Raw genomic sequence first — 57,671 nt, 5'->3', positions numbered from 1 at the left:
TTAAGCGCTCTGTTTAATTTTTTCGTGAACAATTTATCATCTTAAATGTGAGGCATTTTCTCTAAAATGGAGAAATTGTTGCTTTAATTTTAAATTCGAAGGAGTATATCGTGTCAAAAACAATTACTAGAGAAACCGTTAAACAGCTACAACAGCATAAAAACTACCCAAGCGTTACGCTCACTATGCCAACGCATCGTACTTCTCCTGATAATGATAAGGATCCAATCCGTCTAAAAAATCTTGTTAGTGAAGCAGAAAAGCGCTTAGAAGAAACCTTTGGAAAGCGCGAAAGCCAAGAAATATTAGAAAAATTACATCAACAAGCTGATGCGATTGATCACGAACATAATCGTGATGGCTTGGTTATTTGTGTAAATAATGATTTTGCTGAAACTTACAAGTTGCCCTATCGCCTACCTGAGCGCGTAGCAATTGATGATAACTTTTTTACACGTGATTTAGTGTATGCAATGAATCGCGATTATGTTTATTGGCTATTATTGCTAGATGCAGAAAATACCCGCCTTTATATCGGACGTCGTGAAAATTTGCATGAAGTTGAGGAATTTGGTTTTCCTTATGCAATGGATGGTGCTTCTCCTAGTGCTAATCTTGGTAAAGATGATTCTCAAGTTTATCGCGATGAAATTACAAGAATGTTGCGTCAAGCAAGTAATGGCTTAGTCGATGCCTTTAAAGAAGTTGAAGCTCCTTTAGTTGTTGTCGGTATTGAGCGAAATTTAGGCTATTTTAATGAAAGTATTGCTGATGCGCATGATGTTATGCTAACTATTGATGGTGGATATTCTGATAAAAGCACCCTTGAGTTAGGTAAGTTAATTTGGGAAGACGTTAAAGAAGCATTTAAGAAAAAACGTAAAGAAATTTTTGAGGCTATTGGTGTTGCAAAAGGAAATCAGCAGTTAGTCAATAGTCTTGATGAATGCTGGCAAGCTGCTATTGATGGACGTGTAGATACTTTGGTTGTAGAAAAAGATTTACATATCCCTGCTGAAGTGAGTGAAGATGGTCGTAGCTTAAAGGTCTTGGAGGATAGTAAAGCACAAGGTGAGCGCGCATTTGCCGATATCATTGATGAAATGATTGAGCATGTTATGGCAGCTGATGGAAAAGTTGTTTTTGTTGATGAAGCTTCTTTAGAAGAGTTTAATAATCAAAAAGGCTTAGTTGCAATTACACGCTACTAATTAACTTTAGATTAAAATTCGAATGCCCGTTTTTATACGGGCATTTTTTATGCGTAATTGAAATATACTCCAGCACACTATCTAGTATTTTTAAAATATCAAATTAATAATAGTGGGTTAAAGTATTTGAGATATTAAGTTATTTATAATTTTGTGTTTGTAAATCTAATTCTTGCAAATATCTTAATTTATTGGCTAATTTGATTTCAAAGCCTCGTTCATTGGGCTGGTAAAAACTAACTTTAGGCTGATTATGTTTATCGAGCATCTCTTTAGGTAAATAAGTTTGACCAGCAGCATAAGCATTAGGTTCATGATGCGCATAACGATAACCTTTCCCATAACCTTGGATTTGATGTAGCGCTGTTGGTGCGTTGCGCAAATGATTAGGGACGCTATAAGATGGATGATTGCGCACATAAGCAAAAGCTTCGTTCATTGCATGATAGGAGGCATTGCTTTTTGGCGCTAAGGCTAAATAAGTTAGCGCTTGTGCTAAAGCTAAATGCCCTTCTGGGCTGCCTAAGCGCTCATAAGTCATATAGGCATTAAGCGCTAGATTTAAGGCATTTGGATCAGCATTGCCAATATCCTCACTGGCAACACACAACATTCTCCGCGCAATAATCAAAGCATCCATACCAGCATCAATCATGCGTGCAAACCAATACATAGCCCCATCAACATTTGAACCTCTTAGTGATTTATGAAAAGCAGAGAGCATTTCATAAAACCAGTCACCATTTTTATCCATTGCCTTAGGTTGGTCGGCCAATACTTGTGCTAATGCTTTAGCTTCTTCTATTCCTTGTTTGTGTAATAAAAGCCATTCATCTAGCCAAGAAAGTGCTTTACGAGCATCACCACTTGCATGACTAGAAATAAGCTGCAAACTAGCCTCACTCATTTTAAGCGAAAATTTACTCAAAGCTTTTTGCAAGGTCTGTTTAATTTCATCACTACTTAATGCATAAAGCCGAAAAATACGCAATCGTGATAATAAAGCATTGGTTAAATGAAAAGCAGGATTTTCTGTAGTCGCGCCAATTAAAATAATATCACCCGCTTCCACATAGGCAGAAAAGCATCTTGCTGTGCTTTATTAAAGCGATGAATTTCATCAATAAATAATACTGTTTGCAATCCTATTTCTAAATTATTTTTTGCCTGTGCAACAGCTTCGCGCACGTCTTTAACACCTGAAAAAACAGCTGATAGACGAATAAATTCTACTTTAAAGGATTTTGCTAATAATAATGCTAATGTAGTCTTGCCACAACCTGGAGGTCCCCAAAGTAACATAGAAAAAGGCTGTTGTTGTTTAATCGCAATGGCTAGGGGCTTATCAGAAGCAAGTAAATGGTTTTGTCCAATATACTCTTTTAGTTCATCAGGGCGCATTTGCTCTGCAAGCGGTGCATGCTCCTTTAAAGCAAATAGAGAATTTTGTTTTGCACCGCTCATAGTAAATGATCCAATATTTTAAAGTATTAATTACCAATAATATCTACACCTTTTGGCGCTATAAAATTAAATTTATCAGGATTTATGCCGTGATTACGTTTTAAATTTTTAAATTGCATAACCGTTTGTTGACCAATCCCACCGTCAATAATAACTTGTGAAAGCTGTTCTTTATCAAAAACCACCCAAATTTGATTATATTCTGCTTGTGTATCTCTGGGTGTTAGAGAAAATACTGTATTACTTTTTTATCAATATAATCTGGAAGTTGGTCTTTGGATAATAATTGAATATTAAATTCATCTTGAATAGATTGCTGACCTTCTAATAGACGCACTGCAATATCACCAGCAATATCAGACTTGTTGCGTACAGTTATTTGTTCTAAATCTTTATCGTAGTGATAAACCTTTTTACCATCACTCACAATTTCTTGTGCATAAGGCGCCTGATAATCCCAGAAAAATTTACCTGGCTTTTGTATCCACATATGCCCTTGGCTAATTTCTTCACCACGTTGATTATAAGCAATTTGTGTAAAGTCAGCTTCTAGCTCTTTGCTTTCACGCATATAATCAATAAGCATTTGTGCAGGTTCAGTTAGTTTAAGCGACTGAATGGATTCAGATGAATTTGTATGATTAAATAATTGAGCATAACTAGAAGTTCCTGCAGTAGTAAATAGTAATGCACTAATGAGCATAATTTTTTGTTTCATAAGTTCATCCTTATTAAATTAGAACAATGATTATGGCACCACATATTAGTTTTTGAATGAGCAATTATTTAGTCAAATTTTTAATAGAAATCATGTTCATCATTATTATTGCTATTATTCAATAGTACTTTGCGTGTGCCACGTTCTGGCGCAGATAAAATCCCAGCCGCTTGCATTGCCTCTACAATACGCGCTGAACGGTTATAACCTATATTTAATTGCCTTTGCAACCATGAAATAGAGGCCTTATTATGTTCACACACTAAAGCAACTGCTTTATCATAAAGTAAATCATTTTCAGCATTATCAAGCTTTTCTAAAGCACCAAATGCGCCCATGGATTCTGGAGAAACGGGATTAGTAATGGCTTCCTCATATTGCGGTTCGCCTTGTCTTCTAACAAAAGAGGTTAAATTATCAACCTCATTATCACTAATAAATGCGCCATGAATACGAGTGATAGCTGTACCACCTGAGGCTGAATAAAGCATATCACCATTACCTAATAAAGACTCTGCGCCTTGTCGCTCAATGATGGTACGTGAGTCAATTTTAGAAGAGACTTGAAACGCAATGCGCGCGGGAGCATTGGCCTTAATCACACCTGTAATAACATCAACAGAAGGTCTTTGTGTCGCTAAAATTAAATGAATACCTGAAGCACGTGCTTTTTGTGCAATACGGGTAATCAAGTCTTCCACCTTTTTACCTACCGCCATCATCATATCGGCCAGTTCATCAATTACAATGACAATATAAGGCAGTGGTTTTACCTCAGGCGGTTGATTCGCCAACCCGATATGGTCTTCTGCTTGCCAAAGTGGATCAAAAACATACTCCCCTTTTGCTTTTTTATCGCGTAAAACAGCATTAAAGGCATCAATATTTCTAACTTTCAATGCAGACATTAATTGATAACGTCGCTCCATTTCAGCAACTGCCCAACGCAAAGCATTTTCAGCGTCATTCATATCTGTTACTACAGGCGTAAGCAAATGTGGAATATCTTCATACATAGACATTTCCAACATTTTAGGATCAATTAATATAAATTTAAGCTCATCAGGTGTACTTTTATACAGCATACTTGCAAGCATGACATTAATACCAACAGATTTTCCAGAGCCTGTTGTACCTGCAACTAGCAAATGTGGCATTTTGCCTAAATTATCCACAATAGGTTTTCCAGCAATATCAACCCCCATCACTAATGTTAGAGGAGAATGTTGAGCTTGATAAATTGAGGATTCTAAAATATTACGCAGATAAACAATTTCACGTTTGCGATTAGGAATTTCCAAACCAATATAAGGTTTTCCAGGAATTACCTCTACCACACGCACACTCTGTACTGCTAAAGAGCGCGCTAAATCTTTATCTAGGTTAGAAATTTGACTTACTTTAATCCCAGGAGCCAACTCCAATTCTAAACGTGTAACTACTGGCCCTACTTCAATATTAACTACACTAACATCTAGTTTATAGTTACGTAGTGCATGTTCAGTTTGCGCAGCCATCTCATCTAGCTCTTCATCTGTATAATCAGCTTGCAAAATTGGGGTAGGCTGTAGCAAATCTAATGGAGGTAACTGATATTCACCAGTATTTTCTGTTTGTGAAATATGGTTTCTTTGCTGTGACTGATTAAAAACAGATGAATTAACTTTTAAATTATTAACAGATGAGTGTTGCGCTGAGTCCTTATAAGGAGGGATATTATCAGAGTTTTCTTTAGTATTAAGTTCAACAGCTTTGTCTGAAAAGGAAGAATAATGTACGGTTTGTTCTGGTTTTTCATTTTCTAATTGTGCATTAGAGAAGGCTTCGTTTTCTTGTTCAAATTGTCTATCAAAGAAACTAAAATCAATAATTGGCTCATTATTCTGATATGTATTTAAAGACTCCTTTTGAGATAAAGCGCTATCTTTAGAATAATCATCCTTAAGCTCATGCTCAGGCGCGCTAGTAGCAATAGTCGCTAAGGTGTCAAAAAAATCAGTCTCTTGTCCTGAAACTGGGGTTGTTGAAAAAATTGATTTTTCTGAAGCAGCATATTTTTGTTTTGATTGATTATTTGATGCTGACTTATCTTGCTTGTAAGTCTGCCAATCTAAACGAGATTTAGCATAAGAACTAGGTGATGTCGGGTTTTCTACATCTTCTACAGAAGCTTCTAAAGAATCCATAGACTCTTGTTTTAATCCTTCTCCTTTAAATAATCGACTGATTGCTGCAAAGCAACTAATTATAAAACTCCCAACTTTTTGGGTAATTTCAAACCAATTAATCCCTGCTAAAATTGTCAAACCTAAAAAAAATGGAATGGTATAGGCCCACATAAGTGCACTTATATCCCAAAATTTCAATAGCTCTATAGAAAACTTTTGACCAATCAACCCTCCCCCTGTAACTGCCAAAGAGTTAATAGAGCTTTGCCAATGTAAAGAAAAAATACCACTTAAGGCAAGAGTAGCAATCGCTAATGCAAAAAGCTTCCAAACGATTAATTCTATCCCCATATATTCGGCTCTTAAATTTTGCCACCCTAAAACAGCTAACCCTATTGCAAATCCATAGGCGCTATAGCCCAATATAGACAAAATAGCATCAGAGACATAAGCAGCGGTTGCGCCAAACCAATTCTTTATTTCTTCATTACTGCCAGAAGTGCTCCAACCTGCATCTCCATTATGGTAGCTTAGCAGCAATGCTAATAGCGCTACTGCTGCTAAAGTAAAAACTACAAACCATAAGTCAGAAAAAGCACGACGAGCATAGTAAAACCAAGATTGGTTGTCTGAATAAGAAAAATCATTTGTCATAAATAAAAGACTTATATAAGGAAAGCGGTTATTGTAAGGAAACAGACGGAAGTTTTCACCTATTTTATTCGCCTATTTAGCGATAATAAAAAATCAGCACTAAAACGCTGATTATAAATTTTATTATTCAGATGGTGGGTCGTGAAGGATTCGAACCTTCGACCAATTGGTTAAAAGCCAACTGCTCTACCACTGAGCTAACGACCCTAAAGATGTAAATTGTTTGACAAAATGGTGGGTCGTGAAGGATTCGAACCTTCGACCAATTGGTTAAAAGCCAACTGCTCTACCACTGAGCTAACGACCCTATTCATCAAAGAAGCGCTATTATAATGTTTTTTTTCTTTGTTGCAAGAAAAAAGTTAGTTTTTAATCTAAACATAGACTCAAATTTATCATCTTAAATTAGCCATATCGTAAAAATTCAATAATTTCAGTATTTAACACAATATTGGTTTTTACTATCGCACAACAGGGCAAAATTTGACCTTTAGAGAGCGCAGCTAGTGGTGGGCTTGGATAGCATACTTTCCCTTCTATTAGCGCAATTCGGCAACTGCCACAATATCCATTGCGACATTGGTAGTCAATTTTATGCCCTGTGCGTAACAAAGCATCAAGCAAATTTTCATTCTCTTTTAATTCGAAAACCTGCTCATTTGTACGGATAACAAAAGGCATAATTAAATTAAAGTTCAAAATCGTCTAGTTCATCAAGATTAACTTCAGAGTCAATTTGTCCTATTAAATAAGAGCTAATAGCTACTTCTTGAGGAGCAACTTGAACATTATCAGATGACAGCCAAGCATTAATCCATGGAATAGGATTTTGCTTACTTTGTGGGAAAGCTGGTGTCAAACCAATTGCCTGCATACGAGAATTGGTAATGTATTCAATATATTGGCATAAAATATCTTTATTAAGACCAATCATAGAACCATCTTTAAATAAATATTCTGCCCATTCTTTTTCTTGTTTTGCGGCTAGGAGAAAAATATCAAAAGCTTCTTGCTCACATTCTTTAGCAATTTCACCCATTTCGGGGTCATCTTTACCTTCACGCAATAAGTTGATCATATGTTGCGTACCAGTTAAGTGCAACGCTTCATCACGTGCAATTAATTTGATAATTTTAGCATTTCCTTCCATTAATTCACGTTCAGCAAAAGCAAAAGAACAGGCAAAGCTTACATAAAAACGAATGGCTTCTAAAACATTCACACAGACCAAGCAAAGATAAATTTTCTTTTTCAATTCACGCCTGCTAACTACACATGTTTTGCCATTTAGAGTATGTTTGCCATAGCCTGCAATAAGATAATGCTGTGTATATTCAATTAAATCATCATAGTATCGCGCTATATCTTGTGCGCGCTGTTGGATATACTCATTTTCAACAATATCATCAAATACCAAGCTAGGATCATTAACAATATTACGAATAATATGGGTATAAGAGCGTGAGTGAATAGTTTCCGAAAATGCCCATGTTTCAATCCACGTTTCTAGCTCTGGTAATGATACCAATGGCAGAAATCCAACATTAGGACTGCGTCCTTGAATAGAATCCAACAAGGTTTGATATTTCAAATTAGAGATAAAAATATGTTGCTCATGCTTAGGCAGATTTTGATAGTCGATGCGGTCTTGTGAGACATCTACTTCTTCAGGTCGCCAAAAGAAAGATAATTGTTTTTCAATAAGTTTTTCAAAAACCTCATATTTTTGCTGGTCATATCGCGCAACGTTGACAGGTTGACCTAAAAACATGGGTTCTTCTAACTGATTATTACGATTTGTAGAAAATGTACTATAACGATATTGGCAATCCATATTCTTTCCCCTATTTAATTGATTTCACTTTTAGATTTTGCAAGCACCGCCGACACAATCATCAACCAAATCTTCTTGATTATCCATCGCGCCATCACGAGTATTGTGATAATAAAGTGTTTTAACGCCTAATTTATAGGCGAGCAACAAATCTTTAATTAATTGATTCATAGGCACTTTACCAGAACTAAATCTGCTAGGGTCATAGCTAGTATTTGCAGAAATAGCTTGGTCTACAAATTTTTGCATTACTCCAACAAGCTGCAAATAACCTTCATTGCTTGGGAGGCTCCATAATAGTTCATAATTGTCTTTAAGCGACTCAAACTCTGGAACAACCTGCTTTAAAATACCGTCTTTTGAAGCTTTTACACTCACATAACCTCTAGGAGGTTCAATGCCATTGGTTGCATTAGCAATCTGACTAGAAGTTTCAGATGGCATCAGCGCGGTTAAAGTTGAATTGCGCAATCCATATTGTTTGATATTGCTACGCAAAGTTTCCCAATCTAACCTCAAAGGCGTTGTACAGATGTTATCCAGTTCTTTTTTGTAAGTATCGATGGGCAATAATCCTTGGGCATAAGTGGTTTCCTTAAACAACGGGCAAGCGCCTTTTTCTTGTGCTAACTTATTGGAAGCTTTTAATAAGTAATACTGCAGTGCTTCAAAAGTTTCATGTGTCAGTTCTAAGGCTGAACCATCACTATAACGCACACCATTTTTTGCTAAAAAATAAGCATAGTTAATCGCCCCAACGCCTAACGTTCGGCGGTTCATTGTCGCTTTATACGCTGCTTCGACTGGATATTGCTGATAATCAAGTAACGCATCTAATGCGCGCACAATTAACTCTGCAGTTTCTTCAAATTCTTCTAACTGCTCAAATGCACCAAGATTAACTGCTGATAAAGTACATAAAGCAATTTCGCCCTCTGGATCATTTAGGTCATTGAGCGGTTTTGTTGGCAAAGCAATTTCCATGCACAAATTAGATTGTCGCACAGGGGCAACTGCTGGATCAAATGGACTATGAGTATTGCAATGATCGACATTTTGGATATAAATTCTGCCAGTTCCAGCGCGCTCTTGAAGCATTAGGGAAAACAAATCTACAGCAGGAATTTGACGTTTACGAATAGTCTCATCTTGTTCATATTGTAAATAGAGGCGCTCAAATTCTTCTTGATCTGCAAAAAAAGCCTCATATAATCCCGGAACATCATATGGAGAAAACAAAGTAATATTTTGTTTTTTTAAGAGCCTTTGATACATCAAACGATTGATTTGCACCCCATAATCTAAATGTCTGACGCGATTTTCTTCTACACCACGATTATTTTTTAAGACCAGTAAAGATTCAACTTCCAAATGCCAAATGGGATAAAACAAAGTCGCGGCTCCACCACGCACCCCGCCCTGTGAGCAACATTTGACCGCCGACTGAAACAATTTATAAAAAGGAATACAGCCTGTATGACGCGCCTCACCGCCACGAATAGCGCTACCTTCTGCACGTATCCGCCCTGCATTCACACCAATTCCTGCTCGTTGTGAGACATAACGCACAATGGCACCAGTTGTGGCATTAATTGAATCCAGGCTATCATCGCATTCAATTAATACACAGGAACTAAACTGCCGTGATGGCGTGCGAACTCCCGACATAATTGGTGTAGGTAGCGAAATTTTAAAAGTAGATGCTGCATCATAAAAGCGCGCCACGAAATCTAATCGTGTAGATTTAGAGTATTGTGCAAACAAACACATTCCCACCAGCATATATAAAAATTGTGGACTTTCATAGACTTCTTTAGTAACACGATTTTGTACCAAATATTTATTTTCTAGCTGTTTAACAGCAGCATAGGCAAAATTCAAATCTCTGTCATGATGAATGCGCTTATCTAATATTTCAAATTCTTCTTTAGTGTAATCTGCTAATAAATGCGCATCATATTTCCCTGCTTGCACTAGCTTTTCTACATGATGATAAAGTGCTGGTGGCGTAAAACTGCCGTAAGCAATTTTACGCAAATGGAAAATTGCCAAACGCGCAGCTAAATATTGATAATCTGGCGAGGTCTCAGAAATCAAATCTGCAGCAGATTTGATAATTGTTTCATGAATCGCATCCGTACGAATCCCATCATAAAACTGAATATGCGAACGCAACTCCACTTGTGATACTGAGACATTATCCAACCCCTCGGCAGCCCAATTAATAACACGATGGATTTTATCTAAATCAATTTTTTCTTTACGTCCGTCTCTTTTAACTACTTGTATTTCTTCAGAATTAACCATCGCATCCTCTTTCTTGTTTAGCATAACAGAAGAAGGCACAATATATAGCATCCTCTTTGTCCCCTCAACAGTAAATCCGTTGCTCTATTGATTTGCATGCACATTATTTGTATCGTGCCGTTTCTTTAGCATTAAAGAAAATATTTTTGTCTAATTTTTATAAAAAAACCACCCGAATAAGGTGGTTTAAATTTAATATAAAACAGCTTATATTAGTTTGGCATAATGATTTTAGGGCTTTCATCATTACTTTCAACATTTTCAATATCAACAGAAAAATTTAGTGTTTGCCCTGCTAATGGGTGATTGCCATCAATGATTACCGTTTCTTCGCCAATAGCTGCTACAAATACCATAACCATACCTTCTGGGGTTTCAGCTTGCAATGGCATACCCACCTCAAGATTAGGCACTTCAGCTAATTGTGATTTTGGAATTTCCTGCACCGCTTCTTCATGACGCACACCATAACCTTCTTCAGGCGTAAGCGTTACTTCAATATGTTCACCTTTTTGCTTGCCCATCAGTGCCTGCTCTAAAGCGGGTAAAATTTGTTGCTCACCTGCTACAAACACCAAAGGTTCACGCCCTTGAGATGAGTCAAGTATTTCACCATCATTGTTTTTGAGGGTGTAATGAATACTAACTGTTGCATTATTTTGAATTTGCATAACATTCTCTCTATTTAATCAAAAAATTTATTTTAGAAACTACGATTTAGCAGCTCAGGATTGGCATTTTAACATAGCGCCTTATTCATATAGCGCGATTATCAAGTTAAAACCACCGCCTCAATCGTATCTACTTGCTTTATCAACATTAATAATCTGTCCAATCCCAAAGCAACACCCGCTGATTCTGGCATACCCATTGCTAAAGTTTGTAAAAAAGGCTCATCAAGTGGCATTAGCGACAATCCAAGTTTTTTGCGTTGCGCATTATCTTGTTCGAAGCGTTGTCTTTGTTGCATAGCATCTGTTAATTCCCAAAAGCCATTACAAAGCTCCATCCCTTGTGCATACAATTCAAAACGCGCTGCCACATCGTGCTTACGTCCCTGCTCATCTATGCGCGTCATAATCTTAGCCAACGCTGCCTGTGAAGGTGGATAATCGACCACAAACTCCAAACACTCTTGCCCCAAATGCATTTCAATAAAATGCGTAAACAATAAATCTAAATAACCATCACGCTCTAACGTCCATCCGCCTGCCTCAGGAATACGCGCAATTGTAAAAAGTCGCAACTCTGCATCACTAATGCCCCTAATGTCAAGTGAGAGAAAGCGCTGAAATAACTCCGCATAAGGCGATTGTCTAACTGCCCACTTCTGGCTTTTAGGCCATAGTATTTGCACTAAATCGGCTACTTCTTGCATTAATTGCTGATGATTCCAACCCACACGATACCATTCCAGCAATGTAAATTCTCTTTTATGACGCCGTCCAGACTCCTCATTACGAAACACGTGTCCTAATTGATAAATATCCCCACTACCGCGACATAACAGCATTTTCATCGCATACTCAGGTGAGGTAATTAAATAAGCACCATCAGCACATGGTACACTTGCAATCGCTACATCAGTAACACCGTACTCACTAATAAGCGCCGTATCAACTTCCAGCACCGCGCGTTTAGAAAAAAATGCGCGTACCTTTTGTAAAATATCGCTTCTAAATTGAATTTTATCGCGCATCCTCCCTCCTTAATATAATAACCTACAAAAAATTCTAATTTCTGCAACCTACTACGGTTTTACATACCATTGCAGCATGCAATTTAACTAAAAAAGAAAAAGCGCATCATTAAGATACGCTTTCTGCTTGCAATCAAAGCTAAAGAGAATTAATTTTTTTCTTGGTCGACTAAACGATTAGCTTTAATCCATGGCATCATTTCACGCAATTTTTCACCCACCACTTCAATTGGATGTTCTGCATTCAAGCGCCGACGTGAGCGCATAGATGGGGCGCCTACACGATATTCAGAAATAAACTGCTTAGCATATTCGCCACTTTGGATATTATGCAAACACTCTTTCATTGCCCAACGACTTTCTTCATTAATAACCTGAGGGCCGGTAACATATTCACCAAACTCAGCATTATTCGAAATAGAATAATTCATGTTGGCAATTCCACCCTCATAAATCAAATCTACGATTAATTTAAGCTCATGCAAGCATTCAAAATAAGCCATCTCAGGCGCATAACCTGCTTCAACCAACGTTTCAAATCCCGCTTTAATTAATTCAACCGTCCCACCACACAAAACCGCCTGCTCACCGAATAAATCTGTTTCGGTTTCTTCGCGGAAAGTTGTTTCAATAATACCCGCCTTGCCCCCACCATTAGCAACCGCATAAGCCATCGCAATATCTCGCGCATGCCCGCTATTATCTTTTTCAACTGCAATCAAATGAGGCACCCCGCCACCTGCCTGATAAGTTGAGCGTACCGTATGCCCTGGAGCTTTAGGGGCAATCATGATGACATCTAAATCTTCGCGTGGCTCAACCTGCCCATAATGCACATTAAATCCGTGCGCAAATGCAAGCGCTGCCCCTTGCTTAATATCACTTTCAACTTGCTGATAGACCTCAGCAATAGATTCATCGGGTAATAAAATCATGACCACATCTGCTTCTTTGACAGCTTCATTTACCTCTTTAACTGTCAAACCAGCATTTTCAGCTTTTTTCCAGCTTGAGCCGTTCTTGCGCAACCCTACTACCACCTCTATTCCTGATTCATGCAAATTATTTGCATGGGCATGTCCTTGTGAACCATATCCTAAGATTGCAATTTTTTTTCCCTTGCAATACTGAAACATCAGCATCTTGGTCATAAAATACTTTCATCTTTACTCCTATAAATTGTTATTTAATTAAATTAATACCGCAAAAGCCGCACCAGCATCCTTGCACGCTCTAGACAGAGTAAACAATAAAGCCAGTTAGAGGGAATACAGCGCATTAATAAATAGTGATCTAATCAGGCATCTCTAAACATTTACCTGAACCCGTTACCGCCACACCTGTAACCCCTGTCCTTGCCAACTCGCGAATATCTTTATCATTAATCATTGCCAGAAATGCATCGAGTTTGCGCGGAGAGCCTGTAATTTCTATAACCAAAGTTGTTGGCGACATATCCACCACTCGACTGCGAAACGTTTCTGCCAATTGCAAAAACATTGGGCGGGTTTTCTGGTCAGCAACGATTTTGACCATCATCATTTCACGATTAATCAGCTCATCTTCTTGGATAATCACCAGTTTAATAACGTCAATTAATTTGTTTAATTGCTTATTGATTTGCTCCATTAAGTGCGCATCGCAATAAGTTACCAACGTCAGCCGAGAAATGGTTTTATCCTGCGTAGGCGCTACATTCAAACTATCGATATTAAAGCCTCGTGCAGAAAATAATCCAACTACCCGCGACAAAGCTCCTGCCTCATTTGCCACCAACATTGAAACAATATGCCGAGTTATCATACTAACACCATCCCTTCATTAAATACTGATTGCATTTTATCGCGCCCAGCTAACAGCATATCTGCCTGCCCACCGCCAGAAGGAATCATCGGATAGACATTCTCTGTAGGGTCAGTTTTAATATCAACAAATAGCGTATCATTTTTGTTCGCAACAACTTGTGCTAGTTTTTCTCTTAGCTCTCCGACAGCATCGATACGAACCCCGCCATGCCCATAAGCCTCAGCAAGCTTAATAAAATCTGGTAAGGATTCCATATAAGACATAGAGTAGCGCTTTTCATAGAAAAATTCTTGCCACTGACGCACCATACCCAAATAACCATTATTTAAGCAAATAATTTTTACAGGCACTCCAAATTGTCTAGCCGTTGTGAGTTCTTGTAGCATCATTTGAATAGAGCCTTCGCCTGTGATGCAATAAACATCTTCATTAGGGCGCCCAAGTTTTGCACCAATGGCTGCTGGGTAACCAAACCCCATCGTGCCTAACCCGCCTGAATTTATCCACCTTCTAGCTCATGAAAGCCAAAATACTGCGCCGCCCACATTTGATGCTGTCCCACATCAGAGGTAATAATCCCCTTGCCTTCCGTAAGTTCATAAAGCGTTTGGATGACCTGCTGTGGCTTAATGAATTCACTATTTTTATCATAACCCAACGAATCCATCGCCCGCCATTGGTTGATTTTTTCCCACCACGGCGCCAATTCTGCCTTATCTGCTTGATAGTCTCCCAGTACTCGCAACATTTGTTGCAACACATTTTTCACCGACCCAACTATCGGAATATCCACTTGCACATTCTTTGCGATTGAAGAAGGATCAATATCGATATGGATAATCTTGGCATGCGGACAAAATCGCTCCAAATTCCCTGTAACTCTATCATCAAAACGTGCGCCTACTGCAAACAAAACATCACACTCATGCATGCCCATGTTGGCTTCATAAGTTCCATGCATTCCTAGCATACCCACAAATTGCGTATCGTTTGCAGGATAGGCGCCTAATCCCATTAATGTATTGGTAACAGGTAAATTTAATTGCCTTGCAAGCTGTGTTAACTCTTTTGCTGCATTATCAATGACCACACCACCGCCAGAATATAACATTGGGCGCTTAGCATTTTTAAGTAGTTTTTACCGCTTTTTTAATCTGACCTATATGCCCTTCAACTGTTGGTTGATAAGTGCGCAATTCAATTGACTTTGGATAATCAAACAATGTTATATCAGCAGTAACATCTTTAGGGACATCAATTAAGACAGGGCCAGGGCGTCCGCTAGAAGCAATATAAAACGCCTTTTTAATGGTTAGCGCCAAATCTTTAACATTTTTCACCAAAAAACTATGCTTCACACAAGGACGCGTTATACCAACCGCATCAACCTCCTGAAAAGCATCATTGCCAATGAGTGAAGAAGGCACTTGCCCAGAAAAGACTACCATTGGAATAGAATCACAATAGGCAGTGGCGATACCTGTAACGGCATTAGTCAAACCTGGTCCAGAAGTAACCAATGCAACCCCAACTTTACCCGTTGCGCGCGCATAGCCATCCGCTGCGTGCAACGCAGCCTGTTCATGGCGTACTAAAATATGCTTGATGTCATTATTCTTATACAAAGCATCGTAAATGTGCAACACCGCACCACCAGGATAGCCAAACACATATTCTGTTTGTTCAGCCTTTAATGCCTCAACAATAATCTCCGCGCCATTTAATTTTTTATTTTTAGCCATATCCTACTCTTTAATAAACTTTACCTCAGCGGTCTGTAACATTACCCGAGTGGATAACTCACGGTCAAGCGCTTTGTTAATTTTTTATAGAAACGCAAAATCAAGACTGAAGATAGCGCATTTTTCCAGCCGCCCAGCGCGCTAGAAGTATTTCAACAAACGCCTGATTTTCCATCAGCCATTCCTGCGTATATTGCGCGATTTTAGGCAACAACATTGCATCACGTTCTAAGTCAGCAACTTTAAATAATTTAGCGCCTGTTTGCCGAGTGCCTAACAATTCTCCCCCTCCACGAATATTTAAATCCTCTTGCGCAATTACAAACCCATCATTACTCTCACGCATCACCTCAAGGCGCTGACGTGCCACCTCCCCTAACGGCGCTTGATACATCAACACACAATATGATTGCTGCGCCCCTCTCCCTACCCGACCACGCAATTGATGCAATTGTGCCAATCCAAAGCGCTCGGCATTTTCAATAATCATCAATGACGCATTCGCCACATCTACTCCCACTTCAATCACCGTTGTCGCCACCAATAAAGCAATCTCATTTTTGATAAAAGCCTGCATTACCGCATAGCGCTCCTGTTGCGCCAAACGCCCATGCACCAATCCCACTTTGATATCAGGCAAACATGCTTGCAACATTTGCGCAATAGCTTGCGCATTTTCGCACTCCAACACCTCGGATTCTTCAATAAGCGGACAAACCCAATATGCCTGTCGCCCCTGTCGACAATTCTCCCCCACTCGCTCAATAAGCGCCTCACGCCGACTTGCGCTAATAACTGACGTATGAATGGGCTTACGCCCAGCAGGCAACTCATCAATCACCGATATATCCAATTCACCATACACACTCATTGCCAGCGTTCGTGGAATTGGAGTTGCGGTAAGCACCAATTGATGCACCGCCTGTTCTGCAACAGATTTATCTTGTAGAGCCAAGCGTTGGTGCACCCCAAAGCGATGTTGCTCATCAATCATAATCAATGCCAAATTATGATATTGCACCTGCGCTTGAAACACCGCATGCGTCCCGATAATCAATTGAACTTCACCACTGGTAACCGCCTGCAACGTTGCCCGTTTTTTTGCTGCAGGCATCTTACTCACCAACACCGCCACCTGTATGGATTGCCCCTGCAAAAGTCGTTGAATATTTTGTGCATGTTGCTCTGCCAGTAATTCTGTTGGCACCATCAATACCGCTTGATAACCCGCATAAATAACGGACAATGCCGCCAACAGCGCCACAATCGTTTTTCCCGAACCCACATCCCCCTGAATCAAGCGCATCATTGGCTGACTGCGTGTTAAATCCTGCGTAATTTCTGCAAATACGCGCCGTTGCGCTTTAGTAAGTTCAAAAGAAAGAGACTGCTCAAATCTTTGTAAAGCCTGAGTATCTATTCTAATTTTAGGCGCCTGCAAACGACTGCGATAAGCGCGCGCCAAAGCAATAGACAACTGATGAGCGCATAACTCCTCCACAATCAAGCGCTCCCTTGCCTTTGCTAATTGCGCCTCATCGAGTGAATATTGGGGGCGATGCAACTGCTCCAGCGCTTGATAAAAAGATAAATATCCACGCACTACCAACACATCTTTTACCGCTAACGGTTTTACCAAAACCAATGCCTGAGCTATCAACTTGCGCCAATCTTTTTGCGAAAGTCCACTTACCGTGGAATATACTGCGAGCAAATGCTCAGATAATTCAGGCAATTGCGCCCCGTTAAGCCATTGAATCTCAGGGTGATGAAATTCCATACCATAAGCGCCTGCCTGCGCCTTGGCATAAAAAAGCCCCCAGCGTCCCGCTACAAACTGCTTAGGTTGACTTGCAAAAAAATGAAAATAGCGCAGATAAAGCCGCGCACCACTGCTATCTTGTACAGTTATATGCAACATCTTACGCCGACTAAAACTCACCCGCGAATCCACCACCTCTGCATGCACCAGCGCATAGGTTTCATGTTTTAAATCTGCAATTGGCGTTAAATGAGAGCGGTCTTCGTAGCGAAGCGGTAAGTGCAACAATAATTCACCCAAAGTTTTCACTCCCGCTTTTTCAAATAGCGCTAATTTTTTATCGCTCAGTGTAAAATACGTGCTTAGCGGTGCGGAAAAATTAGGCGTCAATAAGCTGCAACGCCTTCAATTTCAATATCCGCCCCTTTTGGCAATGCTTTTACCGCATACGCTGCACGCGCAGGATAAGGTCGGCTAAATAATTCCTCCATCACCTTATTGACCGTGTCAAAATAACTTAAATCACTTAATAACACCGTAAGTTTAACAATATGTTCTAACTGCAAATCTGCCGCTTTTAAAATCGCCTCAATATTGGCAAAAACTTGTCGCGTTTGTGCTTCAAAGCCCTCTACCAATTCCATCGTTTGCGGATTAAAACCAATTTGCCCTGAGAAATAAAGCGTCTGCCCATGGCGAATAGCTTGTGAATAGGCGCCAATGGTCTTAGGCGCTTGGTCGGTGTGAATCATTTGTTTACTCATATTTCCTCCTTTGAAAAATTTAAATTCTTCGAATATCTACCACCTCATTGAAAGTGCGTAGACGGCGAATAATCCTTGCCAAATGCGCACGATTTTTGACTGTTAATACAAACAACAAAGTCCGCAAATCTTGATAAGCCAAATGCGTTTTAACAGAAAAATCATTAATATTGGCTTCTTCGTCGGCAATAATTGCCGTAATAATCGCCAAAATCCGTCGACGCTCGCGAACATCTAATTCAATCGCAGCGGCAAATACGCCTTGCGTCTTATCCGCCCATTGCACTCGTATCCAATCTAACTGATTGGCTTGGGCAATATATGGGCATTGATAGCGATGAATCCGCACACCAACCGCTGGCATCAATTCCCCTACAATTTTTTCATAAGGCAATGGATGACAGCATTGCGCTAACTGGATTGCCGTATCTAAGGCGCTATGAATTATCAAAGTTTGAGCATGCTCTGTAGTTTGTAACTGCTGTCCTAATAAAGCAGAAGCGACTAAACTAGGTTGCAACTCCCCTTGAGATAATTTGCGAAATAGCGTGGGTTTATCTATTTTATGTTTTCGCAAATAATCACTCAGTAGCGCCAAATCTAATTGCTCCAACCCCACTTGACCTAACCGCTGTAACGCCATGTCCAAGTATTTTGCACCAATTGCCTGAGCCTGTTGCTCAGCAAGATTATGCAAATAATGCCTAATTCCTGCTTTGGCTTTTGCGGTAACCACCAATTCTAGCCAATTGCTATGCGGACTTGCATTTTTATCTGTAATAATTTCAACAGTTTGCGCAGGCTCTAGCGCTTTAAATAACGGAAATTCATGTCCGTTAACTTTTGCCGCCACACAATGATTCCCCAAACCATGGTCAACCGCATAAGCAAAATCAATGGGTGTTGCACCCAAAGGTAGATCAATCACTTTGCCTTTAGGGGTATATACATGGATATCGCCTTGAGTTAATTCTTTTTTAACTGCTTCATAAAATTCAAGTGGATTATGGGTAATGCTTTGCACATCGCGCAAACGCGACAGCCAATCACGCATAGATTGATGCGTTTGGATACTGTGGCGTTCATGGCGTAAATGTTTTTGCTTGAGATGTTGATGCCAAACAGAAATAATCCCACTTTCTGCCAAGGTGTGCATATCACGGGTGCGGATTTGAATATTAAGCACTTCATGACTGGGCATTAATACGCTGGTATGAATAGAGCGGTATCCATTACTTTTGGGTGCAGCAATAAAGTCCTCAAATTTGCCCACAATAGGACGATACAAACTATGCACTTTCCCCAAAATACGATAGCAATCGTCTTCCTTCTCCGCCACAATGCGTAGAGGAATGGTGCGCACGGCATCGTTAAAACTCGATTTGCGCTTCATGCGCTGATAAAGTCCCCATAAATGCCGTTGACGTTTATTAATGGATGCTTTAATCCCTAACGCTTGCAACAATGGCGCAAGCTCTTTTCTGACTTTAGCAATCACATCATTTTGCTCAAAGCGCAATTTATAGTGCTTTTGCAACACACGATAGCGCCATGGATATAAATGCGAAAAAGCCAAATCTTCTAACTGCAAACGAAAATAAAACAATCCCAACCGCCCAGCGATAGAGGCATAGACTTCCAACGTTTCTTTTGCCTTGCGCACACGTTTATCTGGACGCAACGACCCAAGCGTTTGCATATTATGTAAGCGATCAGCAAGCTTAATAATGATAACGCGCGGGTCATCTGTCATTGCGACAAACATTTTTTTAAAGCTATCCGCCTCTACTTCTTGTGGTGCTTGATGTTTTAAGCGGTCAAGCTTGCTTACACCATCGACCAACCGCGTTACCTCTTCACCAAATTCAGCGACCATCTGCGCATATTCAACAGAGGTATCTTCTAACACATCATGCAAGAGCGCCGCTTGTAATACGGGCAAATCAAAACGCTGCTCGGCTAGAACCAAGCAAACCGCGATAGGATGGGTAAAATAAGGCTCACCCGATTGGCGCATTTGCCCATCATGAGCTTGAGCGCCATAAGTTAGCGTGCGTTCAATAGTGTGTAGTTCTGATGGTTGTAAATAAGACACTAACTGTTGAAAAAGAGTCTTGGCTGATTGTTGTAGTAAATCCGCACCAATCAATCCATTAAAAAGTGTTGACTGCATAGGTGCGGTCATTTTTATTGCTCAAACGCTTCGTGAATAGCTGTTTTAATGCTAAGTAATTCAGAAATTTTAGTTTTGCCCTCTTCAATTTCGCGCAAAGCGATAACTGTAGGCTTATTGCCTTCTTCTGGCACTAAAGGCTGATGCCCCATAGAAATTTGGCGCGCTCTTTTTGAGGCTGCCATAATTAAACGAAAACGATTGTTTTCCTCTATCAAACAATCTTCTACAGTAACACGCGCCATAAATCCCCCTAAAAGTTAAAAGATGCTCAGTTTAGCAATAATTACTCAAATAAGGCAACATTACCCGCTTATCTATCACCCAACATGCAAGCCATTTTTTATCATTGTAAAATGTCCTGCGCAAATTGTATTAAGCCAATTCATCGTTTCACTTAAGCCACCAAAAGGATAAAAATGTAGACGTGATAATGATGTTGTCTCGCGCTGTTGTTTTTTGTAAGACGCTAGTTGGAAAATTAATTTATCTGGTGTGCGCAAATGCAGTAAATTTTTAACACTTGCACCGTGACGTAATAAATAATTAATCGAACTCCCTACCCCACAGGCTTTTGCATAATTTAACAATGTTGTCGTACTAGCTAAACCTGCCACACCAATATAAACGGGGAGTTGAATGTTATTTTGATGCAAAAGCTCTAACCAATGAATAATTGGTTGCGCTTCAAAACAAAATTGTGTAGTGAGAGAGCCTGATAGTTGATGTGTTTGCACATAGTTCTGTTTAAACTGCGCCGCTTGCATAAGCGCTTGCAAAGAAATATCCAAACTACCTTCAGGGTGTCCAGCAAAAGATAAGTTCGTAATGCCGTAGCTAGCAAAATCATACGCTAATAACAAATCACGTACGCTTGAATAAGGTCCTTTGGGTATTTTTTGAACCCCAGCAATCAGTAACACTTCCTTGATATTTAGATGTTGTAACCGCTTTAATACTCCCCCTAATTGCTCATCAGATTCAATACTACGTGCTGCAATATGCGGAATAACCTTAAAGCCTTGTTTAAGCAAATGCATACAAGCTTCAAGTGTGTGCGCTATGCTTGACTCTGGCAAGCAAGTTATATAAATACGCTGTCCCTTTTTAAGCAAAGAGCGCAAATCTTGATGGCTAAGCGCTATTTTAGGTGTTAACTCAATACTAAAATCATCTAGCAAATCAATAATATCGTCTTTGTCTGACATTTGAGTGCAAAAAGTTGATGTTACCATGAATATTCCGTCCTTAAATTAAGGAGCCAAACGCTCAATCTGCCAGATCTGATTGTCAAACCGATAACGAAAACGGTCATGCAATCGATTGGGTTGCCCCTGCCAAAACTCATAATAATCCGCATGAATGCGATAACCACCCCAAAAATCTGGTAGGGGTATCTCACCTTGAGCGAATCGTTGCTTCATGTTTTGCCACTGATTAAGCAATAAAGCTCGATTATCAATGACTTTACTTTGTGGAGAACTCCATGCGCCAATTTGGCTATCTTTAGGGCGTGATAAAAAATATCGTAAAGATTGAGCACTAGAAATTTTCTCAGCTCTTCCCTCAATACGCACCTGCCGTTGTAGAGAAAACCAAGGAAATAACATCGATACTTGCGGATTTTGTGTAATTTGTTGTGCTTTTTGACTATGATAATTAGTAAAAAACACGAATCCATTCTCATCAAAATATTTCAATAAAACTGTGCGTTGGAATGAACGTTTTGCCACGCACGTCCCCAGCACAAACGCATTAGGCTCAACTACACCCGCTGACAAAGCCTCGTTAAACCATCGCTCAAACTGAGCTACTGGTTTTTCTAATAAATCTTCGCGCATTAAAGGCGGGTGTGCGGTAAATTCATTGCGAACGTGAGCAATATCCAAAATATTAATCCTTCAATATTGAGAAAACCTTATCCATCGCTTGTAACGTTTCATCCAAAATTTCCTGACTATGCGCAGCGCTAATAAATAACGTCTCAAATGCTGATGGCGCTAAATATACGCCATTCTCTAACATCAAATGGAAAAATTTTGCAAATCGCTCACTATCACAAGCTTTAGCCTGCTCTAAATTTTCCACCACTGTTTGCGTCGTGAAAAATAACCCTACCATGCCACAAACCGACTGCACCAACACATCAATTTGATGTTTTTTACCTAGCGCCCGAACTCCCTCAACAAAATAATGCGTTTTTTGCGCTAAATCCTCATAAAATCCTGCCTGTGCGGTAATATTCATATTGGCAATACCTGCCGCCATTGCTACTGGATTACCTGAAAGCGTTCCTGCTTGATACACTCCCCCAATGGTGCAAGCAACGACATAATCTCCGCACGACCACCAAAAGCCCCTACAGGCATACCGCCCCCAATTACCTTACCAAAAGTCGTTAAATCAGCCTCAATGCCAAATAACTCTTGCGCGCCCCCTTTTGCAACACGAAAACCCGTCATCACCTCATCAAAAATCAATACCACGCCATATTGCGTACAAAGTTCTCGCAAAGTATTTAAAAATGCTACTTTAGGTGGCACACAATTCATATTGCCAGCAATTGGCTCAACGATTACTGCCGCTAACGTATTACCTTTTTCTTCAAATAACGCTTCAAGCGCCTGAATATCATTGTATGGCAAGGTTAGCGTATGGCGCGCGTATGCCTCAGGCACTCCAGGAGAGTCTGGCACATTTAACGTCAACGCCCCCGAACCTGCCGAAACCAAAAGACCATCTGAATGACCATGATAGCATCCAGCAAATTTCACCACATCTGAACGCTTGGCATAAGCTCGCGCTAAGCGAATAGCGCTCATCGTTGCCTCAGTGCCTGAATTACACATTCTCACCATCTCAACAGAAGCCACCCTATCGACAATCAACTCGGCCAATTGTGTTTCTACCTCAGTTGGTGCGCCAAAACTCAATCCATCTGCACAAGCTTTCTGCACAGCCTTTACAATCTCAGCGTGTGCATGTCCTGCAATCATCGGTCCAAACGACCCTACATAATCTATATAACGATTATTTTCAATATCATAGAGATAGGCTCCGCTTGCAGCGCGCATCATTATTGGTGTCCCCCCAACACCTGCAAATGCCCGAACAGGTGAATTCACTCCACCAGGAATAACCTTTTTTGCTTCAGCAAACGCTGCTTCACAAGATTGGTTTTTCATGTAATTTACCTCTAAAAAAATTAAATAAAAAAGATAAATAACATTATGAAATTATTTGCATGCAAATACAACCAAAACGCTTTCATATCAACCCAATCATTGACAGCTTATAACAATTAATGGATAATGCGCGCCTTTATCCAACTTAAGTTATTAGGAGCGAGAATTTTGGCAAATTCAGCACAAGCAAAAAAACGCGCTAAACAAGCAGAAAGCGCCCGCGCTCGCAATGCGAGTCAACGTTCAGCTATGCGCACAGCAGTAAAAAAAGTTTTACACGCTATCCATGCGCAAGACCAATTTTCTGCTAACGAAGCATTCAAGCAAGCCAGTCGTTTGCTCGATCGTTCAGCACGTAAAGGGTTAATCCATAAGAATAAAGCTGCTCGATTAAAAAGTCGTATCAATACAAAAATCAAAGCCATTAGTGCCTAGTATTAATTGAGTATATCTTTGATTTAATGCCCGCCTGTGCGGGCATTTCACTATCTCCAATATCTTAGGCGCCATATGGATAAATCAAAATCTGAAAAGGATTATGCCAGCAAACAAAAAAGTATTGGCGGTCTTAAGCGCATTTATAGCGCTTTGCATTATTCTATAGATGGATTTAAAGCTGCATGGAAAGAAGCGGCTTTCCGTCAATTAATGGGATTACATGCTGTTCTAATTCTTATCGCTTGCCTTATCCCCTTTCCTTATCTTCATACTGTGCTATTAATTGTTTTATCACTTGTTTCTTTGATTGTTGAATTACTTAATACCGCAATTGAAGCGGCAGTGGATCATACTTCACGCGCACAACATCCACTTGCTAAGCAGGCTAAAGATGTTGGGTCTGCAGCACAATTTTTAACTTTAGCTATGATACTCTTTGTCTGGATTGCATTATTAATCCAGCTTTGGCGCTGAAGTGAGCACATTAAAATCAAGAGACCGTGCACAGGTTTCAAGATTTTCACGGTTAAAAATTAACTGCCAACGGCTGCCACCATTCGCGCGCCAAAGTGCGCAAGCACGAATCCCACAAAGCAACAATGCGCGTACATGATTGGCTACACTTTTTTGCCCTAGAAAACTTGCATTCCCATAAATTTTTATTTTCCTTGCAGCCTCGCTTGCGCTCATACTGTAAATATCTGCAAAATTGGCAACCACATTTTCATGATAACCCTCGAAATAGTCTGCCTGTTGCTGTGCGTGTAATAATTTTTGTCTCAAAGTTTGCATTAATGCCAAGTTTTTAGAAAGTTTGCGCTCTATATAAATTAATTGTAGTGCATAGCGCATTTTTTGTGGTGATAATTTCTTTTGTAATAGGCGCAGTAATAATTGTCGTCCACGTTCTAGGCAATAGAGATTGTCATAATAATCTAGTAAATTTTCCTGATTAAAACGCAATAAACTTGCAAATAATGCCTCATAATTTTCTTGCGCATATGTCCCTTTAGTGGCTAAAAGCTCAACCCCCTCTACCGCCAACAATAATGCTGACAAAGCTATAACCTGCGCCTCTAATTCTTTCTGCGCACTCATAAAATTTTCCTTTCTTTTAAATTAATGATAACGCATTTCAATAACACCACCGCCTAGACAACGCTCTCCCTCGTAAAGAACTATATATTGTCCTGGCGTGATAGCGCGCTGCGCTTTGTTAAAGCTTACACGTAATGTTTTATCATCATTCCAATGCACCTGACAATCCTGCTGTTCTTGACGATAGCGCGTTTTCGCCTGATAGAGCTTGCCTTCAAGTGGTTTTTCATTAAGCCAAGATAATTGACCTGCTAATAATGCCTGATGATATAAAAGTGGATGTTCTCCTTGCCCAACAATCAATGTATTAGTCTTTAAATCTTTTTCTAATACATACCAAGGTGCTTCGCTTGCGCCAGCAACACCACCAATCCCCAAACCCTGACGCTGTCCAATAGTGTAAAACATCAAGCCAATATGTTCACCAATCTGTTCGCCTTCACTGGTGCAAATTTTTCCAGGTTGAGACGGCAAATATTGTTGCAAAAAATCTCGAAAAGGACGCTCACCAATAAAACAAATTCCTGTGGAATCTTTTTTATCAAAAGTAACCAAACCCGCTTCACGTGCTAAGTTGCGGACTGTTTCTTTTTGCATATTACCTAATGGGAATAGTGCCTGAGCCAATTGTGATTTAGTCATTTGATGGAGAAAATAACTTTGATCTTTATTCTTATCAGCTCCTTGATAAAGAGCAGGTTCCCCTTGATACTGTCCGCGGCGTGCATAATGCCCTGTCGCTAAACAATCTGCCCCCAATTGCTGGGCATAATAAGCCAACTCGGCGAATTTAATTTCTCGATTGCACAACACATCAGGGTTAGGCGTACGACCTGCTTGATATTCTTGCAAAAAAAGTTTGAAAACGCGCTCATGATAAGCCTGAACAAAATTTACTGTATGGAGTTTAATACCTAAAGTCTCGCATACATCTTTTGCATCTTCGATATCTTCCTCAAGCGTACAGTATCCACTAGAGAAAGATTCTTCCCAATTTTTCATAAAGATAGCAAAAACATTATAGCCTGCTTGCTTGAGGACATAAGCACTTACCGAAGAATCTACACCCCCAGAAATCCCCACCGCAATGGTGGCGCCTTTAGGGGGTAAATACATTTGTTCTAACATATTTTTACTACCTCTCATTAACCAAAATTTCAACAATCTTTTGATTAAGGGGCAAAAACTGATATTGCTTTAACGCTTTTTTATCCGCCCAAAGCCATTGCTGAAATTCCATCGCCTTAGGGGCTATCTCTTCTTTTAACTCAAGACGATAAAATTTTAAACATAAAGGCGCATTATTAATTTCCTGCATCAACACAAAATCATCTGCCGAGAATAAGAGCGCCAACTCTTCATATAACTCTCTCACTAAAGCTAAGCGCTCATCTTCTTTAGCCTCAACTTTACCACCTGGAAACTCCCAAAAATCTGCAAACGGCTTATTTTTTGGTCTCTTTTGTATCAGCACTTCGCCTTTTTCATTAATAATAACTGCGGCGACAACCAACGTCATTAAACAACCTGACCATGGCAATATTTAAATTTTTTCCCTGAACCACAAGGGCATGGCGCATTACGTGGTGTGCGTTTTAACACTTCTTCAGAAAGCTCAGTAAATACTGGTGGAATTTGCCCATTGTTATTTTCAGATTCCACGCCTGTAGAAATTTCGCTACTATCGCTATACTGCGCCTGCTCTAATGATTGTTGTTGACGCTGTTTTGCTTGTTGCTCTAGTTCCTCAGCCTGTGTAGGTTGCTCTTTAAACTCCATTAAAGATAGAAAACGGACAATTTCAAATTGGATATTCTCCAGTAGTCCGCCAAAAATCTCAAAAGCCTCACGCTGATATTCCCGCTTAGGATCTTTTTGTGCGCGTGAACGTAACCAAATAGCTTGCCTTAGCATATCCATCGTTGTTAAATGCTGTTTCCACTGCTTGTCAATTGTTTGCAATGCAATAATTTTTTCCACACGTCGAATAAATGCTTCGCCCACTTGCTGAGTCTTTTGTGCATGAATATTTTGCATCCACTCTATAAGACGCGCAACAATCTCTTCTTGCGTCATATTTTCATTTTCAGCAAACCAATCGCCATCAATATCGACCTTCAAACCAAAATCACCTAACAATGCCGCTTCAAGTCCGCGAATATCCCAGCTCTGTTTAGGGCGGTCTTCAGGCAAAAAGTCATAAACCACACGATTAAGCACATGCTCACGCATCAAATCAATTCTATCAACAATAGACTCCGCTTCCATGATTTCGCTACGCTGTTGATAGATAACTTTACGTTGTTCATTTGCAACATCGTCATATTCTAATAAACTTTTACGCGCATCAAAATTATGTGCTTCAACCTTACGTTGAGCGCCCTCAATTTGTCTTGAAACCATTTTGGATTCAATCGCTTCATTATCATCCATGCCAAAGCGTTGCATAATATTTGCCATGCGCTCACCAGCAAAAATACGCACCAAATTATCATCTAATGCAACATAGAATCGGCTTGAACCTGGATCACCTTGGCGTCCTGAGCGCCCACGTAGCTGGTTATCAATGCGTCTAGACTCATGCCGTTCAGCACCTATAACGTGCAACCCGCCAGCTTCTTTAACTTGCTTATGCCGCTGCTGCCAGTCTTGACGCGCCTGTTGTTTGCTTTGCTCGTCCGCCTCTTCGCCTAATGCCTGCAACTCACTGCGCAAGCTTCCCCCGAGAACAATATCCGTACCCCGTCCAGCCATATTAGTTGCAATAGTAACCATACCAGGGCGCCCCGCCTGCGCAATAATATCTGCCTCTCGCTCATGCTGTTTAGCATTTAAAATATTGTGTTTAATACCAGCTTTAGATAAAAGAGAGGATAATAATTCAGAAGTTTCTATGGACGCCGTACCTAGCAAAACAGGCTGTCCGCGTTGCTGACACTCTCGCACCTCTTCAACAATTGCCTCATATTTCCCTTGCTGATTAAGGAAAATCAAATCCGTATAATCTATCCGCGCTATCGGTTTATTGGTTGGGATAACTACAGTTTCTAAGCCATAAATATCTTGAAACTCAAATGCTTCTGTGTCAGCTGTCCCAGTCATACCAGCAAGTTTCTCATACATACGGAAAAAATTCTGATAAGTAATAGAGGCTAGAGTCTGCGTTTCTTGTTTTACAGTAACATTTTCTTTTATTTCAACTGCTTGATGCAATCCATCCGACCAACGCCGCCCCTCCATTGTCCGCCCAGTAAACTCATCAACAATAATGACCTCATCATCACGAACAATATAATCAACATCTTTATGGAATAAATAATGCGCGCGCAAGCAAGCATTGAGCACATGGAATAAGCCAATATTTTGTGGGTTATATAGCCCCTGCCCTGCTTCTAATAATCCACGTTCTTGCAATAAACCTTCAACGTGTTCATGTCCTGATTCAGTAAGACCGATTTGTTTGCTTTTTTCATCAACAGAAAAATCTCCAGGCCCATCTTCCTCTTCTTGTTTAGTTAATAGTGGCACGACTTTATCCAATTCACGGTAAAGCTCTAAGCTCACCTCCGCAGGTCCTGATATGATTAGTGGCGTACGCGCCTCATCAATCAAAATAGAATCCACTTCATCAACAATGGCAAAATTTAATTCGCGCTGTAGACGCTCTTCACTTGAAAGAGCCATATTGCTACGCAGATAATCAAAACCAAATTCATTATTTGTGCCATAAGTTACATCAGCCCGATAAGCTTCTTGTTTAGCCTGTCCAGACATTCCAGAAACAATAATACCCGTACTTAAACCCAAAAAATGATACAAGGCGCCAAGTTCCTCACCATCACGCTTTGCCAAGTAATCATTAACCGTAACTAAATGAACCCCATTGCCCGCCAGAGCATTTAAATAGACTGCTAAAGTCGCTACTAGTGTTTTACCCTCACCCGTTCGCATTTCTGCAATTTTTCCTTCATGTAACACCATGCCGCCAATAAGCTGGACATCATGATGCCGCATGCCAAGTACTCGCTGACTTGCTTCACGCACCACAGCAAATGCTTCGGGCAATAGAGCATCTAATGTAGCACCTTCTGCTAAACGCGCGCGAAATTCTTGTGTTTTTGCGCTAAGCGCTGCATCTTCTAGTGCTTGATATTCTTTCTCTAGCGCATTAATTTGTTGCACGCGCTTTCGATATTGCTTAATTAAGCGATCATTGCGAGAGCCAAAAAGTTTTGCTGCGAGGTTATTCCACATAAAAATATTTCCGATAAAATACATATTAATTTTGCTAAGCGCGCATCATACCTGAAAACCAAGCATTTAGCAGTACGCCAGCTCTGAACCTATACTGATATATAGGGCTAAATATTAAAAAATCAAGACTATTCGAAGATGGCGCTATAATCCACATGTACTTTTAATAACATAGAATCATGACTAAAAATTTTAAATCCCTAGAAAAAACCATAAAAAAAATCGTTGGTGATTTTAATCAGGATGAACAACAAAAACTCTATCAGCGCTACCATCAACTCTTGCGCCGTTGCCTCCCTCAAACTTGGCAATATGATATTTTATTACTTGATATTGAAGCAGGCGTATGGTTTTTGGGAGTAAAGAGTCAGCAAGATGCTTATGTATTGCGCTTCTTGCTGCCTGAAATTGAGCAACGTCTTAGCAAGAAATTAAAAAACAAACCTAAATTAAAAATAAAAGTCGATCCAGAATTTTGGTTTATAAATCAGCGTAAGCAGATTAGTAGCGTCAAAATCCAACCAAGACAAGCTTATAGCGAAGAAGAAGCTAACGCTATTTTAGAAAATTTCATTCGCCAATTAGAGTATAACGAGCAAAACCAAACCAATTAACCTCTCTATATAATAACCACTGAGCTCTCAGCTCAAGCCTATCAAGGCTAAGAAAATTTATTCTCAACAATCGATAGAGATTTTGACACTATTATAGTGAGCAATTAGCCTTTAGTGCTTGCATTTTTCATAGATTGAAAAAATTCGTCGTTAGTTTTGGTATTCTTCAGACGTTCAAGCAAAAATTCTATAGCTTGCAATTCATCCATAGGATGTAAAATTTTACGCAAAATCCATGTTTTCTGCAAAATCTCACCATCAATCATTAGTTCTTCACGTCGAGTGCCAGAAGGATTAATATCAATTGAAGGATAAATACGCTTTTCAGCAATACGACGATTCAAATGAATTTCCATATTACCCGTACCTTTAAATTCTTCGTAGATCACTTCATCCATTTTAGAACCTGTATCGACTAAAGCAGTTGCAATAATTGTTAATGAGCCTGCTTCTTCAGTATTGCGTGCCGCACCAAAAAACGTTTTGGACGCTGTAAAGCATTCGCATCCACTCCCCCTGTGAGAATTTTTCCTGATGCTGGGCTAACGGTATTATACGCACGCGCTAAACGCGTAATAGAATCACACAAAATCACAACATCTTTTTTATGCTCAACTAAGCGTTTGGCCTTTTCCATAACGATTTCAGCGACTTGAACATGGCGTTGCGCTGGCTCATCAAATGTTGATGACACCACTTCTCCGCGGACATTACGTTGCATCTCGGTTACTTCTTCTGGACGCTCATCAATTAAAAGCACAATGAGATAGCATTCAGGATGATTTTGCTCAATAGAACGCGCAATATTTTGCAACATCACTGTCTTACCAGCTTTAGGCGGAGAAACAACCAATCCACGCTGCCCCTTCCCAATAGGTGAAATCATATCAATCATCCGTGCAGTAATATCTTCGCTGCTGCCATTGCCAATTTCAAGCTTTAATTGCTCATCAGCATGTAGGGGAGTTAGATTTTCAAAAGGAATTTTATGTTTAGCAGCAGAACGTGGATCAAAATTAATGGTATCAATTTTAGTGATAGCAAAGTAACGCTCATTATCTTTAGGTGGTCGAATTTTTCCACTAACTGTATCCCCTGTGCGCAAATTACAGCGACGAATCAAGCTAGGAGAAACATATAAATCATCTGGTCCTGCTTGATAAGAATTTGCCTCAGACCGCAAAAAACCATAGCCATCAGGTAACAGCTCTAAAACACCGTCTCCTGTGATTTCTTCACCATTTTTAGCAAGTGCTTTTAAGATGGTAAAAATAAGCTCTGGCTTGCGCTTACGTGAAATATCTTCAAGCCCCATTTCTTCTGCAATCTGCAAAATTGCCTGAGGCGATTGTTGTTTTAAATCGCTTAAGTTCATAAATAATTATTAAAAGATTTACCTATTGAGGTTGAAAGATTTACCCATTAAGGGTTAAAAGGAGAAATTATATCAACTTCAAAACCTTACGCTAAATCAAGCGCCAAAATAGATGCGCTTGGTTTAGCTAAAGGATTTTTAGAAAAGATATTAAGAAAGGTGTGGTTTGATTGAATGCATTAGCTCACTTTTAGAAGCTAGCCCGATAATGGTTTCAACTTGCTCACCATCTTTGAATAAAATCATTGTAGGAATAGAGCGAATACCGTATTGCGCTGCAATATCGTTATTCTCATCAACATTCACTTTTGCAATAATCAATTGCTCTTCGTATTCATTAGCAATTTCATCTAAAATTGGTGCAATTGCGCGACAAGGTCCACACCACTCTGCCCAAAAATCTACCAATACTGGTTTATCAGCATTAATGACTTTAGATTGAAAATCTGCTTCGGTTATGGCAACAGGTTTGCCCATAGGTCTCTCCATTAAAAGTAAAGAAATTGTAATTGTTCTTGGATATAAACAAACGTCTTGAAAAATCGCAGTGAGAAGCACTGGATTTGATTGGTTGCGCAGTATAAGCGCCTCAGGCTATAAATTCAAGACTTGAAGTAACTAAACGCCATATATTTTGCGATAACTTTGCATTTTTTCAAGATATGCGGATAGATTAGGGTTGTTTTTCAAATAAGTCAGTAAATCGTTAAAATTAACCACGGCATGTGTTTGAATCTGCTCTGTTTTAGCCAGTTGTGTTAAGGCTGAATTTTGCCCTTCTATCCGTTCCATGCGGTCTAAAGCGACTAAAACAGCGCTTGGTTTTGCACCAAAATCACGCAAAAGCGCAAGGGATTGTCGAATTGCCGTACCTGCAGTAAGTACATCATCAATAACCAGCACATTTTGACCATCAACATCAGCACCAACCAATTGACCGCCTTCGCCGTGTTGCTTTTCTTCTTTGCGATTAAAAGCCCATTTCACCGACCAGTTATATTGACTAGCCAAAACAGTCGCTATTGCCGCAACTAAAGGAATGCCCTTATAAGCAGGACCGAATAATACATCAATATGATTCCCTTGCGTGCGTATTTGCCATATTTTTTCTGCATAACTAGTTGCTAAGACCAATAGCGCTTGTCCGTCATTAAAAGCCCCTGCATTAAAAAAATAAGGACTTTGTCGTCCTGATTTAAGCGTAAAACTGCCAAATTTTAATGCTTCTACAGCCACAGCAGTTTGTAAAAAATTCTGCTGAAAGTTTGCTAACATACTCTCTCCTTTTTTATCGCAAAACGACTATGTTTAAAATTATTTCTTTTAATGCCAATGGTATTCGTGCTGCAGAGCGCAAGGGATTTTTTACTTGGCTAGCAAACCAAGAGGCTGACGCTGTCTGTATCCAAGAAACCAAAGCACACTACGCACAATTACAAGACAACCCTATTTTCTCACCTTTATCTTATAACTACTATCACGATGCACAAAAAAAAGGCTACAGTGGCACAGCGTTATATTTAAAACATCCTCCGCAGGAAGTTATCCATGGAATTGATTGGGCAGAAATTGATGAGGAAGGACGTTACATAGAAGCCAAATATCAAAATCTATCGATTATTTCTTTATATATGCATTCAGGGACAAGTGGCACTCACCGACAAGAGCGTAAAGAATCATTTATGCAAAAATTTCTACCTTATTTACAAGCGCGACAAAAACAAGGCGAGCGCTTAATTATTTGCGGGGACATTAATATTGCACATACTGAAAAAGACATTCGGAATTGGAAAGGCAATCTAAAAAATTCAGGATTTCTACCCCATGAGCGTGATTGGCTTACTACTTTGTTTAATAATGGATTCAAAGATGCTTTTCGTTTGGTTAATCAAGAAGAGCATCAATATACTTGGTGGTCACAACGCGGACAGGCGCGCAATAATAATGTAGGCTGGCGCATTGATTATCAAATTATTACTGATAATCTAGCGCCAAATGTAGTTGATGCTAACATTTACACCAATGAGCGCCTATCCGACCATGCTCCTTTAATTATGCGTTATCGTAATATCAATGAATTTTTATAAGCGCTTAACCTTGTGTTTTAATCCATTTCTCTACATTTTCAGACAAAATACGCCATAGCTTTTGCTGTGCTTGTGCGCTTGCCCAAGCGTTATGCGGAGTCATGATAACGCGCGGATGCTGGGTTAAACTGAGTAATGGCTCATCTTTGGCAGGGGGTTCTGGTGTAAAGACATCGCAACCATAGCCCAATAATTTATTTTGATTAAGTGCATCAACCACTGCCTGACTTTCCACTAAAGCGCCTCGTGCGACATTAATCAAAAGTGGTTTATTTTTCATAAAATCAATGGTTTGTCTATTAATTAATCCCTTGGTTTTATCTGTTAGTGGGCAGTGCAAACTAATCACATCACTTTCTGCTAACACTTCTTTAAATGGCGTATAGGTAGTATCGCGCGGTTTCTCTCCTTGCCGTTCTGCTAATAAGACTTTCATGCCAAAAGCTTTTGCCAGTTCTGCGACTGACTTACCAATTGTTCCTGCGCCAATAATACCTAAAGTTTTACCTTTTATATCGGTAGGCTCTGGGGTATTAAGTGAAAAACGCCCATCTTCTTGCCAACCGCCATCAGCAATTAATTGGTGATAGTGCACCAAGCTTCTCATGCAAGATAAAATCAACATTAAAGTATGTTCCGTAACGCTTGTGGTTGAATAGCCTGCTACATTTTGCACTGTAACGCCTTGTTGCTCACAAGCTTGTAAGTCCACATTATCTTTACCTGTTGCTGTGATTTGTACTAATTTTAACTGCGGTAATTCTTTTAACACCGCATCATTAATGACTATTTTATTTAACACCGCAATCTCAGCATTTTTTAACGCGTTAATAACCGCTTCAGGCTGATTATCGGTGCTTTCATGCACTACCCAATCCGTAATGCCTTTGGGTGCAGGCAAATCAATATCTGGGGAAAAAGTATTTCTATCTAAAAAAACTGCTCGCATCAATTTCTCCTTTTGATGGTGAATGTAAATCTATACCTCTAATCGCATCCCTGTGTCAGCGTTGAAAAAGTGTAATTTTTGAGGATTAAACCGCAGGGCTATTATTTGATTTTCTTGCCAAGAGTGCGTCAAGCTTGTTTGTACAATTAAAGGCGTGTTGCTATTAATAAGTCGCCCATGTAATAAATTCACACTCCCTAAATGCTCAATAATATCAATTGTAAATTTGAGTGCCTGTGCATCATTTATAGGCAAAATCTCTATATGCTCAGGGCGAATTCCAAGCTTAATCTGCCCTTGAACATTAATTTCAGCTGGTTTATCAAAATAAACATCCTGAGCCAAAACAATTTTATTATCTACACTCTGCGCTTCTAATAAATTCATCGCAGGTGAGCCAATAAATTCTGCAACAAAAATATTTTTCGGTTTTTCATACAAATGGATAGGTGATCCAATTTGTTGCACTTCACCGCTTTTAAGCACAATTAAACGGTCTGCCATTGTCATTGCTTCAACTTGATCATGCGTTACATATAAACTGGTAACGCCCATTTCTCTTTGCAAAGCCTTAATTTGCTTTCTCATTTCAACTCTGAGCTTAGCGTCTAAATTAGAAAGCGGTTCATCAAATAAAAAGACTTTTGGCTGACGAACAATTGCTCGCCCCATCGCCACACGCTGACGTTGCCCCCCTGAAAGCTGAGCAGGTTTACGGTCTAAATAGGGCGTGAGTTGTAATTGTTCTGCTACTTTCTCCACCCGTTTTTTAATTTCTGCCTTATCAACTTTATTAATTTTTAGGCTATAGCTCATGTTATCGCGATTGGTCATATGCGGATATAAAGCATAATTTTGAAAAACCATCGCTATACCGCGGTCTTTAGGCTCTAATGAATTGACCAATTGATTATCAATGAATAATTCACCACTGCTAATCGATTCAAGTCCTGCCACCATACGCAGTAAAGTTGATTTGCCACATCCAGAAGGCCCAACAATTACAATAAACTCGCTATCACTAATTTTTAGCTCAACATCAGTTACCGCTTTTGCGCCATTTTCATAAACTTTTTGAGAGCTTGTTTAAATGAATGCTTGCCATTATTTTTCTGTCTCCGTTAAACCTTTTACAAATATTTTTTGCATTAACACAACCACCAAAACAGGCGGCAACATCGCTAATAACGCAATTAACATCACCAAATGCCATTGCGGTTTTTCTTCTACTGCCGCAGTGACTAAATTTTTGATACTCATCACAATTGTATTCATTTCTACATCACTGCTAATCATTAAAGGCCATAAATACTGATTCCAGCCATAGATAAATAAAATTACAAATAATGCTGCAATATTGGTGCGCGATAAAGGTAATAAAATATCAAAAAAGAATCGAATGGCTCCCGCACCATCAATTCTGGCTGCCTCAAGCATTTCTTCTGGGATGGTTAAGAAAGTTTGGCGAAATAAAAAAGTGGCTGTCGCAGAGGCGATTAATGGCAAAATCAATCCTGCATAGGAATTTAGCAAGTGTAAAGAAGCTGCCACTTCAAAGGTGGGGACAATTCGCACCTCAACAGGTAACATTAAAGTACAAAATATTGCCCAAAAAAATAATGATTTAAAGCGAAACTTGAAATAAACCAAGGCATAAGCAGATAAAAGCGAAATAAAAAATTTTGCCAAAAGTAATGCCAAGCGCCATAACAAGAGAATTAAACATGGCGCGCAAAACAGGTGGACCAGCAAAAGAATCACTAAAAATTGTTTTTAGATTTATCCATAACTGATTCCCTGGCAACATTGGCAAAGGCACTTGCGAACTGCGCACCACATCATGCGTAGCAGTAACAAACATAACCCATACAGGAAACATCACCACTAATACACCAAAAATCAAGGTGGCATGCGCAAAAATAGTCAACAACGGACGCTTTTCAATCATTACTTACCTCAGGCATAAGAAACTTTGCGTTCAACATAACGAAATTGCAATACCGTTAATGCCATTACAATCACAATTAAAATCACCGATTGACTAGCAGAAACTCCATAATTCATACTTAAAAAACCATCTTTGTAGACTTTATATACCAAAGTCTCAGTGCTATTGCCTGGCCCCCCCATCGTAACCGCATGAATGATGCCAAAAGTATCAAAAAAGGCATAAATAATATTCATCACCAATAGGAAAAAAGTTGTTGGGGAGATTAAAGGGAAAATCAAATCTTTAAAACGGCGTACTGGTCCTGCACCATCAATAGCTGCCGCCTCAATTAATGATTTAGGGATAGATTGCATACCTGCTAAGAAAAACAAAAAGTTATAACTAATCATATTCCAAGCTGCGGCAATAATGATTAAGAACATCGCTTGATTGCCGTTTAAACGATGATTCCATTCGATATGAAGAAAATCAAGCCAATAAGGAATAATGCCTAAAGTTGGATCAAAAACAAACATCCAAATTGCACCAGCTAAAACAGGCGCTACCGCATAAGGAATAATAAGAAAATGGCGATAAAATCTGCTTTTTTTAACCAGATAATCCGCCATTGCTGCCAAAATCAGCGCAAATGAAATTGAGCAAAAAGCCACCGAGGCGGAAAATATCAATGTGCGAAAAAAACTATTACGATAACTATCACTCATCCATAGCTCTTTAAAATTATCCAAGCCAATAAAAGTTCGTGATAAACCAAAAGGGTCTTCTAAAAAAAAAGATTGCTCTAATGCCTGATAGGCAGGCCATAGAAAAAAGACCATTGTAATAGCCAGTTGGGGCGCCAATAGCAAATAAGGCAAAACAGGACGAGAGAAATGAATACGTTTAATCATAAAAATTCAGGGTTAATGAATAAAAGCAGGCCGCATCCTGCAGCCCTATAATCTTCCTGATTATCCAATTTTAATGATTTTTTAATTTTTATACAATGAAATTATTTATTTGCCTTCTCAAATTGACGAAGTAATTTATTAGCTTTATCAGCTGCATCATCCATTGCTTGTTTTGCTGTTTTTTTGCCATTCCAAATATTTTCCATTTCAGAATCTAGCAAATCTCGGATTTGTACATAACTACCAAAACGCAGACCGCGTGAATATTGGGTTGGCTCATTAAGACTAAGTTGCTTAATGGGCGTATCCGCTCCTACATTCTCTTCATAATAGCCTTGTTCTTTTGCAAGCTCATACGCTGCATGCGTAATCGGCACATAGCCAGTCTCTTGATGCCAGCGCGCTTGAATTTCAGGACGGCTCAAAAAATCTAAAAAAAGCTGCCGTGCCTTTATAGTTATCATCATTATGTCCAGACAATACCCAAAGAGACGCCCCACCAATAATAGAATTCTGTGGTGCATTGGTAACAGTTTCATCATAAGGCATCATTGCCTCACCAAATTCAAATGTTGCTTGCTGTTTTATACCACCATACGAACCCGATGAACCAAACCAAATTGGGCATTCTTGATTAATAAACAATGGCATAGATGCGCTTTGTCTACCCCCATAAACAAAATTCCCACTGTCTTTAATGGTTTGCAAGCGATTGATAATTGCATCGTTATTAAATTTTAACTCTGCATCTAATCCAGCAAATCCATTTTCTTTACTACCTAACTCAATATTATTCCAAGCACTATAGTTTTCAATCAAAAACCATGGCTGCCAACTAAAGCTATACCCGCATGAATAGCCTGTATCGCGCAATGCCTTACTCACCTCATCTAACTCCCTCCAAGTTTTAGGCGGTTGCGTAATCCCTGCTTTAGCAAAAGCATCTTTGTTATACCACATCACAACCGTCGAACTATTAAACGGCATCGACAACAATTTACCTTCTGGAGACTGGTAATAACTAATAATGGCAGGCAAATATTTATCATGCTCAATCCCATTTGCATATTTATCCATCAACTCTTCTACAGGATAAATCGCACCCTTTGCCGCCATCATCGTTGCCGTCCCCACCTCAAAGACTTGCACAATTTCAGGCTGTTGTTTAGCGCGAAAAGCAGAGATTGCCGCTGTCATTGTATCGGTATAATCGCCCTTATAAGTAGGTTTGACGACATAATCCTCTTGAGAAGCGTTAAAGTCATCTGTGATTTTGTTTAAACTCTGTTCTAGCTCACCCCCCATCGCATGCCAAAACTCAATAGTAGTCTTGGCTAAAGCACTATGACTTAGCGTTGCTACTATGCTTAGCGTTAATAATTTTAATTTCATCGATTTCATCGCTCTCTCCTTTCTTGTTGTTAAGAGTACAGATCAAACTCAGGTTATATTGGAGTTAGCTTAAAAATGCAACTATTTCGTCTAAAAATATCAAAGACTTCTAGACCTTTCTAATGAAAAACAGAGATCATTAAAATTATGTTGCAGCGCAGCATTAGCGTAGATTAGTATAAAATTTAAATGAACTTAAACAAAATCCTTTATAAATAAAGGCATTAAACCATTAAAAATATATAATGATTTTTGGCTTTTTATGAGTTGACGCACTGCAACATTATCCCTATAATGCGCCCCAACATCATCGATGTTATCTCCTCTATATCCTCCTTTGGTGGTTGTTTGCCGGCTCTTAGAGCCGGTTTTTTTTTGCCTTGAAACCTATGGAGGTTCATTAGTTATTAAAAATAGAAAAATAATTAGCGAAGATAATTAATATTCCAAGTCATTCACCAGTTTCGCATTCCAACTAGCTCTTGCGCTGGCATGTATAGGCTGATTAGCTAATTGAACGTATCAAGCAAAATAACTACACTCATCTTCACAATTAGAATCTAATTGATTTAAAGAAAAGTACTATAAAAAGATGCTAGGCATAGCACTCTAAAGCGCCTAATTTTGAGAAATTTTTTTCCAAGAAAAAAGCGACAAACCGTCGCTTTTAAAATTTGATTTTTGCAATTAAATTTTTAATGCAGCCGATGTGAATCTACTTTATTCCAAAATATCAACTTCTTTAAGACTGACTAACACAACTCAAATCATAATTATCAAGATGGATTATAAGGATTATGCTTATCCCTAAAGCTAATGCGAATGGGGGTTCCAGCCAACTTAAAATGACGGCGGAAAAACTTACTTAGATATTGAATATAACTTGCAGCAACATGTTCAGTACGACTACCGTGAATAATTATATGCGGAGGATTACGCCCACCTTGATGAGCATATTGCATTTTAATGGCGTAACCATTTACTAAAGGCGGTTGATGTTTGCGGTAGGCCAATTCCATTGCTTCAGTAAGTTTATTGGTGCTTAGCTCCACCATAGCCGATTCGTATGCTTTTTTAACCGCTGGCAATAGGCGTTTAATATTACTTCCATTGAGCGCGGAAATATAAAAAACTTGTGCATAATCGACAAAACGCAGTTTACGTTCAATCTGTATCTCTACTTGCTCGCGCTCATATTCGCTCAAGTTATCCCATTTATTAATAGCAATAACCAGTGCCCGCCCTCTTTTAATAATTTCACCTAATAAATGAGCATCTTGGTCGCTAACACCTTCGTGTGCATCAAGCACTAATATCACTACATTAGCACGCTCAAGCGCATCTAATGCCTTTACAATACTAAATTTCTCCACCTTATCATGCACACGTGCTTTACGGCGAATGCCTGCGGTATCGATAAAATTAAATTGAGTCCCATCGTTATCAACAAAAGGAATGGTAATTGCATCACGCGTTGTACCAGCAATGGGTGTTGCAACTAATCTATCTTCGCCTAACAAACGGTTTAACAAAGTAGATTTTCCTGCATTAGGACGTCCTAACACCGCTAAAGAAATAGAATCTAATGATTCAGTCAATGGCATTATTTCTGTTGGTGTGAAAATTTCTTCTGGCAACTCACGTAAAATCGTTGCCACCTTACGCGCTAAAACTGCAATTCCACGCCGATGTTCGGCTGCAATTGCCAAAATATGCTCAAAACCAAGCTCATAAAAATCTAATAAAATAACGTCACTATCGCCAAAATCAGCTTTATTGACTGCCAATATAATTGGTTTTTGACTATGGCGTAATTCTTTAGCAATACGCTCATCAATCATTGTTAAACCATCGCGCCCATCGACAACAAAAACAATCACATCCGCTTCATCTACCGCTTGGCGTGCCTGAGCATCCACACGATGATCTATCTCCATTTCAACATCACGCAATAAACCGCCTGTATCAATTAACTGACAATCAATCCCATCTAATACAGCATTGCCGTAGTTTCTATCTCGTGTCAGTCCAGGCATATTACTAACAATAGAATCGCGTGTACGCGTTAGCACATTAAACAGCGTTGATTTACCAACATTGGGTCGCCCCACTAAGGCAATAATTGGCTTGCGCCCTGTTATTTTATTTTCATTTAACATGATTTGAGCCAACAGTTTTTAATTTGGTTTAATGGCAAATAACTGCCCATTAGTCATTTGCCAAATTATTTGTTCGGACAAAACCAAAGGCTGTGTATTTGCTTGATAATTTCCCAAAGCCGTTTGTCCAATAACTTTACCCGTTTGCGCATTTAGCCAATGCAAATATCCTTGGGCATCTAACACCCCAACAGCATTAGGAATTGCAACAACTGGTGATAACTTACGCCCCTCCAACGCGGTATTTTCCCAAATAATATTGCCATTTCTTTGCTCAAGCGCCACAACATGATCAGTATCCGTTACGACAAAAACTTTATCTGTCGATAGCGCAAAATTTTTCTGCGTCGAAACTTGTGGTTGTCGCCATAAAGGCGAACCATCACTTAAATTGATTGCAAACATCATGGCTTGATAGGCAGAACCAAATAGAGTCTGATGATTTACAATAGGGGTCGCATCCATATCTACTAAGCGCTCAACCGCTGTATTACCTTGACCAGAGGCCAAACGCAGTTCTGTAATTGGTAAACCATTCATCTGGTCTAACACCACAAAAAATCCATTATCAGCCGTTAAAATAACTACGCCTCCCCCTACTACAAGTTTAGACGTCCCACGAATGCTTAGTAAAGGGGTTTGTAACTGATATTGCCACAACGCTTCACCCTCGTGATTAAATGCGCTTACTGTCCCATCATTACTGCGCACAACCACTATATTATCTGCCACCACTGGCGCAGAGAGTGCCATACTTGGCAGGGCTTGTCGCCACAATGTCCGTCCATTTTCAGCATCAAGCGCCATAATATCGCCTTTTCTCGTCCCTACATACGCCACACCATTTTCAAGTGTTACCCCAGCAGAGATTTCATTTTGCAGATTGACAGAAAAAATCTCTTGTCCAGTTTGAGGTGTGAAAGCGGCAAAATAACCATCCGCACTCACAGCGTAAATCCGTCCTCCCCAAGCTGCTGGTTGCAAGCTTATTCCTAATACCTGAGCGCCTTTGCCGACTTTTTGTTGCCACAAAATTTGCGATTGCATCGCCTGATGCTCAAGCACTGGCAATGGTTTAGGCTCGGGAGCATTACTTTTCCCTAGAAAAAAATTTGAATTTGAGCAAGCAGTTAACATTAGTGATGCTAGACACAATCCCACATTTTTTAGTTTAAAAAAACTACCGTTTTTCATAAGGCAATCTCCTATTGCGACAACAACTGCGCTTCGATTGCACGAATTAACGCCTCAACTTCAGCAGAAGGTGATATTGCTTGTGCGCGTTGATAATGTGCTAGTGCCTGCTCATAACGCCCACGCATTTGCTCAATATTACCCTCTAATAATGCTATTTGAGCATCGTAAGGTGTATTTTTAAGCAATTGAGCCTGCGCTAACGCTTCATCATATCGCCCTGATAACGCATAAACTTGCGCTAACCGATACTCAGCAGTCTGCGCCAATAAAATATCTTCGGCTTGGCTTGCTTTGTGTAAAAAATCCTGCGCTTGTGCCAAGTCTCCCAACTCAAATGCTGATTTTGCCGCCAACAAATCAGCCAAAGCAGAACTATCATCCTTACTTAATTCCTGTTGCTGAGTAAGCGCCATGGCTTGGGAATATTCTTCATTTTCCAGTGCAGTATTAACCGCTTCAACTACTGCAGATTGCTGTGATTTTTTATCTTGCTGGGTGTTTTTCCACCACTGAATGCCAAATAAAACACCCACACCAATGACCAAACCCGCGATAGTGGTTAGTCCATATTGTTTCAACCATTCACGAATTAGCTCTGCAGTTTCCTCATCTGTTCTATCAACCATGCTCAGATTCCCCTTGTTCATAAGATTGTAAATACGCTGCCAACTGCGCCTGCTTAATTGTCTCCTGCTGCCCAGCATAAAGATGTTTAATAGTTATCTCAGCATGATTATTTTCTGCCTCACCCAAAATCAGGGCAAATTTAGCTCCTGATTTATCAGCCTTTTTAATCTGTGTTTTAAGACTTTGAGGCTGTGCATGCAAACAAATATTCTTATGCGGGAATTGAGAGCGTAACGCTTCTAACACAGAAAACATCGCGCTTTGCTCTGTTTCACTCGCTGAGATGGCATACACCCATGGGGTTTCTAGCGCTAAAACATCGCTACAAGCCAAAACCAATAACAATAAACGGTCTAATCCAATTGCAAATCCAGCAGCAGGAGTCGGCTTACCGCCTAGTTGCTCAACCAAACCATCATATCGTCCACCTGCACAAACCGTACCCTGAGCGCCTAGCTTATCCGTCGTCCATTCAAACACAGTATGGCAGTAATAATCCAAACCACGAACCAAGCGCGTATTTATAACGTACTCAATCCCCAAATCAGATAATAGCACACAAACTTTAGCAAAATGCGCCTGACTTTGCGCACCCAAATAATCAGATAATCTTGGCGCATCCTCAAGAATTTTTTGCACATTCGTATCTTTGCTGTCTAAAATTCTAAGAGGATTTGTAGTTAGGCGACGTTGACTATCTTCATCTAATTGCGTTTTATAATCAGATAAATATGCTACCAAATCCTTTGTATAGGCGCGACGTTCTAAAAGTGTGCCAATGCTATTAATTTCTAATTTAACCTCTAAAGACACGCCAAGCTCTCTAAATAAGCGCGCATTCATCGCTAATAATTCCACATCTAGCGCCGCATCTTCTACACCAAACGCCTCGACACTAACCTGACTAAATTGACGATAGCGCCCTTTTTGCGGACGCTCATAGCGAAACATCGCACCAGCGGTATAAACACGATTAACCTGTTGCAACAATCCATTTTCAATCATCGCACGTACCACGCCAGCCGTTGCCTCAGGGCGCAAAGTTAAACTCTCATCATTGCGATCAACAAAAGTATACATCTCCTTGCTCACCACATCCGTTTCTTCACCAATTGTGCGCTTAAATAAAGCTGTTTTTTCTAGCAAAGGTAACTGAATAGCTCATAGCCATACTGATGCAAAACTTTTTCAATGACTTTTAATAATTGCGCATATTGTGCTGACTCAGGCAATAAAATATCACGCATACCGCGTACTGATTGAATACTCATCACTCAATCACCAAATCATATAAGCGACTAGTGCCCGCTCTTTTATAATTTTCTAGCGTTTTTACCTCACCGCCAATGCTAAACTCAATTGCATTAGGACGCCCTGCGCTCAAAGTATAAGGCGCACCTTCTGATGACAACACAATACTCTCCCCTGCTTTAAAAATACGCGCGGCAATCACCCTGCGTTGACTATCTCTAATCTCAATCCAATTTTCATCATTGGTTTTTAATTGTGCCGTTCTAATGCCTTCATTTATAGAATCTTGTGCAGATACTGACGCATCTTGCGTTAAATTTTGCGCCTCTGGCGTGGTTTCCACCGCTTCTATTGAAGTTAAAGAAAGTTCAGAGCTTTGCTCTTCTAGTGCTTGATTATCATCAAGATTAGTCATTTCCTCTTCAAAAAATCTTCAATAGAGGTCAAATTAGGCAAATTCTGATTTGTTGCAACACTTGCCTGACCCTCATTATTGATTTCCAACACAATATCATTGCTTCTCGATACTTCTGCCCCCTCACTCATTTGAGTATTATCAGGGAAAGCCTGTTTAACCTGTCGCATTAACCAAGAGTTTTGATTAATAACCTGCATCAAAATAAGCGCCACTAATACAAATAGAAACGCTAGTGCAAACCAACGCAGCGCATGATTACGTTTAAAAGAACGCGTTTGACTAGCCATATCCGTCGGCGTAATTACAAGCGCTCCCTCATCTTTTTGTCCAATTTCATTAAAAGCTTGTGAAAACTGAGTATCATCAAGTCCTAGGAAACGCGCATAAATATTAAGATAGCCTCGCGCAAATACAGGCGCTGCAATTTCATTAAACTGATTATTCTCAAGTTTCGTAAGAATATCCTGACTTAAATTAGTTTGCATTGCAGCAGTTGCCAAAGAAATCCCTTGCGCTTGTCTAGCTTGCGACAGCGCCTCTCCGATATCAACAATTGGTGGAAGATTAGTGTTTTTATCCATCATAAATACTGTCCGCTTAAATGCCTAAAGATTTAGCCTGCTCTGTATTGCGATAAGTTGCGCGCATCATTCGCATTAAATCCTCTTCGGTGCGCACGTCTCCAACTTTTCTAGCTGCTAAAATACCTAGATAAGCGCTCTCGGCGCTATAGCCTACATAAGTATGCACCACCTTAAGATAATTGAGCGCTGCCTGTCCATCGCCTCGTTCTAATGCTATTTCTGCAAGTGGTAATAATGCCCCTGAAGAATAAGGGTCATGAGCAAGCGCTTGCTTATAACTATTTTCTGCCTGCAATGTTTTTCCTCTTTTGTGCGCACAATTGCCTTCTACGATATAAGACATTGTCGCAAAATCTCCTCCTTTAGCACGCATTTGCTGATAAAGTGCCTGCGCTTCGCTATCACGTTCAAATTTGCACAAAAAAGTTGCGAAGTTAAAGTAACCTAATACGTAATTAGGATGGCTATTGATTAATTTTTGATAGGCATTAAATCCTGCGGAAATATCGCGCTTTTGCTCATACATCACCGCTAATACATTCCAAGCCTCAGGTTGAGAAGAATCAATTTCAATCGCGCGAATTAATTTTGGTTCAGCCAAATCATAACGCCCTATTTGTAAATACTGCGCCCCAAGTGCTAAATAATTATCATATGCTTGGTCATAGTTTGGCGTTAATTGACCATTTTGACGAGCCACTTGAGATTGCTGATTACCAGATGCGCAACCAAGCAACACACTTGCGGCAATAAAAGAAAGCATTAATGAAGCTTTCATGAATGTTCTACCTCGTATCGATTAAGTTTTTTATAACGTTTTGAGCGGTCATTAACCTGTCCAACCAACTGTCCACAGGCGGCGTCAATATTTTCACCACGGGTTTTGCGCACAGTAACCACATAGCCACTATCGCTTAAATAGCGCTGAAAAGCTGAAATAGCATTTTTGCTTGAGCATTCAAACTGACTGCCTGGGAAAGGATTAAAAGGAATCAGATTGATTTTTCCTGGAATTCCACGCAATAAATCAGCTAATTGGTGCGCATGCTCAAGACTATCATTTACGCCTTTAAGCATTACATATTCCCACGTTACCCCACCATGTTGAGCATTATGGCTTACATATTCATGGCAAGCTTTTAGCAGTGCTTGCAAGCCATAGCGCTGATTAATAGGAACAATTTGATTGCGCAATTCATCGTTTGGGGCATGCAAAGACACCGCCAAACTCAAATCCGTAACCTCTTTTAATTTCTCAATTGCAGGCACAATCCCTGAAGTGCTTAAAGTTACGCGTCGTTTTGAAAGCCCAAAGCCAAAATCATCCATCATAATGTCAGTAGCTGGGATAACAGCGTTAAAGTTCACCAATGGCTCTCCCATGCCCATTAGCACTACATTTGTTACCTTACGCTTCCCATTATCGCCACAGCCCAATAGTTTTTTAGCCAGCCAAACTTGTACAACAATCTCTCCAGTCGTGAGATTGCGGTTAAATCCAGCATGCGCGGTAGAGCAAAAAGGGCAGGCTAATGCACAACCTGCCTGAGAGGAAATGCACAACGTTCCGCGGTCTGTTTCAGGGATATAAACCGTTTCAATACTATTGCCACAGTGATAGCGAAAAACCCATTTGCGCGTTCCATCGCTGGCTGTTTTATCCGTTATGACCTCTGGAAAGGACAAAGTGGCGATTTCTTTTAAATGCGCTCGTAATGTCTTGCTTAGATTAGTCATTGCATCAAAATCGCACACGCGCTCATGGTAAAGCCATTTCATGATTTGTTTGGCATGGAAAGGCTTTTCACCCAGTGAAACCAACCACTGGGTCAGCTGTGTGCGATTTAAATCAAATAAATTTTGTAACTTTTGCTCAGACATTGCCTAGCACTCCAAAAGGGTGTTTAAGCACAAATCTCACTGTCATTAAAGAAATATTGAATTTCTTGAGCGGCCGTTTCAGGCGCATCAGAGCCATGCACTGCATTGGCATCAATGCTATCAGCAAAATCTGCACGAATCGTGCCTGCTTGTGCTTCTTTAGGGTTAGTAGCGCCCATGATGTCGCGGTTTTTGCTAATGGCATTGTCACCTTGAAGTACTTGAATCATCACAGGCCCTGAAATCATAAATTCAACCAAATCATTGAAAAATGGACGTTCTTTGTGCACGGCATAAAATCCTTCCGCCTCTTCGCGCGTCAGTTGCTTCATTTTAGCAGCCACAATTTTTAGCCCTTGCTTTTCAAAGCGACTATAAATCTCTCCAATAACATTTTTTGCACAGCGTCTGGTTTGATAATAGAAAGGGTTTTCTCTAAGCTCATATTAAACTCCAAAATTCAAAGTAAAAAAACGCCGCTATGGTAGCACAACAAACAATCATTGCTAAATTTATTGTTGCGCTAACCTTGCTAGATAAATGCTAACCCTAGATATATCCTATTGAGATAATAAATAGAGCAGTAAAAAATCAAGCTTTAAGAGATGCAACTGTTGTCGCAATATTTTGCGCTTGCGTAATTGCTGAGACTACCGCAACACCTGTGGCGCCATATTTTTTAAGCGTTGTTACATGAGTTGGTTTTACTGAACCTATTGCCACTAATGGTTTATTAATCCCAGCATGACGAAGGGTTTGAATAAACTCCATTCCCACAGGAGGAGCGTGGTTGATTTTAGAATTTGTTGCAAAGATAGGCCCAACACCAAAATAATCTACCGCTGATTCTATATTCCAATGTTGTGCTTGCTCTAGTGTATTGATTGACAACCCTAAAACCATCTGTGTTGGACAAATCTCGCGAATCTCAATAATAGATTTATCTCCTTGCCCTACATGAATACCATCTGCTCCCATCTCTAACGCCAAATCCACCATATCATTCATAATAAATGACACCTTATAGCGCCGACATAATTTCTGACAATCTAATGCCAACTGCTTTTGTGCTGCGTCATCCTTCTCTAAGGAGAGTTCTCCTTTATCGCGAAATTGGTAGCAAGTAATGCCAGCTTTAAGTGCTTGTTGCAAAATCTCTAACAATGCATCTGCACGGTTATTAGCATTATCACTAACGCCTTTACAAGGCGCGCAGTCTTGTGAACCAGCGACGAAATAGACCTGCAACATTGTTTGTAAATTAGGTTTTGAGCTCATAAATATTCCTTATATTTTTAAGTCTTGATACGCCCAATGATTAACAGGCCCTGAGCCTGAACCAATATCCAAAGGAGTAGAAATTGCTGTAGTAATAAAATCTTTAGCAATCTGCACCGCATCCAACAGTGGCACTCCTTTTGCCAGCTCAGCTGTTAAACAAGCAGAAAAAGTACACCCTGTTCCATGCGTATGGCGCGTATGATAGCGTTTAGCCTGCACAGAAAATGGCGCATTATCCCCACTAAATACCCAATCAACACAGTGCTCACTTGTAGAATTATTACTATGGCCTCCTTTAATAATCACCGTATGCACGCCCAATCCCTGTATTATTCGTGCTGCTTTTTCACATTCAACGGCATTGGTAATCTGCAGATTTGTTAAGCGTACTGCCTCTTGTAGATTTGGGGTAATGATATCGGCTAATGGCAGTAACTTATTTTTTAACGTCGACAAAGCCTCATCTGCCAACAGCACCGCCCCACTTTTTGCCACCATTACAGGGTCAAGCACCACTGTGCCAAAATTAAATCTTTTCAGCCCTTGAGCTACTGCTTCTATCGCTTGAGCGTCTCCCAACATCCCTATTTTGCAAGCCTGAATATTAAAATCTTCAGAAACTGCCTGAAGTTGAGCGGTAATACTTTCAGAAGATAATTGATGGATATCAAATACCCCAAGAGTATTTTGTGCAGTAACACTAGCCACCACCAAACAACCAAAAACTCGCCGCATTTGAAACGTCTTAATATCTGCACCAATTCCTGCGCCACCTCCACTATCTGTAGAGGCAATAGTAAGTGCTTGAGGGATTATTTGATTATTACACATATTTCCCTCACAGCATTATAATTTTGGCGAATTGATTGAATTCATCGGCGCTTATTTTAGCCAAACAATCTATCAATTTGACATAAAACTGCCCGTACTCAAAATCTTGCAATCCTTGCGCTGCTTGTTCGCCCGCGATGGCATAGCTTGCGCACGCTGCAACTGTTGCTGAGAAATACTCTGATGGTTCTGCTACCGCTATAAATGCCCCACAAATCGCTCCTTGCAAACAGCCAGAGGCGGTAATTTTTGGAAATAGCGATGAACCATTTTCAATCGCCACCACCACATCTCCATTGCTCACATAATCCACCTGACCACTTAACACCGTGATACAGTTAAATTTCTTAGCACACTCTTTTGCCATTTTTGCCAAGTCTGCCGTCTCACCACTACCAGCATCTACTCCCTTGGACTGCCATTTAATCCCTATTAAATGTGCAATCTCTCCTGCATTCCCACGAATAACTGAAAAGCGAATTTTATCCAACAACAACGCCCCTTTTTCTTGCCGATAAGGCGTTGCCCCAATCCCTACAGGATCAAGCACTACAGGTTTTGCCAAAGCATTCATTGCTTGACCTGCATCAATCATCGCAACCACCTCACCTTGTGACAATCCCCCCATATTAATCACCAACGCAGAACTAATCTTTGCCACCTGAGCCATTTCTCCTTCAACATTAGACATAAACGGCGATGCACCAATAGCGAGCAAACCATTGGCACTAAAATGCGCTGAAACAATATTTGTAATGTTATGCACCAATGGATTTTTCTCACGGACATCATCAATAAAAGAGGTGTACATAAATTCTCCCTAAAAAGTCAGATAAGACAATACATTTATAAAAGTCGAAGCCAACCTTTTAAACCCAACATAAAGAATTTAGCGCTCAATAAAAAAAGCGCCTTGCTTACTTCTAAAAGTCAGCAAAGCGCTTTATCAATTTACAACATCATCACCAGCAAAAAATTCATTTAGTTTCCTACGTCAGCATTAACTGAAATCAGGTTCAACGGGTATATTCTCAGCCTAAGCACCCCGACTAGTGCGCCATATTAAGTAAGCGCTTAAATTTTGTCAATTTCCATCAAAGCCAGAGCAGTAATTTTATAAGCAAGGGGATTCATTCAAATGCTGTACCAACAACTGCAAACGCGCATCCCCATAAAACCGATTGACCTGCAACGTATAAACCACCTCCACCAACCCTTTAAGTGGATATTTAAGTTGATGAAAAAACCACACCGCCTGCAACACTTGCCCGCTTTCAGGCTCACGCAACACCAAACGGCAATGCTGAGTCCCTAACATTCGATAATCCAATAACTCAAATATATTGACAAACATAGGCTCAGGAAATCCAGCCCCCCATGGCTCTAAGTGCGAGAAATACTCTGCCCACGGCGCCTGCATCAATTCTACTGGCAATCGCCCATCAACCCACACCACCTCTTCTATTTCACGCGCCCCAAACAAATACTCATAAGCCTGTTGTAAATGCAACGTTAGTAGAGAAAAATCTTCTTTTGCAACTGTTAGCCCAGCCGCCATAGCATGCCCCCCAAAAGACAACCGCCCTGCTCCTAACCTTTTTGCCGCCTCTGTCAATAATTTTTGTGCACAAATCCCCTCCACACAGCGCACTGACGCTTTAATATGCGTTGCACCCAAAGCATCACACCCCACCACCACAGGGCGCGAAAACCTTGATTTCAACCGCCCTGCCACCAATCCCAACACCCCCTCATGCCATTGCGCATCATAGACACACAACACAGCCTGCCTCTCATCAACCTGCAACAGCGCCTCATCTAACATCGTATTTTCAATTGCCTTACGCTTGCGATTACACGCTTCCGCCTGCTGCGCATACTCCTGAGCACTTTGCCAATCCTCACTCAACAACAGCGCCACCGCCTCACTCATATCTCCCAAACGCCCAATCGCATTTAGCCTAGGCGCCAACGCAAACGCCACCTCCTGCGCGGTTAAATATTGCGCCTCCACATTCCCCACCGCACACAGCGCTCTAATCCCCATATTCGCTGAAGCCATCCGCATCTTTTTTAGCCCCAGATGAAGCAAAATACGATTGTTATAATCTAATTGCGCCACATCGGCAATCGTCCCCAAAGCCACCAAATCCAAATAATTACGCAATTGTAGCGCCTCTGGCCACAGCCCCTTTTCCAATTGCACCGCCCGCAATGCCAGCAACACATAAAACGCCACCCCAACCCCAGCAAGCGCCTTACTTTCAAAATCACAATCTAGGCGATTTGGATTAACCACCGCCAACGCCTCAGGCAAAGAGCCAGCAGGCAAATGATGATCAGTAATAATACAATCAATCCCCAGTGCATTAGCACGCGCCACCGCCTCATGCGCAACAATCCCATTATCCACCGTCATTAACACCGAAGGCAGCGCTCCCCGCCGTTTAATTTCAGCAAGTCCGCGCAAATTTAGCCCATAGCCATGCACCTCACGCCGAGGCACAAACCACTCCACCACAGCCCCTAGCGCACGCAACACCCGAACACACAACGCCACCGCCGTCGCTCCATCCACATCATAATCCCCATAAATCAAAATCCGCTCACCTGCCTCTATCGCTTGCGAGAGGCGGTAAGCCGCCTTATCAGCATCGCGCAACGCCTCCCACCCCAGCACATTGCGCCCCCCTTTATCCACCTCCTCTGGGCATTGTATACGCGCTGCATAAATGCGCTTTACCACCTCATGCCAATGCTCGGGCAATTGTGTTGGTGAAACATTGAGCGCATAAGGCTTAATCTTTAAACTCAACCCAAAAACTCCACCCTAATCCGCTTAATTTGTCCTCGTAAAGCTTCAAGCGTCTGCAACTGCTCCAATGCTGCATTCATACTAGATTCTTTAACCAAATTAGTCAGAATAATCAGCGTCACCACATTTTCATGCGCCAGCGCATTTTTTTGAATAATTGATGCAATAGAAATCTCAGATTTGGCAAAAATCTTCGTTACCTCTGCCAACACCCCAACCTTATCTACCACGCGTAAATTCAAATAATAACTACTGTGGAACTCATCAGAAGGCAAAACTGGCAAAGCCGTTTTATTATGCAACTGATGAAAACCAAATTCTGCCAAACGGTCTTCCTGAGACAAATTCAACTCTCGCACCACATCAATTAAATCAGCAATCACCGCCGAAGCCGTCGGCAACGCTCCAGCACCCGCGCCATAATACAACCCCTCCCCTAAAGCATTACCATTTACCTGCACCGCATTCATCACCCCTGAGACACTCGAAAGCAAAGCATTTTTAGGAATTAAAGTTGGATGCACCCGAATTTCCACACCATTATTACGCCTAATAGCCAAACCTAAATGCTTAATGCGAAAGCCAAGCTCATCTGCATATTGCAAATCCTCCGCATTGATATGGTCAATCCCCTCCTTATAAACCCCCTCAAATTGCAACTCAATCCCAAAAGCAATCGACGCCAAAATCGTAATTTTATGCGCCGCGTCTGTGCCATCGATATCAAAAGTTGGGTCAGCCTCCGCATATCCCAGCGCCTGCGCCTCAGTGAGCACCTCAGCAAAATCGCTCCCCTGTTCAGTCATCGCCGTCAAAATAAAATTACTCGTTCCGTTAATAATCCCAGCCACCTGTAAGACCTGATTACCGCTCATCCCTTCGCGCAACACCTTAATAATTGGAATCCCTCCTGCCACCGCCGCCTCATAGGCCAACTCCAAGCCCCGTTCACGCGCCAAATCAAATAACGCCTGACCGCGCGTAGCAATCAGCGCCTTATTAGCCGTAACCACATGCTTACCTCGCAATAAAGCAGCTTCAATATACTGCCCTGCCAAATCAACCCCACCAGCCAACTCCAAGATAATCTCAATATCCTCATCCTCAATCAACGAATAAGGATTATCGCTACAGACAAACGACAACATCTGCGTATCAACCCCCTCCCAAGAGCGTCTTGCAACCGCCTTCACCTGCAATCGATAGCCACAACGGCGCTCAATCTCACGCGCATTTTTCTCCAACACCTCAACCACACCCTTTGCCACCGTTCCAAAACCAATAATTCCAATCGCCACAGTTTTCATACAACATTCCAATTAATTAAACAAAAATAAAACTAAACAATTCCTGCCTTCGCCAAAGCCTGTTTTTGCAAAGGCGTTAACAAACGCACAGGGATTTTACCCCCCCACCGGAATTTCCACCACATACGTCGGCATCGCCACCCCTGATAAACGCGCACGCAACCCAGCTTCCAGCGCCAAACCCTGCTCTAAAGTCAGGCGAAAATGCCCTGTTCCCTTCGCCAAATCCAAATGGTGCAAGTAATACGGCACAACCCCACAATCTAAAAACGTATTCATCAAATCCGCCAATATCGCCACCTCCGCATTCACCCCAGCGAGCAATACCGACTGCGACCACATCACCATCCCCATACTCTGCAACCGCCTAAGCGCCTGCCTGCCATCTACAGTAAATTCCTGCGCATGATTGGCATGAAGCACCAAAAAGCGCGCTTTTTCAAACCGCTCAAATAACGCACACAAACCCGCATCAATTCGCTTTGGCTCAACCAAAGGCATGCGCGTATGAAAGCGCACCCGTCGCACATGCGCCATCGTCTCCAACGCCTGTAAAAACTGTGCAAGCTTTGCATTACTTAGCATTAGCGGGTCTCCCCCACTAAAAATTACCTCCTCAATCTCAGGATGACGCGCAATATACTCAAGCCCTGCCAGCCTATCTGCCGCCGACAACGCCTCCCCCTTACGCCCAATCGACTCCTTACGAAAACAAAAGCGACAATACACCGCACACCGAGGCGTTACCCGCCAAAGCACCCGATTCTCATAACGATGGATTAAGCCCTCAACAGGCATATGCGCATAATCCCCAATAGGGTCATCCAACTCCGCTTGGTCAATAGACAACTCTGCCACCTGAGGTAAAAACTGCGCCACAATCGCATCATCGGCATTAGGCGCACGTATCGCCTGCGCCATCGTCTGACTCACCCCCACCTGATAATAATTCCCCAACTCAGCGAGCGCCTCCTCTCCCAGCGCCTGCAAATACGCCTGCATCCCCTGATTCATCTCTCATTTCGCCTTAATTGCAATGCCAACACCTTATCCCCATGTTGATTATTAAACGTGCGCAGTAGTGTAAAGCGTTCAAATTCAACCGCCTGCTTCGCATGACGATGTACCGTATGCAACAACAAATCCCCCACACCCAATTGCCAATCTTCCACCCCCCCCAACAATAAATCCCCTTCTTCAACAAAAGGCGAACGCCCTGCATAAAACAACACCTGCGCATCATCGCTCACCACCCGTGCCACCCCCTGCGCTTGCGCCCACAATCCCGCCTCACGCTTATAACCCATCGACGGGCCAAACGTCGCCACACTCGCCAACGCATAAGAAACCGCCAACCACACCAGCATTAACCGCCACTGCACCGCCATCTGCCCCTCACGCCAACGATTTATCCCATAGAACACCGCCGAGCCATGCAACCACAACACCCCCATCACCGACAACATCAATTGCAAATCCTGTTGCTCAGCGCCAAAGACCAACATCCCAAGCGCCCCCTGAAGCACCGCCAACCCCAAAATCCCCAATAAAAACATCCGCCAACGCACCGCCAACACCGACTTCCCATACCTAAACCCCAGCCCCACCAACAACACAATCACCCAACCCATCATCTTCACCAACTTCAACAACGTCATCGCCAGCGCCAACCCCCACGCATCTACCCCCGACCACACCACAGCCTGAGCCTGAGCAAATTGTATTTGCACCCAAGCGCCCCAAACCTCACGCCCCAACCCCGACAAACTCCCCCATAAAGGCAAACTCCCCAATACAACCAACGCCAACATCAAGTAATATCCCAACATCACACGCCGCTTAAAAAAGCACCCTGCACACAACGGCAACCCCAAAAGCCACACCCAAGCCAACCCATCTATCCAAACCGCCAATCCCATCGTCAGCAACCCCAAAAAATGCCCCACCTACCCTCAAAGCGCACCCACAGCCAAAGCGCCCAAACCCACAACAACATCACCCCTTGAAAACCATCTACATTCAAGCGCACATCATTGTATTCAGGATTAAAGTTTAGTAGCAAAAACAATACAAAAGATACCCCAGAAGACCAACCTAGCGCGCGCGAAACCCGATAAAATCCCCACAAAGCCCCCATACTCATCGCCCCCATTAAAGCCACCACACACCCCTCACAACTCGCCACAGGCGCAATCAACCCCTCAAACACCGACCGCGGAGCATGCGCACTGCGCCACAACAAGCGCACCGAATCTGCTGGCAAGGTCTGTTCATCATTAAGCCACAAAACCCACTGCGTCAATCCAGCGACTACCAACAACAACGCATCAAACGCCCAAGCCTTCTCCCACACCCAGCGCCTTCGCGCCTCAAAACCCTTAGCCAGCCCCATCAAAAACGAAACCCTAAAAAACGAATCTTCTGACGATAATTATTCACCTCACGCAACGGCATCATCAAACACATCCCCAACTCCCGACCCACCGCGCTATAGCTATAATGCGATGCTGTTTCTATGGCTGCCTGTGCAATCTCCATTTTCAAATCACGATTACGCGTTAAAATCTTCACCGTCTCCAACACATTTTCCGCGCTACGCATGAATAAGCAATTATGATTATCCTGCCAGCCATAATACATACACATGTGATAGCCAGGACTAGGCGTAAGCACCACCGCCCCACGCGCCATCGCCTTAATCATCGGCAATGGACGATAACGCTCTTTATTCGCCCAAAAAACAAAAATATCCCCTAAATGAATCTCTTTATACGCGGAATAATCACTATCCCAGCGCACCAATGCCTTTTTAATCGGCATTGGCGAGCGTGCAATAACCTGCACCTCACGACATAGCGACTGCCCCTGAAAAATATGGCATTTTGTAGAGTTTTGCAAAGCACTCTCACCCACTAAAGGCGGTAAAGTCGGCGTAAACGCATCTAAATGATGCAATGGCTTAATCGCATAAGCGTCATAACCTAATTCATTGAGTATTTTGGAAAAAGCAGGATTAACACCAATCCAACGCATCCATGGAATTGCCTCTAGTAACAACCGCGTATAGCGCTCTTGCTCTGGATTATCATAATGAAATCGCATCATTACTGGATGGGGATATTTTTAACGCATGGCGCTGTTCATATAACAACTGCGGGTCAAGTAAAAATACCACTCGGTCAAACCGCTGCGGCCAACGCTTATGATTAAAATACTGCTTTAACTGCAACATATCATTAGCATTTAGCACATACATTTCTGTAGTCCCAACAATTGAACGCACAGCAGTATAAAACCCATCATAACGAACCATCGCAGGCTCTGAAGTAATAAATGCAACTTTCATTAGAGAATCTGATAATTAATTAATTTCAAACTAAACCGCGCCTCATCATCTTTGTATTGCACCAGTTTGACCAAGCGCAAAGGATGATTGGCAAAATAAATTTTTGTCCGACGATTGCCACTGGTTTGCTTATATGCCACCACATCCACCGCTTCACCCGAATGGGTTTGCCAACGTTCATTAGGCATTGCTGCTACTGAATACGTTCGGATTTTATCCTCATTAATCAAAGAATATTGTTCAGCAATGCGCTGGTGCTCTTCATCGAGCAAACTCTGCACAATCAATGCCAAAATATCCAAAGGCTGGACATGCTCATCATATTTCAACACCGTTTGTGTATTGCCAATTTGCGCCTCAATCTCCTGATTCATCAGTTTATAATCATAAACCAAGCGATATTGAGAATCGCCCTCCATCGTGCGTTGATATTTTTTAGGCAATACATGCCCTGCTTCAATCTCACCATAAGCTTGTTCGGTAATTTTGCCAAACCCCAACATCTTTGCCGCCAAAGAAGGCTTAATTTGCGTTTCAACCTGATAAGAATGATCACTTAAGCGCACCTCATAGGTCGCGCGCCCCGCATTGACTCCGCGCACACTAATATCATAAGTGGCGCGATAATCTGAAAGTGCCCACACAGGCAAGGCTAAAAAACCACAGAGCAACGCACAAAATATCTTGCCAATCCTAAAGCGTGCCATATAGCCTATCTCCAGCATCCCCCAATCCTGGACGAATATAGGCATTTTCATCTAACTCACGGTCAATTGCGCCCGTATAAATTTCCACATCAGGATGCGCCTTTTGCAACGCTGTCAATCCTTCAGGCGCTGCAAGCAAACAAATAAAACGAATGTCTTTTCCGCCTAAAGCCTTAACCTTATGAATACTCTCAATCGCGGAAAATCCCGTTGCCAACATAGGGTCAACCACCAACGTATTGCGCTCATCCATCGCCTTTGGCAATTTACAATAATAAAGCTTTGGCTGATGCGTTATCTCATCACGCTCCATCCCTACATAACCAACCTTCGCTGCAGGCAACAACTGCAACACCCCATCTAACAACCCATTTCCTGCACGCAAAATACTAATAATACAAGTCTTTTTTCCATATAATTCCTGCGCCACCATCGGCTCAAGTGGCGTATCAATCTCAACAGATTTTAACGGCAAATCTCGCGTCGCTTCATAGGCCAACAGCAACCCAATCTCACTAGCTAGCAAACGAAATTCCATTGTTGTCGTTTGTTTTTTACGCAACGTCGTCAATTTATGTTGCACCAATGGATGATTAATTAAATGCACCCTAGAGTTATCCCATTCACTCATACAACCCCCTTAATAAAAAACATAAAAGCAGCATTTTATAACAACTTGCAGACGATGCCTAAGCCAACACCCGAAATTCTCCCAGCGCCAAATCTTTTAGC

49 protein-coding genes, 2 tRNA genes, 9 pseudogenes and 1 riboswitch (1 of these 61 only partly in view) are annotated in these 57,671 nt (G+C 41.0%); of the genes and pseudogenes, 5 read left to right on the top strand and 55 right to left on the bottom strand.

Annotated elements, in window-relative coordinates; all coding sequences use genetic code 11:
* Positions 1–110: 110 nt before the first annotated feature.
* Positions 111–1,211 carry an AOC03_06830 family ribosome hibernation factor gene (locus A5N84_RS04930; RefSeq protein ID WP_198923787.1) on the top strand — a complete coding sequence of 367 codons (1,101 nt, stop codon included), beginning with the start codon at positions 111–113 and terminating at the stop codon, positions 1,209–1,211.
* A gap of 139 nt (positions 1,212–1,350) precedes the next feature.
* On the opposite strand, the pseudogene A5N84_RS04925 reads toward A5N84_RS04930, so the two are convergent.
* The 21 genes and pseudogenes from A5N84_RS04925 to hemL all read right to left on the bottom strand — a co-directional run bounded on the left by A5N84_RS04925 (position 1,351) and on the right by hemL (position 23,487).
* Positions 1,351–2,675, bottom strand: a pseudogene (locus tag A5N84_RS04925) (replication-associated recombination protein A).
* 26 nt (positions 2,676–2,701) lie between these two features.
* Positions 2,702–2,860, bottom strand: a complete 159-nt coding sequence (locus tag A5N84_RS12650; protein ID WP_078055577.1) for a LolA family protein — start codon at positions 2,858–2,860, stop codon at positions 2,702–2,704.
* 38 nt (positions 2,861–2,898) lie between these two features.
* On the bottom strand, positions 2,899–3,393 hold the full coding sequence (locus A5N84_RS12645; protein ID WP_072281479.1) for a LolA family protein: 495 nt from the start codon (positions 3,391–3,393) through the stop codon (positions 2,899–2,901).
* A gap of 80 nt (positions 3,394–3,473) precedes the next feature.
* The gene (locus A5N84_RS04910) at positions 3,474–6,215 is read right to left on the bottom strand and encodes a DNA translocase FtsK (protein WP_078055576.1); all 2,742 of its coding nucleotides are present in this window, start codon (positions 6,213–6,215) and stop codon (positions 3,474–3,476) included.
* Positions 6,216–6,347: 132 nt separating this feature from the next.
* Positions 6,348–6,422, bottom strand: a tRNA-Lys gene (locus A5N84_RS04905).
* A 25-nt stretch (positions 6,423–6,447) separates the two neighbouring features.
* A tRNA-Lys gene (locus A5N84_RS04900) sits at positions 6,448–6,522 on the bottom strand.
* A 98-nt stretch (positions 6,523–6,620) separates the two neighbouring features.
* Positions 6,621–6,896, bottom strand: coding sequence for a class I ribonucleotide reductase maintenance protein YfaE (gene yfaE / locus A5N84_RS04895; protein ID WP_072281504.1), 276 nt, complete (start codon positions 6,894–6,896; stop codon positions 6,621–6,623).
* A 7-nt stretch (positions 6,897–6,903) separates the two neighbouring features.
* Positions 6,904–8,049 carry a class Ia ribonucleoside-diphosphate reductase subunit beta gene (nrdB, locus tag A5N84_RS04890; RefSeq protein WP_072281478.1) on the bottom strand — a complete coding sequence of 382 codons (1,146 nt, stop codon included), beginning with the start codon at positions 8,047–8,049 and terminating at the stop codon, positions 6,904–6,906.
* Positions 8,050–8,079: 30 nt separating this feature from the next.
* Positions 8,080–10,356 (bottom strand): class 1a ribonucleoside-diphosphate reductase subunit alpha, encoded by a 2,277-nt coding sequence (nrdA, locus tag A5N84_RS04885; RefSeq protein WP_072281503.1) that lies wholly within the window; start codon positions 10,354–10,356, stop codon positions 8,080–8,082.
* A 212-nt stretch (positions 10,357–10,568) separates the two neighbouring features.
* Complete coding sequence (locus A5N84_RS04880) at positions 10,569–11,027, bottom strand: FKBP-type peptidyl-prolyl cis-trans isomerase (protein ID WP_072281477.1); 459 nt, start codon at positions 11,025–11,027, stop codon at positions 10,569–10,571.
* Positions 11,028–11,128: 101 nt separating this feature from the next.
* Positions 11,129–12,055, bottom strand: a complete 927-nt coding sequence (epmA, locus tag A5N84_RS04875; RefSeq protein ID WP_072281476.1) for an EF-P lysine aminoacylase EpmA — start codon at positions 12,053–12,055, stop codon at positions 11,129–11,131.
* Positions 12,056–12,204: 149 nt separating this feature from the next.
* Positions 12,205–13,219: pseudogene (ilvC, locus tag A5N84_RS04870) on the bottom strand (ketol-acid reductoisomerase).
* Positions 13,220–13,348: 129 nt separating this feature from the next.
* Positions 13,349–13,858 carry an acetolactate synthase small subunit gene (gene ilvN / locus A5N84_RS04865; protein WP_072281475.1) on the bottom strand — a complete coding sequence of 170 codons (510 nt, stop codon included), beginning with the start codon at positions 13,856–13,858 and terminating at the stop codon, positions 13,349–13,351.
* Positions 13,855–15,603: pseudogene (gene ilvB / locus A5N84_RS04860) on the bottom strand (biosynthetic-type acetolactate synthase large subunit). Before ilvB ends, ilvN begins: the two are co-directional and overlap by 4 nt.
* 100 nt (positions 15,604–15,703) lie before the next feature.
* Entirely contained in the window at positions 15,704–17,755 is a 2,052-nt protein-coding gene (recG, locus tag A5N84_RS04855) for an ATP-dependent DNA helicase RecG (RefSeq protein WP_072281474.1), read from the bottom strand.
* Positions 17,752–18,129 (bottom strand): RidA family protein, encoded by a 378-nt coding sequence (locus A5N84_RS04850; RefSeq protein WP_072281473.1) that lies wholly within the window; start codon positions 18,127–18,129, stop codon positions 17,752–17,754. The genes recG and A5N84_RS04850 overlap by 4 nt, the downstream gene beginning before the upstream one ends.
* A gap of 19 nt (positions 18,130–18,148) precedes the next feature.
* Positions 18,149–20,314, bottom strand: a complete 2,166-nt coding sequence (locus tag A5N84_RS04845) for a RelA/SpoT family protein (protein WP_078055575.1) — start codon at positions 20,312–20,314, stop codon at positions 18,149–18,151.
* Between the two features lie 2 nt (positions 20,315–20,316).
* Positions 20,317–20,547 carry a DNA-directed RNA polymerase subunit omega gene (gene rpoZ / locus A5N84_RS04840; protein ID WP_072281472.1) on the bottom strand — a complete coding sequence of 77 codons (231 nt, stop codon included), beginning with the start codon at positions 20,545–20,547 and terminating at the stop codon, positions 20,317–20,319.
* Positions 20,548–20,622: 75 nt separating this feature from the next.
* The gene (locus tag A5N84_RS04835; protein WP_072281471.1) at positions 20,623–21,510 is read right to left on the bottom strand and encodes a hypothetical protein; all 888 of its coding nucleotides are present in this window, start codon (positions 21,508–21,510) and stop codon (positions 20,623–20,625) included.
* A 45-nt stretch (positions 21,511–21,555) separates the two neighbouring features.
* On the bottom strand, positions 21,556–22,191 hold the full coding sequence (gene pdxH / locus A5N84_RS04830) for a pyridoxamine 5'-phosphate oxidase (protein ID WP_072281470.1): 636 nt from the start codon (positions 22,189–22,191) through the stop codon (positions 21,556–21,558).
* Positions 22,192–22,195: 4 nt separating this feature from the next.
* A pseudogene (hemL, locus tag A5N84_RS04825) lies at positions 22,196–23,487 on the bottom strand (glutamate-1-semialdehyde 2,1-aminomutase).
* Positions 23,488–23,655: 168 nt separating this feature from the next.
* Between hemL and rpsT the strand changes: the two are divergent.
* Both rpsT and A5N84_RS04815 read left to right on the top strand, forming a co-directional pair.
* A complete protein-coding gene (gene rpsT, locus A5N84_RS04820; RefSeq protein ID WP_072281501.1) occupies positions 23,656–23,922 on the top strand; it encodes a 30S ribosomal protein S20 in 267 nt (88 codons plus the stop codon).
* 75 nt (positions 23,923–23,997) lie between these two features.
* Complete coding sequence (locus A5N84_RS04815) at positions 23,998–24,399, top strand: diacylglycerol kinase (RefSeq protein ID WP_072281469.1); 402 nt, start codon at positions 23,998–24,000, stop codon at positions 24,397–24,399.
* Here A5N84_RS04815 and hflD read toward each other — a convergent pair.
* From hflD to secA, 4 genes are read right to left on the bottom strand one after another with little or no spacing between them, the layout of a single operon-like run.
* Positions 24,379–25,023, bottom strand: a complete 645-nt coding sequence (gene hflD, locus A5N84_RS04810) for a high frequency lysogenization protein HflD (protein ID WP_072281468.1) — start codon at positions 25,021–25,023, stop codon at positions 24,379–24,381. The genes A5N84_RS04815 and hflD overlap by 21 nt on opposite strands.
* 21 nt (positions 25,024–25,044) lie before the next feature.
* Positions 25,045–26,151, bottom strand: coding sequence for a tRNA 2-thiouridine(34) synthase MnmA (gene mnmA / locus A5N84_RS04805; protein WP_078055574.1), 1,107 nt, complete (start codon positions 26,149–26,151; stop codon positions 25,045–25,047).
* A 7-nt stretch (positions 26,152–26,158) separates the two neighbouring features.
* On the bottom strand, positions 26,159–26,542 hold the full coding sequence (locus A5N84_RS04800; protein ID WP_072281467.1) for an NUDIX domain-containing protein: 384 nt from the start codon (positions 26,540–26,542) through the stop codon (positions 26,159–26,161).
* Positions 26,542–29,277: a preprotein translocase subunit SecA gene (gene secA / locus A5N84_RS04795; RefSeq protein ID WP_072281499.1), complete on the bottom strand. Its 2,736-nt coding sequence runs from the start codon at positions 29,275–29,277 to the stop codon at positions 26,542–26,544. Before secA ends, A5N84_RS04800 begins: the two co-directional genes overlap by 1 nt.
* A 179-nt stretch (positions 29,278–29,456) precedes the next feature.
* On the opposite strand from secA, the gene A5N84_RS04790 reads away from it, so the two are divergent.
* Positions 29,457–29,891: a hypothetical protein gene (locus tag A5N84_RS04790; RefSeq protein ID WP_072281466.1), complete on the top strand. Its 435-nt coding sequence runs from the start codon at positions 29,457–29,459 to the stop codon at positions 29,889–29,891.
* 104 nt (positions 29,892–29,995) lie between these two features.
* Here the strand turns inward: A5N84_RS04790 and rho are convergent.
* The 3 genes and pseudogenes from rho to pyrE all read right to left on the bottom strand — a co-directional run bounded on the left by rho (position 29,996) and on the right by pyrE (position 32,541).
* A pseudogene (rho, locus tag A5N84_RS04785) lies at positions 29,996–31,266 on the bottom strand (transcription termination factor Rho).
* A gap of 150 nt (positions 31,267–31,416) precedes the next feature.
* The gene (gene trxA / locus A5N84_RS04780) at positions 31,417–31,743 is read right to left on the bottom strand and encodes a thioredoxin (RefSeq protein WP_072281465.1); all 327 of its coding nucleotides are present in this window, start codon (positions 31,741–31,743) and stop codon (positions 31,417–31,419) included.
* 141 nt (positions 31,744–31,884) lie between these two features.
* Entirely contained in the window at positions 31,885–32,541 is a 657-nt protein-coding gene (gene pyrE, locus A5N84_RS04775; protein WP_072281464.1) for an orotate phosphoribosyltransferase, read from the bottom strand.
* Between the two features lie 29 nt (positions 32,542–32,570).
* Between pyrE and A5N84_RS04770 the strand changes: the two genes are divergently transcribed.
* Complete coding sequence (locus A5N84_RS04770) at positions 32,571–33,353, top strand: exodeoxyribonuclease III (protein WP_072281463.1); 783 nt, start codon at positions 32,571–32,573, stop codon at positions 33,351–33,353.
* Between the two features lie 4 nt (positions 33,354–33,357).
* Here the strand turns inward: A5N84_RS04770 and A5N84_RS04765 are convergent, their stop codons facing one another.
* From A5N84_RS04765 to A5N84_RS04635, 27 genes and pseudogenes are all read right to left on the bottom strand, one after another.
* The gene (locus A5N84_RS04765) at positions 33,358–34,302 is read right to left on the bottom strand and encodes a D-2-hydroxyacid dehydrogenase (protein WP_072281462.1); all 945 of its coding nucleotides are present in this window, start codon (positions 34,300–34,302) and stop codon (positions 33,358–33,360) included.
* A 30-nt stretch (positions 34,303–34,332) separates the two neighbouring features.
* Positions 34,333–35,328, bottom strand: a complete 996-nt coding sequence (locus A5N84_RS04760) for an ABC transporter ATP-binding protein (RefSeq protein ID WP_269844295.1) — start codon at positions 35,326–35,328, stop codon at positions 34,333–34,335.
* Positions 35,329–35,406: 78 nt separating this feature from the next.
* Positions 35,407–36,250 (bottom strand): annotated as a pseudogene (ugpE, locus tag A5N84_RS04755) (sn-glycerol-3-phosphate ABC transporter permease UgpE).
* Between the two features lie 8 nt (positions 36,251–36,258).
* Positions 36,259–37,143: a sn-glycerol-3-phosphate ABC transporter permease UgpA gene (gene ugpA / locus A5N84_RS04750; protein ID WP_072281461.1), complete on the bottom strand. Its 885-nt coding sequence runs from the start codon at positions 37,141–37,143 to the stop codon at positions 36,259–36,261.
* A gap of 101 nt (positions 37,144–37,244) precedes the next feature.
* Positions 37,245–38,535 (bottom strand): annotated as a pseudogene (ugpB, locus tag A5N84_RS04745) (sn-glycerol-3-phosphate ABC transporter substrate-binding protein UgpB).
* 776 nt (positions 38,536–39,311) lie between these two features.
* Positions 39,312–40,694 (bottom strand): ribosome biogenesis GTPase Der, encoded by a 1,383-nt coding sequence (der, locus tag A5N84_RS04740; protein WP_072281460.1) that lies wholly within the window; start codon positions 40,692–40,694, stop codon positions 39,312–39,314.
* 18 nt (positions 40,695–40,712) lie between these two features.
* On the bottom strand, positions 40,713–41,888 hold the full coding sequence (gene bamB / locus A5N84_RS04735) for an outer membrane protein assembly factor BamB (RefSeq protein ID WP_072281459.1): 1,176 nt from the start codon (positions 41,886–41,888) through the stop codon (positions 40,713–40,715).
* A gap of 11 nt (positions 41,889–41,899) precedes the next feature.
* Positions 41,900–42,517, bottom strand: a complete 618-nt coding sequence (locus A5N84_RS04730) for a YfgM family protein (RefSeq protein WP_072281458.1) — start codon at positions 42,515–42,517, stop codon at positions 41,900–41,902.
* Positions 42,510–43,789, bottom strand: a pseudogene (gene hisS, locus A5N84_RS04725) (histidine--tRNA ligase). The gene A5N84_RS04730 and the pseudogene hisS overlap by 8 nt, the downstream one beginning before the upstream one ends.
* Positions 43,789–44,184 (bottom strand): DUF4115 domain-containing protein, encoded by a 396-nt coding sequence (locus A5N84_RS04720; protein ID WP_072281457.1) that lies wholly within the window; start codon positions 44,182–44,184, stop codon positions 43,789–43,791. The pseudogene hisS and the gene A5N84_RS04720 overlap by 1 nt, the downstream one beginning before the upstream one ends.
* Positions 44,181–44,771 carry a helix-turn-helix domain-containing protein gene (locus tag A5N84_RS04715; RefSeq protein WP_072281456.1) on the bottom strand — a complete coding sequence of 197 codons (591 nt, stop codon included), beginning with the start codon at positions 44,769–44,771 and terminating at the stop codon, positions 44,181–44,183. Before A5N84_RS04715 ends, A5N84_RS04720 begins: the two co-directional genes overlap by 4 nt.
* A gap of 13 nt (positions 44,772–44,784) precedes the next feature.
* A complete protein-coding gene (locus A5N84_RS04710; RefSeq protein ID WP_072281455.1) occupies positions 44,785–45,549 on the bottom strand; it encodes a tetratricopeptide repeat protein in 765 nt (254 codons plus the stop codon).
* Entirely contained in the window at positions 45,546–46,652 is a 1,107-nt protein-coding gene (gene rlmN, locus A5N84_RS04705; protein ID WP_072281454.1) for a 23S rRNA (adenine(2503)-C(2))-methyltransferase RlmN, read from the bottom strand. The genes A5N84_RS04710 and rlmN overlap by 4 nt, the downstream gene beginning before the upstream one ends.
* A gap of 23 nt (positions 46,653–46,675) precedes the next feature.
* Positions 46,676–47,097, bottom strand: a pseudogene (ndk, locus tag A5N84_RS04700) (nucleoside-diphosphate kinase).
* A 146-nt stretch (positions 47,098–47,243) separates the two neighbouring features.
* Entirely contained in the window at positions 47,244–47,930 is a 687-nt protein-coding gene (gene thiE / locus A5N84_RS04695) for a thiamine phosphate synthase (protein WP_072281453.1), read from the bottom strand.
* A 9-nt stretch (positions 47,931–47,939) separates the two neighbouring features.
* Positions 47,940–48,764, bottom strand: a complete 825-nt coding sequence (gene thiD / locus A5N84_RS04690) for a bifunctional hydroxymethylpyrimidine kinase/phosphomethylpyrimidine kinase (protein ID WP_072281452.1) — start codon at positions 48,762–48,764, stop codon at positions 47,940–47,942.
* Between the two features lie 7 nt (positions 48,765–48,771).
* A complete protein-coding gene (thiM, locus tag A5N84_RS04685; protein WP_072281451.1) occupies positions 48,772–49,575 on the bottom strand; it encodes a hydroxyethylthiazole kinase in 804 nt (267 codons plus the stop codon).
* Between the two features lie 158 nt (positions 49,576–49,733).
* Positions 49,734–49,822, bottom strand: a riboswitch (TPP riboswitch).
* A gap of 56 nt (positions 49,823–49,878) precedes the next feature.
* A complete protein-coding gene (gene recJ / locus A5N84_RS04680) occupies positions 49,879–51,579 on the bottom strand; it encodes a single-stranded-DNA-specific exonuclease RecJ (protein WP_072281450.1) in 1,701 nt (566 codons plus the stop codon).
* Positions 51,576–52,886 carry a homoserine dehydrogenase gene (locus A5N84_RS04675; protein WP_072281449.1) on the bottom strand — a complete coding sequence of 437 codons (1,311 nt, stop codon included), beginning with the start codon at positions 52,884–52,886 and terminating at the stop codon, positions 51,576–51,578. The genes recJ and A5N84_RS04675 overlap by 4 nt, the downstream gene beginning before the upstream one ends.
* Before the next feature lie 96 nt (positions 52,887–52,982).
* Complete coding sequence (locus A5N84_RS04670) at positions 52,983–53,900, bottom strand: KamA family radical SAM protein (protein ID WP_072281448.1); 918 nt, start codon at positions 53,898–53,900, stop codon at positions 52,983–52,985.
* Complete coding sequence (locus A5N84_RS04665; RefSeq protein WP_143324830.1) at positions 53,897–54,832, bottom strand: hypothetical protein; 936 nt, start codon at positions 54,830–54,832, stop codon at positions 53,897–53,899. The genes A5N84_RS04670 and A5N84_RS04665 overlap by 4 nt, the downstream gene beginning before the upstream one ends.
* Positions 54,808–55,281, bottom strand: a complete 474-nt coding sequence (locus A5N84_RS04660; protein ID WP_158008642.1) for a hypothetical protein — start codon at positions 55,279–55,281, stop codon at positions 54,808–54,810. The genes A5N84_RS04665 and A5N84_RS04660 overlap by 25 nt, the downstream gene beginning before the upstream one ends.
* Positions 55,278–55,991 carry a glycosyltransferase gene (locus A5N84_RS04655; protein ID WP_143324829.1) on the bottom strand — a complete coding sequence of 238 codons (714 nt, stop codon included), beginning with the start codon at positions 55,989–55,991 and terminating at the stop codon, positions 55,278–55,280. Before A5N84_RS04655 ends, A5N84_RS04660 begins: the two co-directional genes overlap by 4 nt.
* Complete coding sequence (locus tag A5N84_RS04650; protein WP_072281444.1) at positions 55,972–56,232, bottom strand: hypothetical protein; 261 nt, start codon at positions 56,230–56,232, stop codon at positions 55,972–55,974. Before A5N84_RS04650 ends, A5N84_RS04655 begins: the two co-directional genes overlap by 20 nt.
* Entirely contained in the window at positions 56,232–56,939 is a 708-nt protein-coding gene (locus tag A5N84_RS04645; RefSeq protein ID WP_072281443.1) for a DUF3108 domain-containing protein, read from the bottom strand. Before A5N84_RS04645 ends, A5N84_RS04650 begins: the two co-directional genes overlap by 1 nt.
* Positions 56,926–57,570, bottom strand: a complete 645-nt coding sequence (gene upp, locus A5N84_RS04640) for a uracil phosphoribosyltransferase (protein WP_072281442.1) — start codon at positions 57,568–57,570, stop codon at positions 56,926–56,928. Before upp ends, A5N84_RS04645 begins: the two co-directional genes overlap by 14 nt.
* 58 nt (positions 57,571–57,628) lie before the next feature.
* Positions 57,629–57,671: the 3' end of a pseudouridine synthase gene (locus A5N84_RS04635; protein WP_072281441.1), read on the bottom strand. 530 nt of this gene lie beyond the right edge of the window; 43 of the gene's 573 nt are visible here — the last part of the coding sequence; the start codon falls outside the window, past its right edge — the gene reads right to left on this strand; its stop codon occupies positions 57,629–57,631.

The organism is Rappaport israeli (assembly GCF_001888055.1).
GTDB lineage: Bacteria > Pseudomonadota > Gammaproteobacteria > Cardiobacteriales > Cardiobacteriaceae > Rappaport > Rappaport israeli.
The sequence above is the reverse complement of the archived record's forward strand: the minus strand, read 5'-3'. Positions and strand labels throughout refer to the sequence as shown.

What these genes read in the sequence shown, in the direction of transcription:
- A5N84_RS12645 (WP_072281479.1), bottom strand. Translation starts at nt 3,393, where the DNA reads ATGAAACAAAAAATTATGCTCATTAGTGCATTACTATTTACTACTGCA.
- A5N84_RS04910 (WP_078055576.1), bottom strand. Translation starts at nt 6,215, where the DNA reads ATGACAAATGATTTTTCTTATTCAGACAACCAATCTTGGTTTTACTAT.
- yfaE (WP_072281504.1), bottom strand. Translation starts at nt 6,896, where the DNA reads ATGCCTTTTGTTATCCGTACAAATGAGCAGGTTTTCGAATTAAAAGAG.
- nrdB (WP_072281478.1), bottom strand. Translation starts at nt 8,049, where the DNA reads ATGGATTGCCAATATCGTTATAGTACATTTTCTACAAATCGTAATAAT.
- nrdA (WP_072281503.1), bottom strand. Translation starts at nt 10,356, where the DNA reads ATGGTTAATTCTGAAGAAATACAAGTAGTTAAAAGAGACGGACGTAAA.
- A5N84_RS04880 (WP_072281477.1), bottom strand. Translation starts at nt 11,027, where the DNA reads ATGCAAATTCAAAATAATGCAACAGTTAGTATTCATTACACCCTCAAA.
- epmA (WP_072281476.1), bottom strand. Translation starts at nt 12,055, where the DNA reads ATGCGCGATAAAATTCAATTTAGAAGCGATATTTTACAAAAGGTACGC.
- ilvN (WP_072281475.1), bottom strand. Translation starts at nt 13,858, where the DNA reads ATGATAACTCGGCATATTGTTTCAATGTTGGTGGCAAATGAGGCAGGA.
- A5N84_RS04850 (WP_072281473.1), bottom strand. Translation starts at nt 18,129, where the DNA reads ATGAGTAAACAAATGATTCACACCGACCAAGCGCCTAAGACCATTGGC.
- A5N84_RS04845 (WP_078055575.1), bottom strand. Translation starts at nt 20,314, where the DNA reads ATGACCGCACCTATGCAGTCAACACTTTTTAATGGATTGATTGGTGCG.
- rpoZ (WP_072281472.1), bottom strand. Translation starts at nt 20,547, where the DNA reads ATGGCGCGTGTTACTGTAGAAGATTGTTTGATAGAGGAAAACAATCGT.
- A5N84_RS04835 (WP_072281471.1), bottom strand. Translation starts at nt 21,510, where the DNA reads ATGTCAGACAAAGACGATATTATTGATTTGCTAGATGATTTTAGTATT.
- A5N84_RS04815 (WP_072281469.1), top strand. Translation starts at nt 23,998, where the DNA reads ATGGATAAATCAAAATCTGAAAAGGATTATGCCAGCAAACAAAAAAGT.
- hflD (WP_072281468.1), bottom strand. Translation starts at nt 25,023, where the DNA reads ATGAGTGCGCAGAAAGAATTAGAGGCGCAGGTTATAGCTTTGTCAGCA.
- mnmA (WP_078055574.1), bottom strand. Translation starts at nt 26,151, where the DNA reads ATGTTAGAACAAATGTATTTACCCCCTAAAGGCGCCACCATTGCGGTG.
- A5N84_RS04800 (WP_072281467.1), bottom strand. Translation starts at nt 26,542, where the DNA reads ATGACGTTGGTTGTCGCCGCAGTTATTATTAATGAAAAAGGCGAAGTG.
- secA (WP_072281499.1), bottom strand. Translation starts at nt 29,277, where the DNA reads ATGTGGAATAACCTCGCAGCAAAACTTTTTGGCTCTCGCAATGATCGC.
- A5N84_RS04790 (WP_072281466.1), top strand. Translation starts at nt 29,457, where the DNA reads ATGACTAAAAATTTTAAATCCCTAGAAAAAACCATAAAAAAAATCGTT.
- trxA (WP_072281465.1), bottom strand. Translation starts at nt 31,743, where the DNA reads ATGGGCAAACCTGTTGCCATAACCGAAGCAGATTTTCAATCTAAAGTC.
- pyrE (WP_072281464.1), bottom strand. Translation starts at nt 32,541, where the DNA reads ATGTTAGCAAACTTTCAGCAGAATTTTTTACAAACTGCTGTGGCTGTA.
- A5N84_RS04770 (WP_072281463.1), top strand. Translation starts at nt 32,571, where the DNA reads ATGTTTAAAATTATTTCTTTTAATGCCAATGGTATTCGTGCTGCAGAG.
- A5N84_RS04765 (WP_072281462.1), bottom strand. Translation starts at nt 34,302, where the DNA reads ATGCGAGCAGTTTTTTTAGATAGAAATACTTTTTCCCCAGATATTGAT.
- ugpA (WP_072281461.1), bottom strand. Translation starts at nt 37,143, where the DNA reads ATGATTAAACGTATTCATTTCTCTCGTCCTGTTTTGCCTTATTTGCTA.
- der (WP_072281460.1), bottom strand. Translation starts at nt 40,694, where the DNA reads ATGTTAAATGAAAATAAAATAACAGGGCGCAAGCCAATTATTGCCTTA.
- bamB (WP_072281459.1), bottom strand. Translation starts at nt 41,888, where the DNA reads ATGAAAAACGGTAGTTTTTTTAAACTAAAAAATGTGGGATTGTGTCTA.
- A5N84_RS04730 (WP_072281458.1), bottom strand. Translation starts at nt 42,517, where the DNA reads ATGGTTGATAGAACAGATGAGGAAACTGCAGAGCTAATTCGTGAATGG.
- A5N84_RS04720 (WP_072281457.1), bottom strand. Translation starts at nt 44,184, where the DNA reads ATGACTAATCTTGATGATAATCAAGCACTAGAAGAGCAAAGCTCTGAA.
- A5N84_RS04715 (WP_072281456.1), bottom strand. Translation starts at nt 44,771, where the DNA reads ATGATGGATAAAAACACTAATCTTCCACCAATTGTTGATATCGGAGAG.
- A5N84_RS04710 (WP_072281455.1), bottom strand. Translation starts at nt 45,549, where the DNA reads ATGAAAGCTTCATTAATGCTTTCTTTTATTGCCGCAAGTGTGTTGCTT.
- rlmN (WP_072281454.1), bottom strand. Translation starts at nt 46,652, where the DNA reads ATGTCTGAGCAAAAGTTACAAAATTTATTTGATTTAAATCGCACACAG.
- thiE (WP_072281453.1), bottom strand. Translation starts at nt 47,930, where the DNA reads ATGAGCTCAAAACCTAATTTACAAACAATGTTGCAGGTCTATTTCGTC.
- thiD (WP_072281452.1), bottom strand. Translation starts at nt 48,764, where the DNA reads ATGTGTAATAATCAAATAATCCCTCAAGCACTTACTATTGCCTCTACA.
- thiM (WP_072281451.1), bottom strand. Translation starts at nt 49,575, where the DNA reads ATGTACACCTCTTTTATTGATGATGTCCGTGAGAAAAATCCATTGGTG.
- A5N84_RS04675 (WP_072281449.1), bottom strand. Translation starts at nt 52,886, where the DNA reads ATGAAAACTGTGGCGATTGGAATTATTGGTTTTGGAACGGTGGCAAAG.
- A5N84_RS04670 (WP_072281448.1), bottom strand. Translation starts at nt 53,900, where the DNA reads ATGAATCAGGGGATGCAGGCGTATTTGCAGGCGCTGGGAGAGGAGGCG.
- A5N84_RS04655 (WP_143324829.1), bottom strand. Translation starts at nt 55,991, where the DNA reads ATGATGCGATTTCATTATGATAATCCAGAGCAAGAGCGCTATACGCGG.
- A5N84_RS04650 (WP_072281444.1), bottom strand. Translation starts at nt 56,232, where the DNA reads ATGAAAGTTGCATTTATTACTTCAGAGCCTGCGATGGTTCGTTATGAT.
- A5N84_RS04645 (WP_072281443.1), bottom strand. Translation starts at nt 56,939, where the DNA reads ATGGCACGCTTTAGGATTGGCAAGATATTTTGTGCGTTGCTCTGTGGT.
- upp (WP_072281442.1), bottom strand. Translation starts at nt 57,570, where the DNA reads ATGAGTGAATGGGATAACTCTAGGGTGCATTTAATTAATCATCCATTG.